The sequence below is a fragment of the Bradyrhizobium sp. 160 genome (assembly GCF_023073735.1).
In the GTDB taxonomy this organism is placed as follows: domain Bacteria; phylum Pseudomonadota; class Alphaproteobacteria; order Rhizobiales; family Xanthobacteraceae; genus Bradyrhizobium.
The window spans coordinates 1-57,671 of sequence record NZ_JADPKD010000031.1; the positions used below are offsets into that span (position 1 = coordinate 1).

Sequence of the window (57,671 nt, forward strand, 5' to 3'; positions counted from 1 at the left end):
GATAATCTGCTCTTCCGTGAACCTTGCTCGCTTCATCCGTCCGTCCTTCTTCGGGGCGGACTCTAACTCCTTCTGGAGGAAATACTCAGTGGCAGGTCAGGGGGATCCAGGCGGTAGCAGGGCGATGCAGAGCAAATCCTTTGGGGGCATCGGCCCTTATCGGATGTAGTCGGAGTTTCTATCTAAAAACCAGCACGGGTCATGTCCCGCTGCGGGCCTCCGAGGCACGCCAGTCGGAGTGCTTTGCTCGCCTACGCAAGTTCGCGCAGGAAGCCCGGGGGGATTGATTTTCACGTTCCGCAATTGCAATTCGCACCAAATCAAAGGCCTCCGGCGGGCATGCCGGAGGCCTTCTTGGAGGTTAACCTAAATTGATAGAGCCACTTCTCCTTTGCTGGTGCGTTAGAAGACTTAGAAATTGCGCTGCGCGCGGAACATCACCTGCAGGCTGCTCTGATCCTTCAGCTCGTAGGTAGCCGCAGGCTTGGCGATGCCAGCCTGCACCGGCAAAGCGACCGTGCTTCCGCCGGCATACTTCTGGTCAAGCATCGTGTAAGCGAGTTCGGTCGTGAAGGTCAGGTTTTTGACGGGATTCCAGCGCGTCGCCACGCCAACAACCGAGTAGTTGAAGTCGGGATTGCAACCAGCAAGGCCGCTCGACAACGCAAGCGTCGCAACGAACGCGCCGCAGATGTAGCCCTTGGCTGTACCGTTGTAGCGCACGGCACCAAAGCCACCGAAGATGGCGCTGTTCCAATACGGGTTCCAGTTGTGGGTGTACGCGCCATTGAAGCCGTATGTCGTCGTCAATTGCTGGCCAGCGCCGGCAACGAACACAGAGTCAACGACGCCCGCGAGACCGAGGCTCTGGTAAGCCCCTCCCAATCCCGTGCCGCCGTAGATCGCATAAGTGAACGGCGTGTATGACTGGAAGTTGTAAATGCTCGCGCCGTTCGTGTAGACACCCTGGAGGTTGATGGTGTCGCCAGCGCCGGTCGGAATATTCTTGATTGACAGCGCAAGCTGACCAGCCCAGCCCCACTTGTCGCCCGGATGCCCGGTCGTTTCATCGACCCCATAATAACCAGCGTGATTGTCATGCGCGGCGACCGACGCCTGGAAAAGGCCCCAAGCCTGGTCGACCCGCAGCATGGCTACGAGATCGGGAGCGCGCGAGCCGCCGGTGTCGTACGCCCCGTAAGCGCCCGTTGCAAGGCCTGCAGCAGTCGCACCGCTCACGTTCCAGATGCCAGTTGTACGTTGAACCTGATCCTCGGCCGAGAATGAAGCCGTGATGCCCTGGCCGAAGTCAGCGGTATAGGCGAATTGGTTGACGGCCTCCCAGCCTCCGCCGCCAGGCATGCCATCGAAAGAGTTACCAGGATAGTTGGTCCAAGGCGAGGAGAACTGCGACTGCGCCCTGCCGAAGGTGAAGCCGGCAAACTGCATGAAGGCGTAGTACACGGAGAGTGAACCACCAGAAATCATGCCGCTGCCACTGCCGGCGGGATTGCTTCCGGAGTAGGCAGTCGCGCCATTGATCGCGGTGCTCCCGGCTCCGCTATAACCGCCCGCCGTCCAGGTGAAGGCCAATTCTGCGTAGGTGCGAAGGACACCATACTCCGTGGCTGTGCGCGTATCGGTGCTAAAGTCGAAACGAGATTGCGCCGTGTAGTAGTTGCTCAGGCGGTTGTGTGCGCCTGCGACGCCACTAGCCGCCGCACCCCAGACGCTGTTCGTGCCCAGTTGGGTCGAAGCGCGCACGTAACCACCGAACTTGATGCACGTGTCGGTGCCGGGGATGTAATAGAATCCGGCGCCATACAGCGAGCAGATTTTCACGTACTCAACCGCCTTGGCCTTCACGGGAAGATCGGCGGCCTGTGCCCCGGCGCCAGCAAACATTGCGGCCGAACCGAGGATAAAGCTCTTCATCAATTTCATGTTGAACCTCCAAGTTGGAAACGTCGTTTCCGTCCTTCAAAGATCCGCCCCTGCTCGCCTCACCTACTGGCGGGTGCTTGACGGACGACGTCGAGGCGCCCCCTCTCCGTCAGCCCATGGTCTAATTGGTCGCATCAATTGCTGCAATTAATTAACGAATGAAAGCATTGTTTGGCTGTCAACTGTGGCATTTCAGCGACACGGCTCATTCTGCAGTGCGACATTAGGCAGTTTCGCGAAACAAAGAACCTCCGGGGCGCATCCCGGAGGTTCTCCTTGGAGATTTTACATGATCGCTGAAGAGCCCCTCAAACGATCTAAGCAGAGCACTAGCAAAAATAGTTAAATATATCAATTGATTTTTTACATGGCATCTATGCCCAATGGAGCCTTTCAGGGGCGCCTGAACCCAGATACGAAGGGGAAATGTCACGCAGCGACTTACCGGGCGTCGCTGGGTTTGGCGGGACAATCAACATGGCTGAAAAACAAACAATCGACAGGGCCGTCAGGGACTTCATCTGGAACGTTGTCGAGATCCATTCCCAAATCGAGGAAATACATAAGAGTTGGGCGGAGCTACTGGGCTTGACCGAGCCACAGTGGCTGATCCTCATGGCTATCGACGAACTCGACCAAGGTCGCGGTGTCTCGGGGATAGCAGTTGCAAGCAAACTCCGAATTCATCCCGCGTTCGTTACCAACCAAACGAAAAAGCTAGAGGTGATGGAGTTTCTGGCGCGCGAGCCGTCGCCAGATGATGCAAGGTTCGTTCAAATGTCCCTGACTGAGAAGGCGCGAGCAGAAATCTCAAAGCTGTCGAGCAAGAGGGAAGCCCTGAACTCCGCGCTGTTGGAGGGGCTGGACCAGGCGTCGCTAGACTACCTCAACAAGCGGCTGACCTCGATCGCGAAGAATAGCCGAATGGCATCCCAAAAACTGAGTATTGGCGCATTGTAGGCCTGAAAGGGTGACAGCCTCATCCAGCCTGGCCGTATCCATCACTTGCTCCCGACCAAGGTGGACAGATTCACTTGCCAACGCTGGCGGCGGGCGTCGAGCGCGCACTTGAGTCCATTTTGGCAGGACCCATCGATTGAACTTCTCCAGGCCGCATCGCCCCCTCGGCACCACTGCACAGGCCCCATCTAAACCCGCAAGACAATCGATTTCGCCTACGATCCGTCGATCAGAGACAACTAGGACTTAATGAGAGCTCCTGCGAAAAGATCGGGAGAGAACCGCATCGCCGCTAGCCTATGATTCGCCCTGAAGTTGATTTCCGTGCGAGCTTCTGCTCCAGCCACCTGAAGATGCAGTCATCTGAGCTAACGAAGTTGTCAACCTCCTCGCCCAGGCCTCCTCGCATGAGTTGCGGCATGACCAAGTCCACGTCGATGCGCGCCGCCATGCAAACAGTTTGCAGTTTGATCGCCTCGGACACGCTGACGACGCCGCGCCCACCGGCTACCACGAGTATTGGACAATTCGGCAGTCGAGCCAACCGTGAGCGATGCCCCGACACCATATCCCTGTCTGCGCCGTCATCGGTCGACGTCATCCAATCGATGGAGCTCAGGGAGCGCGTCCAATTCCAAATGCCACCATCACAAACCGCCGCGACAATGCGGCGATCGTGGGCGGCAAAATCAGTAACTAAAGAGGCCGATAACCCGTCTCCATAAATGCCGATCCGACCACTATCAACGTCAGGCCGAACCGACAAAAGGTCCAAACAATGGGACAATACGATTTCGGATCCACCGCGTGCGTGATTTGCGATGTTCTCGTGGGAGACAACCAAGACGGATATCCCCCGGCCAACCACCACAGGCAAGAGCCTGCCTAGCAATGTCACTCCCTCCTCTTCTTCATTGCTGACGCAAATGGCCGCCGGCGCGCGCGAGTTGGGAGTTCCAGCAGGCAGATAGTAGGCGATAAACTCCCCCAGATCACCACACGCGATCTGTACGCTTTCCACCTCATGACCAAAGGATAGTCCGATCCTCTGAAGGCCAGCTTCGACTTTGGCTGAAACGTCCGCCCGTCGCGGATCATCGTCCGCGACTAGCCTCCTGGCGACCTCGAAGGCAGTGAGCGCGCAAAGCCAAGCCTGCGTGGCTTCATCGTATTTCTTTTTGTTTATGTTGAGGTCAGCAAGACGGCAGTAGGCATCGCCGGTCCCAGCCCAGGTTGCGCCCCAGTTCTGCCGAGCCAATTGGGCGCGATCATCTTCTGGCAGTAGACCATCCAGGAACGCCGAAGCGTTTTGTCGTACGGACTCAAGATCGCCCCTGACGTGAGACCAAGCACCAAACTCCATCGATTTGCCCCTCGGTGAAGATCTTTACCCCTGCACAGCCCGCACCCGTCATTCAGCTGATCCTATGGAGATCGACTTTTTGTTTAGAGAATTGCTTCTCAGAGGCGTGTTGTCTTCATCTCCTTGTAATAAATTTACCAAGAACTGGGCGCCGAAATCTCCCCATGGAGAGGCGTTCAACTTAGAAATTCCGTGTTCGAACGGGGCTGTACGAGCTTTTTCTGCGCGTCGGCCCATTCGGCTTGGAGAAGCACGAAATGCGATAGGAGGAACTGGCGCAACCCAAGGGACCAGCAGGTGTTTAAAGAGCGATCTGGGAGGTTAGCCGTTTAAGCAGCGGTTTCTAGAACGGCGCCAGCAACTTTCGGCCTTGACCTCCACCAAGTAACGTACAAAACGATTAGCCAAACCACAGGCAGAAGCACGAGCATCGATGCTATCGCGGCAATCGTCGGGTCGATCTCATGCCGCATGTTTTCCCACATTTTCAAAGGCAGCGTGCGGATCGAGAATCCGCTAACCAGTGACGTTTTGACGACTTCGTCGAAAGAGTGAAGAAAAGCAAACAGGGCACCGCCGATAATGCCGGGCCGCACCTACGGCAGCGTCACTCTCGTAAACGTTCGAAATGGATTGGCCCGCATACTCTTTGCCACCAGCTCCAAACGTCGGTCGAAATTTGCTAGAGTCGCCGAGACGATCACGACTACATAGGCGGTAGCACCGATGCTGTGCGTCAGGATGATTCCGGTCTTCGTACCTATGAGTCCAAACTTGAGCAGTCCTAGATAGGCTCCAATACCAACAACGATGCTTGGAATGGTGATCGGGGTGAGGATCGCCATTGTGATAATACTGCGTAGTCGAGGAAAGGTACGGCTGAGGCCATAGGCCGCGAGCGTGCCGACGATTGTTGACAGGAAGGCGACCGCCACAGCGATCTGAATGCTGGTCCAGGCAGCTTCAGTCCAGGAGGACGTGTTGAAGAAAGAGCGGTACCACTGGAGTGAAAGAGCTGATGGCGGAAATTGCAGCGAAGGTCCGGCGCTAAACGACATGACAATGACCACAACGCTCGGAAACAGCAGGTAAAACATGACAAGCGCAACAAAGGCCGCGCCGACCGTTCTCCACGAGCCACTGTTATCGGCTGCTTGGTACAGCGTCGCGGCCCACCGCTTCGCCCGATAACGACCGGCAAACTCATTGAGATGCTGCCCAGGAGAGCCGAGTGAGCGCCACCAGTTCTGTGGAGACTTCGATACTGGTTTCGGCGCCCGACCTTGAGCGCCGGCCAGATCCAGTCCGAAAATCGCGAGCATAACTCCGGCCAGTCCCAGCAGAATGAACGCTGAGGCAGCAATACGCGCGAGATCAAAAGAGTTATCGACTTGAGCCGCAATGAAAGTTGACAACATGGCGTCGCCTAACCCACCTAGCGCGGCTGGCGTTACGTAGAAGCCAAGGCAGAGGACGAAGACCAGCAACGAGCCACTGCGAACGCCGGGCAAGCTAAGCGGGAAAAAGACGCGCCAGAAGGCGGCGAAGGGGCGTGCACCCATGCTACGGGCTGCTGCTGCGAGTGACTTGTCGATTCCCAGCATGACACTCACTAAGGGGAGCACCATGACCGGGAGCATGATGTGGACCATGCCGATGTAGACGGCCAGGCGATTGTAAATGAGAGGTATGGGGCTAGAGATGAGCCCGAGATCGAGCAGCAGATTATTGATCAGGCCTCGATCGCCAAGGATTACGATCCAGGCGTAAGTGCGCACCAGAAAACTGGTGAGGTAGGGAATTACGACGAGTACCAGAAGCACCATGCGCACGCGCTTCGAGGCAGCCGCGATCAGATATGCCGTGGGATATCCTATAAGGACGCAGATCGCTGTAGCAACGACGCTCACCTCAATCGTCTGCAAGAGCACACGAACATTCGCTGCGCGGCTGAAGAAGGCCTCGTAATTAATGAGCGAGATGGTCGGCGCATTGAGGCTGGTCAGAAATAGCAGAACGGCCGGCAGACCAAAAACAGCAAGCAGAATGGCCAAAGCGGGAACGGTAAGCGCAATGGACATCCGGCCAAGCTTATGAAGAACGTTCATGAACCGTCTCCTTTGCGGCGTCCTACGCAGCAACGAATCGCACATCGGAACGCAGCCATTCAAGTCGCACCTCTTCGCCTGGTTGCAAGGCCGGTCGTCCCGACACGACGTGCTCACGCGCGACAAGCAGGGTGCTGCCGACACGCACGTGATATTTTCGCAGTGGACCCGCATAGATCATGTTTTCCACGATCCCGATGACGGACTGGCGCAGATCCGCGTCGACCCGCTTAGGCGCATCGAGTGCGGCGACGCAGATTCGCTCCGGCCGAATCATGGCAATAGTGTCGGACGGTTGCGTGGCCTCGGATTCGATCATGAAACCAGGGTTCTCAAGAATGTTCGCCTCGCCCAAAAACTTCGCTACGAACTGCGTTGCCGGCCGGTCGTAGATTGCCTCGGGTGTATCAGTCTGTTCGATCGCGCCGGCGCGCATCACAACGATACGATCCGATAGCGTGAGCGCTTCGTCCTGGTCGTGCGTCACGCAGACAGTGGTGATACCAAATTCCTTGTGCAGGCTCTTGATCTCGCTCTGCATCTGTTCGCGCAGGTTGCGATCCAGTGCGCCGAGCGGCTCATCGAGCAGAAGGATCGGCGGGTCAGCTATCAGGGCGCGAGCCAACGCCACACGCTGTTGCTGGCCTCCGCTCAGTTGCGACGGCATGCGGTCCTCGAGACCGCTGAGATGCACGCGCGAGAGAATTCGATCCACACGCGCCGTCCTCTCGGCAGCTTTCATGCCACGCATTTCGAGCGGAAATTCAAGATTGCGGCGTACGTTGAGGGGCGGAAACAGGGCATAGCTTTGAAAGACAATGCCCTGATCGCGGCGGTACGAGGGAACGGCGGCGACGGATTTTCCAGCGATGAAGATGTCGCCTTGACTTGGCGCCTGGAAGCCGGCCAGCAGCATCAGAGTGGTCGTCTTACCCGAACCACTTGGACCAAGAATGGTCAAGAACTCGCCGCGGGAAACGCTCAACGAGAGGTCCTTGACTGCAGCAACCGATCCGTAATTCTTGGTGACGTTCCGAAACTCGATTTGTGCGAGAGCCACGTCCTTCTCCTTCGCTTCATTGCCGGCAATGGAGGCGGAACTGTTGACAGCCACGCTCGCAAAACCATTAGCAGGTTGCTGATTGATGAAAGCCAAGGCGTTCGACATGGCGGCTCCTTCAACACATGGAACTGCCCGGCGACCGATGCATCCGGTCGCCGTGGCAGTGGTTTCAAGACTTTCAGGCTCAGCTAAGAATCCAATCGTTCCAGCGTTCGCGGAGCCGATCGGAATTGGTCTTTCCATCCGCCCCTTTCTGGCTATACCATTGCCCATTCATGACAATGCCGGTCTTCAAGTAGTCGGGATGGCTCGGGAGTTTACGCGCTAGCTCTTCCGGCAGCAGCTTGAACGCGTTTCGATTGGTCGGGCCTTCCGGCCACAAGCGAGCCAATGCAGCTTGGCGTTCCCCCCGGGTGGCGAATTCAATGAATTTTTGCGCCTTCTCAGCATTCGGGCTACCCTTGGGGATAGCCCAACTATCCCACTGCAGCTTGGACTGCGTCCGGTTCATTTCCATCGGCGCGCCTCTCGAAATCACCACCCCCGTTCGCCCGCTATAGGACTGCATAAGGTCGGCCGCCTTATCGGTCATGATCTGCTGGATCTCGGAGCCGACGGTCCACCATTTACGAATATGCGGTTTGATCTTGTCTAAACTTGCGAAGATCCGATCGATGTCCATTGGATAGATCTTGTCTGGAGCCACGCCATCCGCCAACAGTGCCTCCTCCCAAGGGCCCTCGCCACCGCCCCGGCCAGAGACCATTGACCGGACGCCCGGGAATTTTTTGACGTCCCAGAACTCAGCCCACGTGGTCGGGCGCGGCTTGTCCGCGGGGAATTTTTCGGTATTGTAGACCATGACATAAGAAAAGATCAGCTGCCCCACTCCAAAAGGGTGCTTGACGAATTCGAAGAGACCGTCCAGCTCGTCCTTCTTGAACTTTGAATAGTCAATCGGCTCAAGGAGGCCTCTTTCGCTCCCGATGATAACAGAGCCTTGAGTGATCGGAGCGACGTCAACAGTAACGGTTTTTGAGTTCACCATAAGCTCAAGTTGCGCGAAGGTGATCTGGTCGGTGATCGGGGTGACCTTGATTCCCGTCTCTGCTTCGAACGGCTTTACGAAGGTCTCGATGTATGCCTTCGCAATGTCGCCACCGTAGACGACGACCCGCAGCTCATCCGTATTTGCCGCCAGCGCGCCGCCGGCCGTGGAATTCATGGCACCTGCCAACAGGGCGGAGGAGCCGGCCTGGAGGACTCGCCGGCGGTTCATCAAAAGGCTCATGGTTCACTCCCTTCTGGTTGCGATTGTGTAACATTTCGGCGGCTATTATCGTTGTGAGAACTTTAACGGCGCTTCAACGCCGATTTTCTCCGATTTGAGGCGCGATTCGGCTCGAATCTTGCGGCCATCTGGAGGAATGCGAAGCTTTCGAGCTTGCAACTCAAGCCGAACCGGCGCGGCTCCAGTCGCTCGAAACCGCTAGGCTAAATCGCCCGCACAGCCTCAGCTGCGCAATTTTGTTTTCATCATAGCCAAGCTTGCCGGCCAGCACACCTTGCGTGTTCTCGCCGCGCAGCGGCAGGCTGCGGTATTCAGTGATCGGTGTCTCCGAGAAGGTCAGCGCGTTGCTGATTGAGGCCAGCTCGGATTCAAAGTTGTGCTTCACAACACCCGCATGCCGCGCTCGACGACGTGCGGATCCACGAACACCTGGTGAAAGTCGTTTCCCGGACCACAAGGGACACCGGCCTTCTCCAGCTCGTGGAGCCAATGCGCGCCGTATTTTTTGATAGAAGATCAGCAAAGCTCGCCATGATTTCCTCCACGTTGGCGACGCGATCGTTGTTCTTCAGGAAATTTTGGGTCGGTAGCGAGTTCAGGTGCCTCGAGAGCGGCGCATGTCCGGCAGACTGATTGTCATTGCCGACCAGCAGGCATCATCTCGCCGGCCGCCCAGCGAAACGTGCCGACTGGCAACGCACCATTGCTCTATACCCTGAATAAGGCGATGTTCGGCAAGATTGCCGTTTGTCGCGGTCCAATTTCGAGTGAATGCTGGCGTCCCTGCGACCCGTCTCTCGCGGGAATGATTGTCGGTGTCCCTTGGCTCTGAGGCTGCGTCGCGCGCGCATTCAAACTCTCTAGGGAGTTGCCCTGCCAACGCGCAAGACGGTGCGATCTTGCCAAGCGACGTGGCGCGAAGTAACTGGTGGTAAGCACGCCGTCAGATTTCCCACTAACCGGCCTCCCATCGCGCGAGATCGTCGTAGCCTTCCGTTCGCGTGAAGAATTTCGGCCGCCAGTCCCCGACATTGAAGACTTCGGTTCACCGGCGGTGAACCTCGCCAGTACTCTTTCGCGCGAACGGATTGAGCACAGCTGGGATTGCGCAGCATCTCTGCGTACTTGCTTCGGATTGGCTCGATTTGCGCAGAATTTCTCAAGCCGGCGACGCGTATCTGGCGGAATTCTTCCCCAAAATTGCGCTAACCTGCCCCTGTGATATCGCAAGATCAACCCTCGCTGGGCGTACTGCTGCTCGAACGCGGGGTGCAGCCCGTGCGCCCCAATCCGACGCCACTAGCCGGCTCACTGACAAATCCGGCCACGTTCAACTTTCCCGTCATCTCCGAAACGGTCGAGGGTGCGTGGGTGGAGAATGTCGTCCGGGGCGATCCGTCCCTTGAGGGACCCTACATCGCAGCCGCTCGTCGCCTAGTACACCGGGGCGCTGTCGCGATCAGCTCAAACTGCGGCTTCTCAATACGGCATCAAGCGGCTGTAGCTGCTTCAGTGACAGTGCCCGTGGTGATGTCGAGCCTCCTCTTATTACCGGCGTTGTTGCGCCAGCTGCCTGCGCCAGCGAAAATCGCGGTTCTGACGTATGACTCGACGCATTGCAGTGAGGATTTGCTCGGCATCAATGATCCAGTCACTCGCGCGAGAATCGTGATCGGCGGCATCGAAGGTGGTAAGTTCTGGCATGACGAGCTACAGCGTCCGGCACCGCCGGTGGACGTCGCCGCGATTGAAAAAGACGTCGCTGCTTGCGTAGCGCGCCTCCGTGAGGCGCAACCAGAGATCGCGGTCATCTTGTTTGAATGTGCCGGATTTCCGTTGGTCGCAGCTGCAATTCGCCGAATTTCGAGATTGCCCGTCTACGACATCACGAGTCTCTGCCGATTGACGATCGCCTCCGTCGCTTGATGGATTTGAGTGAGGTCGAGATCGGCCGTTACGAGCTTTGCTGGTCGAAAGCGTATCCTCAGCGGCTTCCATCGAAGAAGGCCACCTCCCCGCAGCCTAATGCGCCAAGCTCGTGGAGCTTGTGGGCCGCACAAGCTTGGATCTGCAGCAGGTGATTTGGACTCATGTCTGACCCACCTCACATTGGGGCTCGACCTTTCAGCGTCTGAATAGTCGAGGGAATGTTCCAGCCCTTGCCTTGGCTCTTAGAAACCGAGGCCCCATCAAGCTGGAGCATCGGAGCATCCTCAATCTCAAGCGTTTGGCACGGCCGCGGCCGAACACAAGGCCGACGCGCGTGAGCGAGACTGTGACAGAACTTGTTCAGCTTGTGTCTCGCGCCGACGCGGAAAACTGGTGTCTTAGAGTTGTTCTCTGCGCTCTATCAAACCACGGCGTAGCCGTCACTCCAGCGTCGCCAGTAGCCCCGCCATTAGCCGCCCGCGCTCCGCGAGACTGTCGACCTCGATGTGCTCTTCCAAAGTGTGGGCCTTGGCGCCACGCACGCCTAGGCCATCTAGAGTGGGAATGCCCAGTGCTCCCGTGAAGTTGCCGTCGGAACCGCCGCCGGCGCTGGCATGAGGCAACTCGGCGCCGAGTGCGTTGGCAATGCCGCGTGCATTCTCGTAGAGTGCCATGGTGCCGGCGTCGGGGTCCCAGACAGGACGGGTGACCCCGCGCGTCACCTTGAAGTCTACATCATTGGTTGTGCCCGACAGCGCCAGCATCTTCTCGACGCCGCTGTCGAGATCGGCCTGGCGCTTGGCCATCGACAGCGCCTCGCCGGTGCAGGTGGTTGCAACGCAATTGACCCATTTTCCACCATGCACGATGCCGACCGAGAAGGTGCAATCCTCTGTGGTCATTGCGTCGATCGCAAGAACCTGCCGCGCCATCTCGCGGATCGCAGAGCGGCCCGCCGATAGCGTTGCGCCGGCGTGGCTCGGCCGGCCCGTCGCTTCGAGGTTGAAGCGCGCGATTGCGTAACGCCCTGTGACGACACCATTGTCGGCCCGGCCGGGTTCGGGCACCAGCACGTATTTGTTACGCTTAGCCTCGGCCTCGATGATGTCGCGAGTTGACGGCGTGCCAACTTCTTCGTCAGGTGTGAACAGCACCGTGATCGGCAGCGGCGTCATGAACGAGGCGCGGGCCAACTGTCTGATCGCCTCGAGCGAAAGATAATTCCCGCCCTTCATGTCGAAGATGCCCGGGCCGTAGCATTTGTTGCCCTCGCGGCGCCATTTCAGCTTCTCGATGGTGCCGACGGGATGCACGGTGTCCATGTGCCCCGCGATCAGGATGCCCGGCCCGCCTTGCTTGGGGTGCGGAAAGCGTGCGCGCACAACGGCGCCGAAGCCCTGCCGGCCCGCGATGCGCTCGACCGTCGCGCCTATGACCGCCATGTCGCGAGCTGCGATGTCTAGCATGCGGTTCACCGCGCACGCGTCCCAGGTCGGGCTTTCACACTCGACCCACTCGCGCAGCCCCTGCAGCATCTTTTCGGAGTTAAAGGGGAGATTGGCTGGATTCATAGCGACCATTGTGCATTCCATATTGTGCAGCGCACCGCAATTGGCGTTTCGAAGAGCCCACATCATCTTCAAATCCGACCTCGGTCTCGCGCTCGGGTTTCAATACGGAACAGGCGAACCACGGCCGACGACGAGTAACAAATTCGGTCCCGGCCCTTTGTCACGCGCATTTTCGCTGCGGAGCTCTACTCGCTCAACGAACAATAACGCGTTCGCTTGCTCGCTGCGCCAGGATTTAAGCCGACGTTGAAGCGTTCGAAGAAGCTTGTTCGGATAGGCTCCAGGATATTCCACCTGCAACCGGGAGAGCAGTTCGCTACCAGTCCGCCAGAGCTCGGCTTCAAAGCATTTTCGCAAATCTAGCGTTGCCCGGATGAGGGGGGCGGGACGGCGCCCGCCTCTTTTCGGTTTCACGATTGGCCGATCCGTCTGTCGCATAGCTCCATCCTTCCAGGCGGTTCGTAGGCTTGCCAGGAAGAGATCGATCGATTGCAATGCCGCAGCAGGATGGGCGATTGGCTAGGTATCCGCGAGCGCCGCGAGGCGTTCCTGCGCGCCGAGGATGTCGCGCAACAACGCGACCGGGTCGAGAGCGGCATAGATTTCTTGGAGGTGGTGGCGAACCGCGTCGGGCGTGCGGGCGTCGGCGACAAGGCGCTGGTGTGGCGTCGCCGGCGCGCTGTATGTCTTGCGCACACGAGCGCCGTCGCGCTGCTTGGCTATCAATTTGAACGAGGGTTGAAAGAAGTTCACGAACAGCCGCGCCGATCGATAGAGTTCAGCCAGCAGCTTGGCCGCTTCCAGGCCCTCGAACCGACGATAGCCGACATCCTGCGCACGACGGCGCGGTTCTTCTGCTCGACGAACGCCTGGTCGTTCTTCCGGTAGGGCCGGCAACGCCTGAAGACGATGTTGGCCCCATCGCAGTAAGCTTTCGCGTCTCATTCATGAACACGGTGTCATTGTCCGTATCGAGGCCGAGCAGCGCAAAGGGCAATTGTTTGCGCAATTCCGTCAACACCGTGCTCAACAGCGTTTGTTCGCGCACGATCAGAGGACCGCATTCCGTCCAGCCGGTAGCAATGTCGGTGAGCACGAGGGTCTGGATGAAGCTGCCGCGCGCCGATGGACCGCTATGCGCTGCAAGGTCAGCCTCGACAAACCCCGGCGCCGGATCGTTCCAATCTGCCGACGTCCGAATTGGAATACTGCGACGCAACGAGTGCGTCGCGTGCCGTCGGCGCTTGCGACCTAATCCTTCCCGGACCCGCGCCAAATGCGCGGTTGATCGTCGCAGCGCTCATTGCCAAACGTTTGTCGCGGATCTCGGGCCAAGGTGCCCGTGCCGTTCCATCGCCGCAATCAGCGCAGGCATCAACGCCTTCAGCCGCTTCCCGCAGATCCGGTCTGACGCCTCTCAAAGGAGCACGAGTGCGTTGTGTTATGCCTCCATTATGGACCCGGCGTCACCCGCCGGCCTGGGCGCGCGTCTTCCCGACCTCGAAGAAGCCGCATCGCATGCTTGCGATGGAATCCGGTGATGTCGACGAACTCGTCCAATATCCGCGCCTTCCTCGCGCGATCCGACGTCCGATAGCGCGCGTCTGCAGCCGCCGTCAGTTCCTTCCGCGTCGCCATGCTGAGCCACCCCGTCGTCGCCCCCGCTCGTTTCCGATCCAAGGGAGCAATTTACGCGAGGCAACGGCTTAGCATCCGGTAACAATTGAGGTGAGGCAATGCGCAGTCTCACTTTGATCGCCGCGCCGCACCAAAGCTTGCGACGAGAATGATCGCACGCGCGATAGCCGCGTCTGTACCATTCAAGTGGGTTGCCGGTGATACCGTCTACGGTGTCGGTAACGTCGAACAGCAACTACGTCGGGAAGGCAAAGGCTACGTGCTTGGGGTCAGCGGCGCTCATGTTTTTCGATCCTGGGGAAAGCGACCGCCGGTCGCCGGTGCGGCTGCAGACCTCGCCCGGACGCGGCGCTCATCCGACTGGAAGCGCACATGGTCCGACGCACGGATCGTCCTCTGTTGCGCGTGCGCGCTTGCATCCAGCGGGGCGTCCACAGATGGGCATGTGGGCAACGCCCTTCTGCGTTGACCAAATGCCCACAGCAACAGCAGACAACGTTCTTGGCGGCGTGATAGAAAGGAAGTAGGAGCGGTCGGATTTCCCAACTGACAAACCGGCTCAAACGGTCCCGCTCCGCGAGTCCACTTCAATGCTGCGCAGCCGCAGCTGGATAGGCCTACGCCTCACTTGGGACGCCTTCAACCAAATCAAAGAACGGACAACGTTGCTGAAGCCTGAGCTGCGGCTCCCTTATCGGGAGCTGCAAGCGATTGCGGTGCTGTGAACCAACTGTCGAAAGCGTCGGTGCAGGAACTCCGCACGCCCCCGTTCTGTGGAACCGGGGGCGGGCAACCGCCTCCGGTGACCCGGTAAAAGCAAAATCGCCGCCCCACCCGACCACAATCATCGTCCGCCCTGGCTGGGCCTCCTATTTGTCGAGAGTGGGGCTTTTGCGATGTCGCGTTGCGCACTCATATGCGTATGCGTACGCCAATAGTTCGGCCTCACTCCACATTCTGCCCACAAAGATTAAGCCGAACGGTGAGCCCGACGCGTAGTAGCCCGCGGGAACAGTAACCCCCGGAAGGCCAGCAATGTTAATTTCGTCGACCGTTGTCTCACAAATTCGCTGCTTGCCGTGCAGCGGCGGCAGCTCCTGAAGCATCTGCGGAAAGACGCAGGCGTCGAGGTGATAGCTCACAAGCACCTCATCGAATATCGTGAGATACTCCTCCTTGGCAGCGATGAACTCACTGATGTTTGGCGGTTGTGACGGGTTCTCCAGGATCCTCGCGAACTGCGGTAGATTATGCAGGGAGCGCAGCAGGCCCGTCGGCCCGAATGGGTTTTCCTTTTCGATTGCCTTAGCGAACTCCGCAAACGTCTTTAGGGCGGCGTTTGGGCCCAACCGCTCGAGGTATTTGTGAAGGTCGTAAGGAATGGACTCGAGGCCGCGCGCATCGTAATTCGCAGGCGGAGAAGACAGCTTGCGGAGGTCCGCAAAACCCGAACCGGCAAAGGGATCTTCGATCAGAACTGCGCCGAGTCCTTCTAGCTCTTCTTTTGCTCTGTCGTAGAGTTGTTCCGCCTCGGTTGAGAGGGGCTGATTGCGCCATCCGGTGCCGTAAAGAGCAAGCCGCTTGCCCTTGAGCCCATCCACGCCAAACTTAGAGGTGTAACCTCCCTTTGGCTTCTTGCCGATACCCGCGAGGGTCTTTGGATCCTCTGACGTGTAGCCGGCAAGCACATCTAGGCAAATGGCCGCGTCGCGCACACATCGAGCAATGGGACCGACGACGTCCCGATTTCCCGATAGAGGCATAACGCCCGCGTTGGACACCAACCCGACAGTTGGTTTGACGCAGACAAGATCCTGCGCCGAAGCGGGATTTTGGATCGAACCACCGGTCTCTTCAGCCAGGCCGAGCACAACCATAGCCGAGGCAACCGCAGACGCGGTGCCTGAACTGCTGCCGCCGGGTACGCGGTCGGGCATCGCGACATTTAGTGTCGGCCCGGCCCAACTGTCATTGGCGTGAGCACCACTCCAACTGAGGGGGGGAACGTTTGTCTTCCCGATGATCACGGCTCCGGCTTCCCGCAAGCGGGACACGACCGGAGCGTCACGCTCCGGCATAAGATCAACCCCGCCCATTTTCCCGCAAAGCAGCGACCATCCCGCCGTCGTGGGAAAGCCGGCTATATCGATAGTGTCCTTCACGACGACCGGAACGCCCGCCAATGGACCAAGGCACTCGCCAGCTGCACGGCGCCTATCGATTTCCTTCGCGTCGTCGACGGCCGACGGATTCAGAAAGATGATCGCGTTGTATTTCGCGTTGTACCGCTCGACCCTGTCGAGGCTCGCCTCGACCAACGATTGGGCCGTCCATTCTCCGCTTGCGAAAGCAGCTTGGACATCTCCGACAGTGAGGCTTGTAAGATCCGACGATTTAATGCTCGACGGCTTATTGCGGACAGTGGCGGGCTGACTCATCGATTGCTCCATTGTTGCTGCAGTCAGTGATCTCGGGCTTGTCGGCGAGCCTTGAGCATGACTACTTGATTCTTCAGTGCTCGATGGACTGGCGCATACCGGTCCCACCATCGACCGTGCTCCAGGAGCCAATGACCGCCCGTCGAAGCGCGCAGGGGTAGGGGATCGCTTTCGATCTCCCCAAGAGCGACCAGATCGTCGTGCACGAGCCACAGCGCTTCGGGGCGAGATCGCGTCCGCCTGTCGACCACCGTCAGCAACCTGTCGGCCGGCAGCAGGATCTGCGACAGCCATCGATAGGCTCGCCGCGCGTTGATCAGCATCTTGAAGCGCACCGATGATAAGTTTCAGCTCGAATAATTAGTACCGGCACGGGGGCACTCTATTTGAGCAATATCGTCGGCCGCAGCGCAGTAATTCTGCGCCTGTGCATCGAGACATGCAGGCTATCGAGCTATGCGGGGTTTTGGGTGATGAGGTGATCTGGTGGCGTGGTTCGCCGGCATTTGGATGACCTCGATGCCGTCGTTGAACCTGACACCTGCGATCAGCTTCGGCAACTGATTTGTGCCTTTGAGCCGCCGTCAGGTCTTTGCTGCGGCCATGACCAGCTTAAACACCATTAGCCTGGCCGTGGTCGGCGACAACGAGCCCTTGGTGCGCACTGTCCTGTGCCGCACGGTCGCGAACACGCGCTCGATGGGGTTGGTAACCGGTATGAGATTTCTCAGTGCCAACGTTCCGCCGCGGTGTTCTACATCGTGGCGTATAGTGCGACCATCGGGACAGAGGCACCGGGAGCACGAAGGTGCGGGCAGGCCGATGCACACGATGAGCCGAGAGCTCGTGTTAGTAGCTGGCCGCCTCTGCGACTCGCCCGGTTGCGCCGTGAGCGCGAATCCGTAGTTGTCGTGTCGCCCGCCGCTCCCGCCATAACCAACGGAAGGGAGGAGCGCAGATGCGACGCGTGATTGGTATTGATGTTCACCGAACCTTCGGCGAGGTGGTAATCTGGGAAGACGGCATCCTTCGACATGCCGGCCGGGTCGACATGACCCGGACCGCCCTTGAAGGGATGGGCAAGAGTCTGCGGTCGACCGATGAAGTGGTGATCGAGGCGACCGGAAATAGCATGGCGGTGTCGCGGGTCCTGGCGCCATTCGTGGCGCGGGTGATTATCGCCAATCCGTTGCAGGTGAAGGCGGTCGCTCAGGCGCACGTCAAGACTGACAAGATCGATGCCGGTACACTCGCCAGCCCTGCAGGCGGCGGGTTACCTGCCGCAGATCTGGACGCCTGAAGCGGAAACCGAACGCAAGCGCAGACTGGTGGCGCGGCGCCACCAGGTCGTGCGGCATCGCACGCGGCTCAAGAACGAAGTGCATTCGATCCTGCATACGCACCTGATCCCAAAGTGTCCGCATGCCGACGAAGTCGACCGAGACGCTGTTGCCGATCCTTTACCTGAAGGGGATCTCGACCGGCGACTTTTCGGAGGCGCTGGCTGCGCTGCTCGGCAAGGATGCTGCCGGGTTGTCGGCATCCGCCATCGGTCGCTTGAAGGATGGCTGGCTCGACGAGCACACCGCGTGGCAGAAGCGCGATCTGTCGGCGACAGCGCTACGTCTACATCTGGGCTGATGGCACCCATCTTGAAGCGCGACTCGAAGACGAAAAGCAGTGCATCCTCGTGCTGATCGGCGCGACGCGGGAAGGCCGCAAGGAACTGGTCGGCTTCACCGACGGCGCTCGCGAGAGCGCGCAGGACTGGCGCGATCTGCTGCCCGATCTGAAGCGGCGCGGGCTCGACGTGCGGCCGCAGTTCGTCATTGCCGATGGCGCACTCGGGTTCTGGAGGGCCGCCGGCGAGGTCTAGCCAAAAACGCGCGAGCAGCGCTGCTGGGTGCATAAGACCGCCAACGTGCTCGCCAAGCTGCCGAAGAGCCAGCAGCCGAAGACCAAACGCGCGTTGCAGGAGATCTGGATGGCCGAAACGAAGGCTGCCGCCGAGCTCGCGTTCGACGCCTTCATCGAGAGCTACACGCCCAAATACGAGAAGGCGGCTGACTGCCTCAGCAAGTATCGACACACGCTGCTGACCTTCGACGACTTCCCGGCCGAGCATTGGGATCATTCGCGCCACAAGCGATTTTTTTATGACCGAGATGACGATTGCAGAAATCGCTGTAAGTCCATTCTTTTGTCGGTCGCACCGCGGGTCATTCTTCCGTCCCGGCCACCGATCTCGCAGCCGCTGGAAGTTGCCGTCAGCAGCGACTATGCTTGTTGGGCGCGGGCGACCTCGTGGCGAAGCGTGACGCGTCGGCTGCAAGCGTCACCGGATTGCCTATTTTGTCCTGCCGAACTGAGGCGCCCGCGCGCCGGGTTTTGGCGCCGCGCTTTCCACTGCGACATGAACCGTTCGTAGCTTCGCTCCGCCTGGGCGGCAATCGACATCTCGCGGTCGCGCAGCGCCTTGATGTTGTAGGCATAGGCTGGTCCACGCCGGTTGCCCTTCTGTTGCGGAAGTCCGGCTTGAAGTTGCATCGCGCGGGTCTTGTTGGCGACCTGTGCTGGGCGGGCCCACAGGTAATCTTCGCCCCTCGTCAATAAATGCCAGCAGAGCACAGCTCCGAGCCACGGCGACCGCGGCGAAGTGGCTGAGGGCGCTGGAGGAGGAGAACGCGAAGCTGAAGAAGCTTCTGGCCGAGCAGATGCTGGATGCGGCCGCCCTTCGCGAGCTCCTTTCAAAAAAATGGTAGGGCCCGCCGCCAAGCGCGCAGCGGTCGCGCATCTGCAGGCCGTGATGAGCCTGTCGGAACGGCGGGCCTGTTCGATTGTGGACGCGGATCGGAAGATGATCCGCTATCGCTCCAGCCGTCCTCCGGACGCGGTTCTCCGCGGGCGGCTGCGTGACCTCGCCAACGAGCGGCGACGTTTTGGCTACCGCCGGCTGTTCGTCCTGCTGCGGCGGGAGGGCGAGCCGTCGGGTATCAATCGGATCTACCGGCTTTATCGCGAGGAAGGGCTCCCGTCCGCAAGCGGCGGGCTCGCCGCAAGGCCGTGGGGACCCGTGCCCCGATCCTGGTGGAGACCAAGCCCAATGCACGCTGGTCTCTGGACTTTGTTCACGACCAGTTCGCCAATGGCCGACGCTTCCGCATCCTTAACATCGTCGACGACGTCACCAAGGAATGCCTGGGCGCCATTCCAGAGACGTCGATCTCGGGGCGGCGCGTGGCCCGCGAACTGACGGCAATCATCGAGCGACGCGGCAAGCCAGGAATGATCGTGTCCGACCATGGCACCGAGTTCACCTGCAACGCCCATGCTCGCTTGGTGCAAGGACGCAGCCATCGATTGGCACTTCATCGCACCGGGAAAGCCGATGCAGAACGGCTTCGTCGAGAGTTTCAACGGCCGGATGCGCGATGAGCTACTCAACGAAACCCTATTCTTCGATCTCGACGACGCCCGCGCCAAGATCGCTGCCTGGGTCGACGACTACAATCTCCAGCGCCCCCACTCGTCGCTGAAATACCTGACCCCCGCGGCCTATGCCGCCCACCTCACCGCAACGGACGATCGGCTGCGCAACCCCGACCAGCTCCGCCGATCGCCCGTTGCTCCACCCGCGCCACTTGGCGTACAAACCCCCGAGACTCCAACTGCCGCTGGATGAAAGTTCAGTGGCAGGTCACTATCCATAACGCGCGGATTTTTGTGAGTAGAATCAACACATGATTCCCGCTCCTCGCCGAGGCACTCCATCCTAGGTAAACTTACAACGCAGGTGCATCACCGTTCAATTTCCGATAAATTTGGGCGGCCGACTTGCGGTGAACGCCCGGGCGCCTTCAGACGCATCTTGCGTGCTCATAAGAAACCGATTGAACATCTGCTCTATTCGGAGCCCCGTTGCCAAATCGACATCCCTGCTGCGAAGGGCAAGTTCCTTTGACGCCTGCAGAGCGAGCGGCGCGTTGCGAGCAATCCGATGTGCGTACTCCAGCGCTGCAGGCATCAACTCGTCGGGTGCAACTACCTTGTTGATGATTCCCCAACGGCTCGCTGTCTCCGCATCAACATCATCGCCGGTCAGGAGTAGTTCCATCGCGAGTGGATACGGCAAGTTCATCAGCGTCCGTTGCGTGCCGCCATTGCCTGCGATGATTCCTCTTTTAATCTCCGGCACCCATCATCGCGGCCGTGAACGGGTGGTGCTTGGGAGGTGGAATGACACTCCTGGCCGATTGATCGCGACCACAGATCACAACATGCGCACCGTCTTGCGCCAAACGCTTCGCGATTGCAGAACTCAGGCCCTTGCTGCCAGCCGTGACTAGAACCTTTCGGCGGCTATCGCAATTCATCTGCCCCCTCTAGTTGAAAGACGAATCGCGCTGGCTTGCACCACTCGTTCGGCAACGCGCCAGCCAGCTGTTAGGCTGACTGACTTGTATAGCAGCATCCCGATGCATGTCCGTCAATCTGTCGGGCGCTGAGCGTTCCACGTTGCGCTGCGAGGAAGAACTGACAGTTTTGGCGGTGCATTCAGTTGTTGTTCAACGCTGTACCGGCGAATCTGACGAGCAAACCGCAATTCCCCTTCCGAGTTCTTCGAGAAACTCTCAAGCAACTAGCGAGCGTTCCACGAGCTTGATCCAGAACGATGTTCCATACAAAATGGCGTCGTCGTTGAAATCATACGCGGGGTGATGGAGGCCTGCGCTATCGCCGTTGCCACAACAGATGTATGCACCTGGACGTTCCTGCAGCATGTAGCCGAAATCTTCCCCGCCTAGTGAGGGCCGGCATTCGAGCACGTTGTCCTCGCCGACCACCTCTTTTGCAACCATCATCGCAAGATCTGTCTGTGCGGCATGATTGAACATGGCTGGATAGCCGGGGCGGTAAGTCACGTTGATCGTCGCACCGGTCACTTGAGCGATTCCGGCTGCGATGTCATGCACCCGCTTCTTGACGAGCTGATTAGCCTGCGTCGTCAGCGTGCGGATCGTGCCGCGGAGTTCCGCAGTCTGAGGAACAACACTACCCGAGCTTCCGGACAGGAAAACGCATACCGAAACCCCGGCTGGCTCCAAGGGATCAATGTTGCTGGCCACGATCTGCTGCAGAGCAGTGGTGAGCTGTGCGCCGACCAAAACCGAGTTGATGCATTTATGCGGCGTCGATGCATGGCCTCCATGGCCCTCGATTTTGATTACCATCCCTTCTGTCGACGCTGACATCGGGCCTTGGCGGATAGCGAAGCGACCTACCGGAAGTCCAGGCGAGTTATGCATGGCAAAAACCTGCTCGATACCGAAGCGATCCATCAGACCGTCGCTGATCATTGCGGCCGCACCTGCGCCCGCCTCTTCCGCGGGTTGAAAGATCATAACGGCGGTTCCGGCAAAGTTCCGCGTTTCGGCAAGATAGCGCGCTGCGCCTAACAGCATCGCGGTGTGCCCGTCATGGCCACAGGCATGCATAACGCCTTTTGTTGTGGAAGTGTAAGGCCTATCGACCGCTTCGTCGATCGGAAGCGCATCCATGTCGGCACGCAAACCGATTACTCTGATGTCGGCATCGCTTGGAGCTTTTCTGCCTTTGATAACGCCAACAACGCCGGTCTTGCCCAGACCAGTCGCGACCTCATCGCAGCCAAATTCGCGCAATCGCTCGGCCACGAATGCCGAAGTACGGTGCTCATCGTAACCAAGTTCGGGATTGGCGTGGAGGTCGCGCCGCCAGGTTACGATGTCAGAGTGCAGAGCGGCGACACTATTAAGAATAGCCATTGGAATTCCTTTCGTACGATCGGCAGGGGCCCGCACTTCTTGTGCGGTCTTGGTGTGAATCATTTTCGTAGCCGCGGGTCCATCGCGTCCCTCAGGCCGTCACCGACATAGTTGACGCTGAGGACGGTCAGAGAGATCACAATGCCTGGCCAAAGAACGAGCCATGGAAAGTCCTGCATGTATTCGATTCCGTCGTAGAGTACTCGCCCCCAGGTCGGAAGATCCGGTGGAAAGCCGAGACCCAGGAACGATAACGTACTTTCCGTCAGGATGGCCGTGGCGATTCCAAGGGTGGCCGAGACGACAATCGGCGACAAGATGTTAGGCAGAACATGGCGCAATATAATCCGTCGAGGCGGTGTGCCGATGCTGCGCGACGCGAGCACGAATTCGCGGTCTTTGATGGCCAGCACTTCGCCGCGCACGATGCGAGCTGTATTCATCCAGCTGGTCACACCGATAGCCGAAACGATCAGGATGAAGATACCCATGTCGAGACCAAAGACGCTGGCCAGCGGATCGCGGAACAGCATCACCATGACCAGTAGTAGTGGCAGCACCGGCAATGCCAGAAACAGATCGGTGAGGCGCATCAGCGGACCGTCGAGCCTTCTGAAGAAGCCGGCAAGGACGCCGACAAATGTGCCGAGAAAGATTGAGATAACCTTCGATGTCAGCGCTACGGCGATCGAAATTCGCCCGCCAGTCATCATCCGAGCGAGAAGATCCCGGCCGAGCTGGTCGGTGCCGAGCGGATGAGCCCAGCTTGGTCCCTGATTGATCATCGTAAAGTCGATGTACTCGGGGCTGATATGCCAAACGAAGGGACCAAGGACGACAGAGACAATAATCACAATGAAGACGGCAGCTCCGGTCACCGCGCCCCTATGGCTCTTGAACTGGTCCCAAAGATCCCACCAACCATGACGTGACGGGACGTCGGCAATTCCAAGATCGGAACCGCTCGCGTGATCGACTGTCTGTGTTTCCGCGACAATCGCATTGGTAACTGCACCCGTTTGGGCGTGGCTTCGCAATTCAGTCATAGCGAATCCTCGGATCGAGCGCTCCATAGAGCAGATCGGCGATCAAGTTGAACGTGACGATCAGCACAGCAAAGATAAAAAACAACGTCTGCACCATGGGCAGGTCGTTGGCGTAGATGGCGCTGATCAGGAGCTGGCCAATTCCGTTGACCTTGAAGATCTGCTCGGTAACGATAGCCCCCGCAAAGATTCCCGGTATCCCGAGCGCGATGAGAGTGACAACCGGAATCATCGAGTTGCGCAAGACGTGGACGAACAGCACGACCGCTTCGCTCATCCCCTTGGCGCGCGCTGTACGAACGTAGTCTTGGCCGAGGTTGTCGAGCATGGACGAGCGCACGTAGCGGCTGGTATAGGCAGTGGTCTGCACCGCCAGCACCATAGCCGGCATAGCCATCTGGCGGAGCTGCTCGAGAAAGCTGCTCCAGCTGTTGACGACCAGGTTGGTGTTGTAGATCGATGGGAACCAGTTAAGGTTGACGGCGAAGATCAGGATCACCAGAACGCCAGTGAAAAAGGACGGCATGGCGAGGCCTAACATCGATAGGAAAGTGCCAACTTGGTCGAACACGGAATGGCGCTTGTAGGCGGATACGATCCCGAACAGCAGCGCCACCAGCACGCCAACGACATAGGCAAGGCCGACCACCGACAGAGTCTGGGGAAGTCGCTGGGCGATGATGTCGAAGGCGGGGCTGCGCGTCTGCCACGAGATAACCCGCTGCATGCCGTCTGCGAAATGCGTTCCAAACAGGAGGTCCAAGCCATGCAGTGGCTCGACCAATAGAAACTGCTTCAACCACAAGAGATACTGCACGATCAGCGGCTGATCAGCACCAAGCGCCGCTAAAATCTTCGCGCGATCTTCGGGCGGAATCGTTATTGGTATGTCTGCCAACGGATCACCGGGCGCCGCTTTAAGCAGCGCGAAGACGATGAGGCTGATTAGAAGTACGGTTGGTACGGCGGTAAGCAGCCGCCGAAGGGCATAGTTGAGCATGTCTCGCGCCTAATGACTCCCGGCCGTGTTACCCGCGGCCGGGATGTTGGGTCGTCAGAAGCCGCGTGCATTTGAGCACGCGAGTAGTCTCACTTCTTGCGATACCAGTCCTGGATGTTTGCAAACGGGGAATCCCAGGGAAAGATAACTCCACCCAAAGTATTGGAGACTGCCATTGGGGCGGCACGCCAGACCAGTGGCAGGTACGTGTTGCTGTCCACGGTCAGCATGTTGTTCAGCTTTTTGAAGATCTGGGCGCGTCTTTCAAGGTCGGTCGTCTTGCCAAGTTCGACGACCAAGGAGTCGTAGTCTTTGTCGCAATAGCGAGCGTAATTCGTGTTCCGCCACTGGTTGTCTGCGCGCGGCGCCTTATCGCAGGTGTTGCCTGCCACAAACGTGCCGGGTTCGATACCCGAGATGAAGGTGAACATCTCGACGTCCGCGTAAAACTTCTGATACGTATCCGGATTACCGGGATCGCTGCTGAAGAACACCGAGGCGTTGATGTTCCTCAATTCTACATCGACGCCAATCTCACGCCACCATTGCTTGATGATCGCCTGTAGCTGCTGACGAACGGCATTGGTAGAGGTCTGAAAGGTTAGCTTCAGTCTCTTGCCCTTCCTCTCTCGGATCCCATCGGAACCCGAATTCCAGCCCGCTTCGTCAAGAAGCTTCTGGGCACCCTTGATGTCCTGCTTCAGGCAGTTCGTGTTGCCAGCGGCGAAGAGCTCCGGGGCCGATATAATGTCGCAGGTCGGCTTGCCCATGAAGTCGTAGCCGATCTTGGTGAGGGTCGCGCGGTCCAGCGCCATCGACAGCGCCTTGCGCACACGAACGTCGCTCAGAAAGGGATTCGGATGCTTGGCGCTCGATCGCTCCTCCGGCGGGAGGCTTGACGAAGGATCCGTTAGGTTTAGCACCAGAGTTTCGACCGTCGTGCCGAAGAACAGAGACAGTTTACCCTTGCCCGCTTCCTCCATTTTCTTCAGGACGTCCGGAGCGACGACCGGGTTCCAGGCAATGTCGTATTCGCCGGTCTGCAGGACTGCACGCGCCGCTCCCAGCGCGTCGCCACCCCCTTTGTAATTGACCTCGGCGAAGGCCGGCTTGTTCGGATCGCGGTAGTTCGGATTGGCCTTCAGCTGGATAGCGTCGTTCGGCTTGAAGGAGGTAACGACGAACGGTCCAGTACCGATCGGGTTGAAGTTCGCGTCCGTGCAGGTCGACGCCTTCTCACCCAGGCAATCGGAGAACTGCTTGGCCTGTATGACCGGAGACCTCTCGCCGACGAACGGACCGTAGGGATCCGGCATCATCTCGCTAAAGGTGACCTTTATGGTGAGTTCATCTGCTGCCTCGACGCTATCTACCGCCCGGAAACGGTTTAGCGATTGGCAGCCGGCCTTCGGGTTCATGCAGTAGTTGGCAGTGAAGACCACGTCCTTGGCGGTAACCGGCGAGCCGTCGGACCATTTCAAGCCGGGCCTCAGCTTCCAGGTGATCGATTTGGAGCCGTTCGACACGCCGCCGTTTTCGACGGTCGGAATATCCACTGCAAGCCGCGGGGAAAGTTTGGCGTTCTCGTCGAACAAGGCTAACGGTTCGAGCACCAGCGAAGCGGCGTCTGCGTCCTTGTCCCCGCTCGCCAGATAAGGATTGAGCATCGAGGGCGCTTGCCAATAGATAATATTAACGGTGCCTTGTGTGCCGCGTCCGGGCGCCGCCACTGCGACCGTCGCTACTAATGTTGCCGCGGCTCCCAGAGCCAAGAATGAGTTCAATTTCGACATTTGTATCCCCCTTTGTTCAACGACTGATCAGCCGGGCTACACGTCCAGGCGCTATAATCGTCCGCTTAACCCATCCCTCTTGGAAGAACGGGCCCATGGCGCAACCATCCTATTTCGAGGTTAGCGGTGCCAATCTCTTCATTCGGCGCGATGGCAGGCAACCCATCGGTCGCCCGCCAGCTTTCGCCAGGTTGGTTCTTCTGCGGCACACCGATCGAAGGCGGCCGGGCAGCGAGTGCGAAAGCGGCAGCCGGAAGGCGGATTTGCTGGATTCGGCACGTCTCCTTTCAGGATGATCCGCTGGCGCGCACGTTCGATTTTCGGTTCAGGCACTGGGATCGCGGAGAGCAACGCCTTCGTGTAAGGATGTAACGGGTCTCGAAAGATGAGACTGCACGAAGCGAGTTCAACGACCTTTCCGAGATACATCACCGCGACCTCGTCACATAGATGGCGAACCATCGAAAGGTCGTGACTGATAAAGAGGTAGGTCAGCGAGAATCGATTCTGCAGATCATGCAGCAAATTGACGACCTGCGCCTGAATGGAGACATCGAGGGCGGCGATCGGCTCATCGCAGACGATGAAGTGAGGATTTAGCGCGAGCGCTCGGGCAATGCCGACACGCTGGCGCTGGCCACCTGAGAATTCGTGTGGGTAACGGTTGGCGAACCTCGGATTGAGCCCGACAGATTCCAGCAGCTCGCCGATCCGCCTCTCCTTGTCATTACCTTGCTGCGCGCCGTGCTCGTTCAGTGGTTCCGCGATGATCGATCCGACGGTCATGCGGGGATTGAGGCAGGCCTGCGGATCCTGAAAGATCATCTGCATCCGCGGACGGATGCGACGCAGCTTGTTGCCTTGCAGGTGCGTGATGTCGTGGCCGTCGAAGATGATGCGACCACGCATCGGATCGCAAAGGCGCAGGATGGTGCGTCCGGCCGTCGACTTGCCGCAGCCGCTCTCGCCAACCAGGCCGAGCGTCCGGCCTCGCCTGACTTTTAGATTTATCCCGTCCAGCGCTCTGATGGCGCCAACTTGGCGGCCGAAGACGCCCGCATAGATCGGGAAGTGCAGTGCAAGGTCAGTGACACTCAGCAGGATGTCATCCTGGCCGGCCTGTTCTTCGCTGACGAGGACGCGTGGCTCAGACATCATCGCGCGGCCGCTGCCTGGTTACGTCCCACCAGCATGCCGCTTCGTGGCCTTCGCTCACAGGGATGAGCGGCGGTCTTTCGCTGCGACACCGATCAAAAACGTGCGGGCATCGGGGCGCGAAGGGGCAACTCGTGGGAAAGGCGGTAAGATGAGGCGGCTGCCCACCGACGCTCTTCAGTCGGTCACGTGCAGTGTCGGCGCGGGGCAAGGTTTCCAGAAGTGCGCGTGTATAAGGATGACGGGGAGTTGCATAGAGATCGTCAACAGCGGCGGATTCGACAATGAGCCCGGCATACATGACGATCACTCGATCGGCGATACCGGCCACCACACCAAGATCATGCGTGATCCAGATGATGCTCATCCCAAGTTCTTGGCGCAGCTTTTTGACCAGCTCAAGGATCTGCGCCTGGATCGTCACGTCGAGCGCAGTCGTCGGCTCGTCCGCGATGAGGACCTTTGGCTCGCAGGCGAGTGCAATAGCAATCATTACCCGTTGACGCATGCCGCCGGAAAATTGGTGAGGGTAGTCGTTTATTCTGTCCTGTGGAGATGGGATACCAACAAGGGTTAGAAGCTCAATCGCGCGCTTGCGCGCCTCGCCCCGGCGGAGCCCAAGATGCTTGCACAATGGCTCCATCAGCTGGTAGCCGACCGAGAAGACCGGATTGAGAGACGTCATAGGATCCTGAAAGACAAAGCCGACCTCCCTGCCGCGCACCTTTTGCATTTCGCGTGGGTCAAGCTCCAGCAGATCCCACCCCGCGAGGCGGACCAGCCCTGAGACTATTATGGCAGGCGGCATCGGCACGAGCTTCATCAGCGACATCATCGTGACGCTTTTGCCGGAGCCGCTCTCGCCAACCACGCCCAGAAGCTCGCCGCGGTTGACATGGAAGCTCACGCCGTTGACTGCGTACACGCAGGCTTTGCGAGACCCAAAGGTCATTTGAAGGTCAGAGACCTCCAACACAGGCCTCGAGGCCTCACCTTGAATCGACTCGCGCCCACCCCGATCCAAGGTGGTTGCGCAGCTTACCGGTGCAGCCGGCCGCTTCCGTTGGTGCAGGGCGGATACTCCTTCCATTACAGGTCCGTTTATGTGCGGCGTTCGCGCGGGTTACCGAGTAGAACCGCGATCACTTGTGATCCGCGACAATGTTCAACAAAATTCCGCCGAGGCGGCAGAACCATCGAAACTTCGAAGAGGACCCGCGAACGAAGAACATTCTCATGGACGTCCAGGTCGCGGCCGGCTTGCGCCACCGATACCCCGCGTTCCATGTCCAGCTTGATCGCCTCGACCTTGAACTCGCGCCTGAACTTCCGTCTTTTCATTGCCCACCTCCGGCTTCATGAAACACCTAATCTCGGTGTCCATCAAACCGGCAGCAGCTCAGTTCTCAGCCTCGCCAAAAGGCGCATTATTCATCTCCTTAGCGCTCCCCAGCCGTTTTCTTTCGCAAGGCTGATGATTTTACATTTTAACCTGCAGAGAATGGTATCGCGTTCCAGCAGCCGAATTACTCTAATGCGCGGCTTGAACCCGTCGAAATTCTGCGTCCAAGGCAACAATTCGAGAATTTTCGGATGGTACCGCTCGCGGGCTGCATGGCCATAATTGAGAGAGATATCGCACCATGCACGCAGCACATTGCCCCTAGTCTATGCCTTGCGGGTTTGTTGTAGAGAGCGTGTGCTGCGAGAAGGATAGGCCCCGAGGCTAAGCTCCGGCCGATCGTCCATCCGCCGTAACGCCGCCTTGGGTGGACATTATATCTTCGCGAGCGTGTCGCCCCGAGACATCGCTGATCGGTCGGACGCTGGCTTGTTCGGCATCGCCTTGCCGGTGAACTAGGCGTGCCAACGCCACCCAGGCCCATCGCCGCTCTGATCGCAATCAATGGGCGTGCGCAGGCGACTTATGGAGCCGATGATATCATCAAACGGGTCGAGCGCATGCTCAACGAAATCTTTGAGCGCGAAATCGCCGGTCGTCGCGGCGGACGGCGAAGTCGTCGTGTGTGAAGAATTCGGAAGCGATTGATTTGGCACTGTGATTTGAGTTGAGCAAGTATTCGATTTTGCAAGAAAGCTGGGGGCGGATCTTGGTTTTCTTGCGATTTGGAATTCCGGATTTCGGAGCTTCGTGATTCCTTTGGCGGCAGATTCGCTGTCGGAGGAAGACCCGTGAGCCAGCCGCGCGACGATCGTCAGGACGACCTGTTTGGTCCATCACTGGAGAAGATCATCAATCTTCGCCATCCGCTGGTGCGGTTGGCAGCGGAGATGAATTGGGACTTTCTGGCGGGACGCTTTGGTTCGGTCTGTTGCGTCGGGCCAGGGCAGCCGCCGCTGCCGACGCGATTGCTGGCCGGCCTGCTCATCCTCAAGCACATGCACAACCTCTCCGATGAGGCGCTGTGCGAACGGTGGGTGGAGAACCCGTATTTTCAGTATTTCTGCGGGGAAGTGGTGTTTCAGCACAAACTGCCATTCGATCGCTCATCGCGCACGCGCTGGCGCCAGCGGCTGGGGGAGGAGCAGATTACAGCGCTTTTGCAGGAGAGAGCCTTTCGGTGGGACACCGGAGCGGGGCCATCGAGAGCAAGGATCTCGAGCGCGTGGTGGTGGATACCACCGTCCAGGAGAAGGCGATTGCGCATCCGACCGATGCGCGGCTTACCCACCGGGCGATAGAGAAGCTGGTTGCGCTGGCCAAGCGCGAGGGCATCGAATTGCGCCAGAGCTATCTGCGCGTAGCCAAGCGTGCCGCCATCATGGTGGGGCGCTATACGCATGCCCATCAGTTCAAGCGAGCCCGGCGGGAGCTCAAATTCCTGCGCACCCGGCTCGCCGCATCATGCGGGACATTCGTCGCAAGATCGGGGGTGATCCCGCGCTCGAGGATCGCTTTGGCCGGCTGCTCGATCTCGCAGTGCGGGTTCGGCATCAAGAGCAGCGTCAGCGCGGACCGAAGGTCTATTCGCTGCACGCCCCCGAGGTGGAATGTATCGGTAAAGGTAAGGCGCGGGCCCCCTACGAATTTGGCTGCAAGGTGTCGATTACCACGCCGGCCACCGCGCCCAAGGAGGGCCAGTTCGTGCTGCATGCCAAAGCCCTTCACGGCAATCCGTATGACGGCCACACGCTCGGTCCCGTCATCGCCGATCTCGAAAAGCTCACAGGTGTCGCAGCACGCCGCATCCATGGTGACAAGGGTTATCGCGGCCACAACTATCCAGATCGGTTCAAGGTCTGGATCAGCGGCCAGGTCCGCCGGGTCACCAAAGCCATCCGTCGTGAGATGCGCCGTCGCGCCGCCGTCGAGCCCTTGATCGGCCATCTCAAGGACGATCACCGGATGCGGCGCAACTATCTCAAAGGCCGAAATGGTGACCGGATCAATGCCATCCTCGCAGCCGCCGGCTTCAACTTCAGCCTACTTTTGCGTGCAAGACGCTTTTGCGCGCATTGTTATTGATCCTCAGTCGCGACTTTCCCATCGCCGGCCCTACATAGTCCGGCCCGCAAAACAAAACTTCACGAACGACTGTTTCAGGGACTGCATGATGAGTCCGCAGTCCCTGAACTCGGTTTGCTTTTGGAGCCCCTCAGGTCCCCGCGACTTTCCATCGGTTAGTCTAGTAACCCAAATCCAGGCTAACTTCCCGCGTGAGCGGCTTTTCCGTCGCAAACTCTAGCAGGTTCTGAGTACCCCACTTAATATTTCGCTGCAGAACGTCATCGGCGTTCGCAGCTTGATCATCGGAGCCAATCACATTTGGAAGCTTATGAACAGCCAAGCGTGAGCCCGAACCGGCTGGAAAGGCCCGCCCAAATCCATAGGTCCACCAGACATCCGCTGCGTAGCCGCGCAACCGACCGGACGTAAGCGCCTCATAAAGCGGCTTCTCTTGGATCACACTTCCACGCGAAATGTTGACCAGAAAGGCAGATGGCTTCATCGCTGCAATTTCGGCTTTGCCAATCAACTGATTGGTTTCAACCGTATTGGGGGTCGCGACGACGACATAGTCACATTTCGCAAGCACGGACTGCAACTCGTCGACTCCGTGAACTGAATCTACGCAGTCCACCGGCCTTCCCTTGTCGCGGCGGACACCGACAACATGCATGTCGAAGCCCTTCGCATGCTTAGCGATGCGGGCGCCGATTTGTCCAAGGCCGATGATCCCGATGGTTCGACCATGCAACATAGCCGATCGAGTCTCGTCCTCATATACGGGGTGCGGTTTCTGTCGGTGTTGCAATGCCTGGTGCTTGACTATCGTCTGCTTCGCCAGCGAAAGCACGAACATCATCGCTTGCTCTGCTACCGCGACGGCGTTGGCACCACGGATATTCGCAAGTTTCACGCCGCGTTCTTTGAAGAGAGAGAGAACCCCCATTTGGCGGAGGTCATCAACCCCCGAATGCATCCAGGAAAACACCTTGAGTTTTTTGGCGATCTCCAAAGCGCCTTCCGGGACGCTCAAGGCGATAATCGCGTCAGCGTCGGGGGCAAGGTGCTTTACATCTGAGTATGCACAATCAAAGCGAGAGAGATAGTCGCCTTTCGGAGCCACAACTTCCGTACCAGCCGGCATCGCTCCTTTGATGTAACTGATTTCGTCATCGGTCGCGTACCACAAACAGAGCACCTTCATCGTGCCAATTCCCCCTATCAGGTTTCCTAAGGCCTTGAAGCCCCTTCATTGATCGTACGGTACGGGGCCGAAGGAGAATATTTGCGGCACATTCCGAGGCAGCTGAGGCGAATTTCTGCAACAGAGGTTGTTTGCCCGCGGAAAACCGTTCTCCCACTGGAATTCTCGGCACTGCGCACCTTGAAGCAGCAACTGTCCGCATCGGTCGAGTATTTGGGCCCGCAAATGCCGCGCTCCATACTTTTCATTCATGGCTCGCTGCGCCGGGGTCTGTAGCGCGACGATCTGGGAGAGGATTGCACCCGGGAGCATCAATACATAAGGCAATACGCACTCTCACTTTGATCGCCGCGCCGCAGGGGTCCAATATTCGGGGCGCGGGAAGATGGGTTGGGTACCGTTCATGGCTTAGCGGGTCTTACCGCTTGCCATCGGCAACAAAGCCGACACCGCACAATGCGAGCGGAGCGAGGTGCACCGCGATGTGGCTTCACGATAGCCGCGCGGACTCTCGTGCGAAAGATCGCGTGCTCGTGGAATTCATGACCTTATTGACGATCCTACGTAACGATTCGTCCGCTACCTCCATCGACAACAATCGTTGTACCATTGAGATATCTCACTCGATGGCTCACAATGAAGTCCACCGCGTCTGCGAGCTCTTCGGCGTCTCCGATCCGGACCAGTGGAGTTGCATTGGCGATCCGTTCGATAGCCGAATCTCTGTCGAGGCCTTCACCGATCGTCAGAGCTTCAATTCTCTGGCGTATCCTGCCGGTATCAAAATAGCCTGGCGCGACAAAATTCAAGCGCATGCCACTTGCCGAAAGCGCGGCGGGCAGGATGTTCGGCCACTACCGCTGTGCCGGCACGCATGACATTTGACAGAAGCAGGTGCCCTGCTGTCTCATGCACCCCGGGTAACGAATACGATATCCCTTGCACGATCTGATGTTTTAATAAGTCTGGCCGCGGCTCGTGAAAGCTGCACTGCGCACATAAGCGCATCTCGTGTGATGCATGCCAGTCTTCGTCAGTCAAAGCCTCGATAGTGCCATAAGGCATGTGACCAGAGTTCAGCAGACAATCGACGGTCCACATGAGCCTCACCGCCCGCTCGAACAACGCGTCTACCTCCGAGCGACGCCCGAGGTCAGCGACGATTCCATGGGCGCATTGCGGAATGGTTCGCAAATGAGCGGCAGCTCTTTCCAATGCCGATTGATCGCGACCACAGATCACGACATACGCACCGTCTTGCGCCAAACGTCGCGCGATTGCAAAACCCAGGTCTTTGCTGCTGGCCGTGACCAGAGCCCTTCGGCGGCTATCGCAATTCATCATCACCCCGCTACTTGAACGATGAAGCGCGCTGGCTTACACCACTCATGCCCGCGACACGGCGCTCTGAGCCAATGTCCGAGCCGCGGGAGCGCGGTTGATTAAACCTGCTAACAAGCAGCGATCTGCTGAAGTCCCACTTCGGTAGTCGGCGGTTCCGCGTCCGAGAGATTAAACGCGGCATCGCGGGCGCCCGTGGCACGCCCGCCCCGATCAAGAATTAAGCAGGTCCAGAATATATCTGACGGTGAGCACAGTTGTCGGGATAATGAGTTCGTCGGATGCACCGAACGTGGGAGTATGCACAAACGACTCATTGCCGGGCGCGCGGGTACCGAGCCAGAAATAGATCGAGGGCACGCAAGCCGCGTAGAAGCCGAAGTCGTCGCTCCCTGCTATCGGTCTCCTCTCGCTGAAGAAGGCGTCGCGTCCAGCAGTATCGTGGACAAGCTGGCGGAATTTCCTCACCATTTCGGGATCGTTGACGACAGCCGGTTCACCTTGGCGAATGATGCATTCGGCACGACCCCGGTGCAGTGCAGCGACGCCTTCCGCGACTTCACGCACGCGCTGTGACAGGAGCGCCCTGCGTTCCGAGCACGCTGTCCTGATCGTCCCTTCCATGACGACGGATGGGCATATGATGTTAGTAGCCTCCCCGCCATGGATAGTGCCAATCGTTATTACTGCAGCGTCGTCGATCGGCATTTCGCGCGAAACTACCTTCTGCACCTCGTTGATGAAGGCTGCGGCGATAGCAATGGCGTCGATGCCATTATGAGGTGAAGCGCCGTGCGCCATTTTTCCGGTGACGGTAAGCTTGAATTGGTCGGCGGATTTCGTTACCGCGCCTTCCTGTGCGCCGAACATACCGGCGGGAATTCCAGGACTGACGTGAAAGCCGACGGCCCGGTCGAAGCCGTCCAGCAGTTTCTCGTCTTGAACCGTGCGGCCCCCTAGGGGCTCCGCTTCTTCGGCTGGCTGGAAGAACACGCGGACCTTACCTGCGAAGTTGTCCCGCATCCGATGCAATGCGAGCGCGGTTCCGAGCGCAATCGAGCCGTGCACGTCGTGACCGCAAGCATGCATGACACCATTGACCTGGGAGCGATAGGGCAGGTCGTCCCGCGTCTCCTGAATCGGTAACGCATCAATGTCGCCGCGCACGGCGACCGCACGCTTTGGACCGGAGGCGCGCCCTTCGATATCAATATAAAGACCGGTGTTGTGGAACGTCTTGAAACCGCTGAGGCCGAAACGTTGCAACACCGCCCGGATCCGCTCCTGCGTTTTCCATTCCGCGTTCGAAAGCTCAGGTTCGCGATGCATATCGTGGCGCAGCTCGATGACCGCATCGCGCTCCGCATCTGACAGGAAGCTGTTGCTGCGTGTGCTCATCAAATCGATCCTATGTTCCGCCGGAGCATTCACTAGACCTAAGACTAACACTCGCAGGGGACCGATAATCGGCAAACTTCTCGCTCGGAAGGCATGCGTCCAGCTGAGTTTCTTGGTTTTGCGCAGGAGTTCTTCGCCAAAATGGGAGGACCGGCTAGCCTGCGTACTAGCTGCATTGTAACGCGCAGCCGGTCGTAAACTCGCATTCGCGTACCGGGCTCGAAGGTAGGATGGCCCGGCACGAAGCCTTTCAAGGTATTCGTTTTGCTGGACGCTCGACGTGCTTGAGATTTACAGCTTTGCTGTCCTCCTCAAGAGCCAAGCTAAAGGGCATCTATCGCAGATAAGCCGGTTCACGTAGAAATTGCCAAAGAGGTGTTATGAAGAACAAATCGACCTTCTAGCGCTCCGGGAATGGGCAATGATCCTCCTCACTAACAACCAATAATTCGACACAACCGCCTCTAGGATACCGGACTAACATTGGCAGCCCACTATACTGCGAAAACGAACCTGCAAAGCCCCTGCAGGTCCGCATCGCGTGAGGGCCTCGTCCTCCAAACTCAGATCTCGAAAATGACCCGCGGCAGCTTTGAGAACGCCTCGGCGCCAGTGTCGGTGACCCGGAACGTCTCGCTAATGACGTAACCGAAGTCTTCGTCGATCCAATTCCCGAGCATCAGATGAAAAGTCATATTCGGCTTTAAGACTGTGCGGTCGCCTTCCTTGAGGCTGGCCGTCGGTTCTGTCCAGTCGATACCGATAGCGTAACCGCACCGTGATTCCTTTTGCACGCCGTGCTTTTTCATGGCCGTGTTGAATGCGGTGGCGACATCGCCGCAGATGGCCCCTGGTTTGACAGCAGCGAGTGCGGCCTCTAGACCTGCCACCTCAGCTTCATGGACGCGGCGCAAGCGGTCTGAAGGCTTACCAATTGACATGGTTCGCATCAGCGCCGACGTGTAGCCATGACGCACTCCGGCAAATTCCAGATTGATTTGCGATCCTTGTCGGAAAGCATCCTCGGTCCAACGAATATGGGCCGTGGCCGAACGCGGCGAGGCGCACAGGAAGAAGCCCGCAAGGTCCGTGCTTGGCTTGCCATCAACGCCGCGCACCAGTGCGCCGATGATCTCAGCGGCCGCGTCTGCCTCTCTGACGCCCGGACGGATAACTTCTGTCGCTCTCGCCATGCCAGCATCGGCGTTCGCCGCGGCCTCCCGCATGACGCCGATTTCGAGATCGGATTTAATTCCCCGGATCCAGTGGACTCCATTAGCGAAATCGACAATCTTCCCTTTCGGAATTCTGACCTTGAATTTTTCGGCTGTTTGAGCCGAGAGGGCCTTTGTCTCAAGACCGACCCCCCCCGCTAGCAAGGCCCTTGTCATGCAAGAAGTCGATGATCGCATCAAAACCGTCCAGGTCGGGATTGGCGATGAGATCTTCGGCATAACCGATGACGCGGCTGCTATCGAAGAACATCTGATGCATCGCCGCCGGTGCATCCATGCGCCGCGTGAAAAAGGTCGGCTCTTCTTCCTTTAGCGAAAGGATCAGGCCTTGCGGCACGTATCCGGATTTGCTCGTGTAGCCGGAGAGATACGTGATGCTGGCCGGACTTGTGACCATCAGCACGTCGATCTCGCGTTTTTCCATTTCCGCTTTAACGGCGGCGATTCTTCGTAGATATTCGGTTCGCGGGAACGCCTGCGGCGCTTTTGGCATTGCCATGAGTTTGACTCCTTATTGTTGGACATTGCGGTCTGCAGTTGTGACGGCAGATCACTGAATTTCGGTTTTGCGCAATATCCTCCGCGCTTGCTTCAGTTCGGCCGAGCGCGTCTATTGCGCGAATTGTGAGTAGAAGCGCACTTAGCGCGGGCCAGCTTCCCGAGCCAACATAAAGGCTGTTCGTTGTGCAACTAAAAGCAACCCTTGCTTCCGCCTCCCTTCCTCGAAGACGAGTTAGGATACTTGCGTGGCATACATGTTTAAGGGGCATTTCCGCGTCGTGGGTACGAATTTCTGCATGAGATGGTCATTTCACAAAGATTCCCCACGCCCAAATCAAAGCGCAAATACTGGCCCGACCTCTCATGGGTTTTTCAAGAGGCTAGGGTCCGCTTCCTGAGTATCGCCCGAGGTTCAGCTTGAATCGTCAAACTGCTCAGGGCTTCACGATCTCGACTTTTACGGATTTACCGGCCGCCGTGGCAACCAGGACGTTGGCTTTTAGCAGGCGGCCTCAGACTCGCGCTCTAGGCGTCGCCGGAGCCTTCGCGCCTCGCGTATCTCGCCCTCCCAATGGGCACCTACTCATGACGTGAAACTTCGCATTTTGCGGAGTTAGAGCTGAACTTCGGCTATGCTGGGGCTCACTCCAGAGAAATTCCCTGCATGGGGGGGTGCATGCTCTCGAACAATCAGACATGAACCTTCACGAGGGAGAACGAAGATGTCCACATCACGCCGCGAATTCTTGAAAGGCGCTGCCTCGACTGCCGCTCTTGGTGCTGGCTTCTCCTTAGCGGGTGTTACGGGGGCTCCTGTCATTCGGCCTGCAATATTGGCTCTGACTCACTTTTGATGCAGTTTGAGGGATGTCGGGCGCTTTGATTGGGGAGAATCAGCGCCATGCAGCAAGCACTCCACCGCTCCAGTCTGGTGCCGCGTGGGTTTGTTGTAGAGAGTGCGTACTACGAGGGTGATAAGGCCATTGTTGTGGTCCGGGCGTCCGGAAGCGTTGGTCGATGTCCATCGTGCGGAGCAGTATCCCGGCGTGTCCATAGCCGCTATCGAAGACGCGTGACCGATTTGCCGCTCTCGGGCGGATCGTCCAGCTCCTGGTAGTCGCCCGCCGCTTCCGCTGCGACGCCGTTCTGTGCGGGCGCCAAATCTTCACAGAGCGCTTCGCTGAAGGGGTACTGGCACCATCGGCGCGGCGCACGGCGAGACTGGACTCTATCGTTCATCACCTCGGCTCGGCGCTTGGCGGTCGACCGGCAGCAGACTTCGCAAGGCGGCTGATGCTGCCGGTGAGTAAGGATACTCTGCTGCGCGTGGTCCGACGCCGTCACCGTCCCCCGGCTGACCCGCTCAAGGTTATCGGCATTGATGATTGGGCCTGGCGGCGCAATCACCGATACGCCAGCATCATCTGCAACCTGGAAAGGCGCCGGATCGTCACCCTGCTGCCAGATCGTGAGCCCGCGACAGCCCAAGCCTGGCTCGCCGCTCATCCCACGATCGCTATCGTCGCTCGCGATCGCGGCGGGGGATATGGCGAAGCTGCGGCAAGCAAGGGCCCTCCCGCATGCGGTACAGGTCGCAGATCGTTGGCATTTGATGAAGAACGCCAGTCGGGCCTTCCTCGACGCCGTCCACAAATCGATGCGCCAGATCCGCAGCGCAATCGGGGCGACAACCATCGATCCCAAACTGCTCAGCGCGGCCGAGCGCGTGCAGTATGAAGGATATCTTCGCCGAAGAGACCAATGCGACGATCTTGGCCCTGTCGAAAAGCGGAACGCCGATCAAGCAGATCGTGCGCCAGACCGGTCATAGCAGGAAGCTGGTTCGTCAGGTGATCCGTGGCGAACGCCACGATGTCTTCCGGACCCGGCAGAGTTCGCTCGATCAGCACCTGCCATGGCTCGACGATCAATGGGCCGCCGGCTGCCGAAACGGCGCTGAACTTTGGCGGGGTCTAAAGGCGCGCGGCTTCCGAGGCTCTCTTCGTGTCGTCGCAGAATGGGCAACACGCAGGCGGCCGGCCGAAAAGGCCGACGCACAAAACCTTCACCGGATCCCGTCGGCCAGAACGATCGCTCGTCTCATGACGATTGGACGTGATACGCTCTCGAAGGCAGAGACGGTCACTGTCGCGGCGATCGAAGCTGGCGTACCAACCCTTGTCGAGGCACGCGAGATCATCGCCGAATTCCATTTGATGATCCGGCGCAGAGCCGCCGCCGAGCTGTCACCGTGGATCGAGCGCGCTCGCGCCAGTCTCGTTGCCTCATTCGCCCGCGGCGTTACGAACGACGAAGCGGCGGTTCGGTCGGCGATCACCTTACCTTGGTCCAACGGACAGAAGGAGGGGCAGATCACCCGCCTGAAACTCGTCAGGCGGCAAATGTACGGCCGCGGCAAAATCGATCTGCTCCAGGCCAGGCTAATCGGCGCAGAATAGAGTGGAGCTGCACCAAGATTGCGTCAGAGCCAAATTTGAACGCCGATTGACATCCGAGTTCGCCTTCACCTATCACCCCGCGCCGGGATCTGGCGCTGCGCTATGCCGACGGCTCCGCGCCAGCTCCCGTCGCCCCCACCGCCCAGCCGGGCAAATCCAATGGCCCGAGCGAACTCAGGACTGGATAAAACTTGATGTGGTGGAACGGCCCGCTCCAACAGCATCAAAGTGCTAGAACGTGGTCGTTGTTCGAACGCCACAAAGGAGGGACCGTTCCGTGAAACAGGTTAGCACCATCGGGTTAGATTTGGCCAAGCACGTTTTCCAGGTTCACGGCGCGGATGCGGAGGGCTCGCCCGTGTTCAACAGGAAATTGCGGCGCAGCGAGGTTCTGCGCTTCTTCGAGAAACTGCCACCATGCCTGGTGGGGATGGAAGCCTGCGGTAGCGCCCACTATTGGGCGCGCGAGATCGCAGCTCTCGGTCATGAGGTGCGGCTCATTCCGCCGGCTTATGTCAAACCCTTCGTAAAGCGAGGCAAAACGGATGCGGCGGACGCAGAGGCCATCAGCGAGGACCCGCAAGACCATGCGCTTCGTCCCGATCAAGACGGCCGAGCAACAGGCTGCTGCGATGGTGCTGAAGACCCGCGCCCTTCTAGGTTGTGTACTCAAATTCGAGTAGCGGATCAGAGCGGACCATGATTCAAGCTACCGAACATCGGGGCTGGGATCATGCGATACGACCTGACGGATTTCGAGTGGAGTGTTATCGAACCCCTTCTCCCGAAGGACCGTCGAGGTCGCAAGCCAGGCAACAACCGCCGCGTTCTCAACGGCATCTTTTGGGTGCTGCGCGCAGGAGCGCCGTGGCGCGATCTGCCGGAGCGATACGGGCCTTATACGACCGCTTACAATCGCTTCAACCGCTGGCGCAAAGCCGGCATCTGGGACCGGCTGATGGATGCGGTCGTCAAGGCACATGATGGCAAGGTGCAGATGATCGACAGTTCGATCGTGCGGGTCCATCAGCATGCATCCGGGGTGAAAAAAAGAGTGGAGATCGTTGTGTGGGCCGAAGCCGAGGCGGCCTCACCACCAAAATCCACGCGCGCGTCGACGCGAAAGGCCGCCCGGTCCGCCTCATGATCACCCCCGGCGAGGCCCACGACGTGACGTGCGCCGAAGCCCTGCTCGACGGACTCGATGCGCGCGCCATTGTCATCGCCGACAAAGGTTACGATGCCGATCGTGTTCGTGCCCACATCCGTGATCAAGGCGCGACCCCCAACATTCCGAACAAATCCAACCGGAAGAAGGGGTTCCGGTGGAAGAAGACCATCTACCGCGAGCGCAACCACGTTGAGCGCTTCTTCAATAAGCTAAAGCAGTTTCGACGCATCGCCACCCGTTACGACAAGCTCGGCGCGACGTTCTTCGCTTTCGTTCAACTCGCTTCGGTGCGAATTTGGCTTCAATCAATTGAGTCCACACCCTAGTGCGGCAGCGAACGCAGGCGGTCAACGCGTTGCGCGCGCATCTGGCCGAATTGGGCATCATCGCCACCGCTGGCCTGGCAAAGGTTGAGGTGCTGGTCGCAATCGTACGGGATGAGACAGATGCTCGCCTTCCCGCAGCAGCGCGCTTCGCGCTGAGTGCTATTGCCGACGAGATTGAAGCTTCAGCCGACCAGATCGAGAGGCTCGAGCGCGCAATAGTCCTGGAGACCAAGCACGACGAGGACATGCGTCGGTTGACCACGATCCCCGGCGTCGGCGCCATCACGGCGGCGACCATCAAGGCGCGGATCCCGGCGGGTTCAAGTCGGCTCGCCACTTTGCCGCCTGGCTGGGATTGACGCCGCGGCCTCATTCAAGCGGAGGCAAAGAGCGACTGGGAGGAATATCGAAGATGGGAAATGCGGAACTCCGCTCTCTGCTCGTTGTCGGGCGACGGCCGTCTTGCGGGTTGTCCGAAACGACGCTCGGGCGCGGCCGTGGCTGAAGGCGCTTCTCGCCAGACGGCCCTTCAAGGTTGCAGCGGTCGCGCAGGCCAACAAGACGGCGCGGATCATCTGGGCGCTTCTGAACAAGGGCGGGACTTACCGACGTCCCGACCCGCTGACTGCCGCGGCCGCCGTCTGATGGACGCAGTGACAGCCAAAGCGATCTGACCGGTGCAGGCCGGCAGAGGGCAAGGTGCAACAACAGCCGATGAACCCATGGGACGACATCCCGAAACGAGTGAAGCTACTGCCCCCAATGCGCTCAAACGCGTAAACTTGATTTAGCTCCTCGTTCCGCGGATCTCATCGAGGCCAGCGGCCATGTGCCGCGCGCAAAGGCCGGACATATGACCGCACCGTTCCAATGTGTGAAATCGACTGAAAAAGCTCTTGCCACGCGGGCCGTTCCACATATGGGGGCAAGATCACAGTCGATAGCGCTTCCTATTGCGGATCGATGAAATATGCCAAATCGGCATGCCCGACAGATCACTGAACACGTGATTCTTCGACACTACCCGACAGACTGAGATGAGGCCGCCCCCAGCTCGGCGATACACCCCGGGGGCGGTGCATGTTCGGTATCATGGACAAGAGCGAGGCGGTGTAAGGGTGCTTCGGCGCTTTAAACAGCTCTTCCGTCTCGCTACTCTCGCAAACTTGGCCATTTTGTAGAACTGTAACTCTGTCGCAAATCTGGCGGACCACAGGAAGATCGTGGCTGATGAATAGCATTGTCAGCGAGAGCTTCTCTTGAAGGTCCTTCAGAAGATTTAGGATCTGCGCCTGGATAGAAACGTCGAGTGCCGAGGTAGGTTCATCGCAGATCAAAAACCGCGGGCGGCTCGCCAACGTTCGTGCGATTGAAATACGTTGTCGCTGACCGCCCGAGAAGGCATGCGGATAGCGGCGGGCGGCACTTGGTTCCAGACCAACCGCGTTGAGCAGCTCTAACATTATCGGTTCGGCCTGGCGCCTATTCTTTGCGAGCCCAAAGTGAATCATGGGCTCGATGATAATCTCTCCAACGCGCATCTGTGAGTTCAAAGACGAATAAGGGTCCTGGAATACCATCTGGGTCTGACGGCGGATATGTTGGCGGGCTTCGAAGCTCGCCGCATAGACATCTTTCCCATCAAACATTAGCTGGCCGCTGCTTGGGGGCGCCAAGCCAGCGACGATCCTCGCGATCGTGCTTTTCCCGGAGCCGGATTCGCCAACGAGACCCATGACTTCGCCATAGCGGATGTCCAGATTCACATCGTGCAGCGCCTTAAAGACCTCCCGAGTGAAGCCGCCAAACATCCGCGTCGTTCCATAAACCCGCTCCACGCCGCGAAGCTCTACAAGTGCTTCTGGACGTGCAGAACTTCGCTGCGTGTCCTCTTCTAGCAGCCACTGCATCGCGGAATCGATATTTCGACCAGCACCAGCCACAGGGAAGCGATTTAGTTTAACGTCACCGGGCGGCACAACCGAAATCAAGGCCTGACTGTATTCATGGCGTGGATGTCCAAGAACAGCCGAAGTGTCATTGAGCTCGACGATTTCCCCGGACCTCATCACCGCGACTCGGTCAGTGACCTGGGAAATCACTCCCATGTTGTGGGTGATGAGCATCACGGCCACTTGACGTTCGCGAGCCAAGTCCTGGATCAGCTTCAAGATCTGTGCTTGGACCGTCACGTCAAGCGCTGTCGTCGGCTCATCCGCAATAATGAGCTCGGGTTGTGAGCAGAGGGCAAGCGCAATGACCGCGCGCTGTCGCATGCCGCCAGAGAATTCGTGCGGCCAGTTCTTGACCCGTTGCGCAGGCTCAGGAATTCCCACCGCTTCCAATTGACGCACCGCTTCCGCTCGTGCCTCAGCCCGCGACAAAGCGCGATGGACTCGGATAGTATCGACCAGTTGTCTCTCAATGGTGAAGAGCGGATTTAAGCTGGTTAATGGATCTTGGAAAATGGTCGAGATGCGTTTTCCGCGTAACGCGCGCATAGCGTTAATATCGCGCGCATCGATGATGTCACCGGAAAGCCGCACTTCGCCCGCACTAATACGGCCGGGAGCTTGTAGTAAGCCCGTGATGGCGGCTCCGACGGTCGATTTACCCGCGCCAGACTCGCCGACTATGCCAAGTATTTCACCAGGCGCAATCTCGAGGCTGACATTACGGACAGCGTGGAACGTGCCATGGCGGCTTGCAAAGTCGACGGAAAGTCCGCGAATGGAAAGAACGGGAGGCCGGGCAGTTGCCGTCATCAGATGCCCCTCGAATTAATCACATCTCGCAACCAATCGCCCAGGATGTTAATGGCGAGCGCGAGTGCAAGGAGAGTGACGGCAGGAAACACCAGGACCCACCACTGGCCAGCAAACAGAAAATCTTGGCCGCTGCGGATCAACGTCCCTAGAGATGGTTGAGTAGCAGGCAGACCAGCGCCAAGATAGGAGAGTGTAGCTTCCGTAATAATGGAGAGGGCAAGTGAAATCGTTGCAATAACAAGGATTGGACGACGTACGTTTGGTAGAATGTGCCGTACCAGCACTGTCCGGGTCGGAAGCCCCATCATGAAAGCTGCCTGCACATATTCGCGCTGTTTCTCCACCATCACGGCGCCACGCACAGTGCGGGCATATGTCACCCACCCAGAAAATCCAATCGCCAATATTACCATGTAAACAGCAAGCGCGTCGCGTGCGCCCGGTGGCAGTAGTGACCGCGTTAAGCCCGAAATAAGTAGCGCAATGAAAATGGCAGGGATGGACAATTGAATGTCTGCTATGCGCATGATTACTGCGTCAATGTTCCCCCCGAAATAACCGGAGATCAGTCCTAAGCAGACGCCGATCGACATCGAGACCAAAACCGAGGCAAGCCCGACTAGGAGGGAAACCCGCGTTCCATAGAGCGTTGCTGAAAGCACGTCGCGGCCCTGGTCGTCTGAGCCGAAAGCGTAGAAATGGTTCGTGAACTCGTTGACACTCCACGCCGGTGTATTTGACGAGAGCAGGTCGAAGCTGCTGGCATCGAGAGTGTTTTGCGGCGCCCATAAAGGAGCGCCTACCGCCGCGGCAGTGAGGACTAGCAGGACTAGCGTAGAGAAAACCGCTCCCGGGGAGCGAATGTAGGAGTGGCCGACATCAGAATCAAACAACGCCGCAAACTTGTCGATTGTCATCTGATTGCTCCTCCCGTGCTGCGGAGACGAGGATCCAGAAGGTAGTAGATGCAATCCACGACCGTGTTGATGGTGACGAAAATGACCGACACGATAAGAAGGTATGTCGCCATGATTGGGACGTCGGAAAATCTGATCGAATTAATGAAGAGTAGCCCAACGCCTGGCCATTGGAATACGGTCTCAGTAACAACGGCGAATGCGATAATGGATCCCAACTGCAAACCTGCGACTGTGACGACGGGCACCATCGTGTTCTTCAGTGCATAAGAGAAATAGATCAGCCGATCTGGCAGTCCCCGCGCTCTTGCGAACCGGATGTAATCGGAATGCATGACCTCAAGCATTTCCGTGCGAACTAAACGCAGGATTAGCGTGAGTTGATAGGTCGCCAGCGAAATCGCAGGAAGAATGATGGCCTGCCAGCCAGTCTTAGTCAGCAAACCGGTCGTCCACCAGCCGATCTTCACCGTCTCGCCACGCCCAAAGGATGGCAGCCATCCCAGTTTGACCGCGAACACGTAGATGAGGCCGATGCCGATCAAGAAGTTGGGCATCGATACTGCGATCAGCGAACCCGTCATACTACAACTCGATAGTATAGAACGCGGTCGCAATGCTGTCATGACGCCAAGCGCGACGCCCACGACCATTGCAAAGATGAACGATAACATTGCTAGTTCCAGAGTCGCAGGCAGCCGCTCGAGGATCAAATCCAGCACGGGCCTTCCAACGCGAGTGGAAGTGCCGAGGTCTCCATGGAGGGCCGAACGAATAAACAGCACGAACTGGATGTAAAAGGGGCGGTCGAACCCAAGTTCGGCCGCCAGCCGAGCACGGTCCTGCGTAGTGGCCTCCGGTCCCAACATATTTTGAAGCGGATCGCCGATAAAGTGAAAGGCGGCGAATGAGAGAAACGCCGTGATCAGCATCACCGGGAGCACGGACACTAGTCTGCGCAGAAAAAAGCCTGTCACTTGTCCACCTTGATGGTTTTCACGGCGATCTGATTACCAACGTTGGGCGTGATGTGAATCGTCTTCAGCGACGCACGGGCCAACATTTGCGCGTGAATCGGAACATAGCGACATTCGTCCTGAACGACCTTCCAAATTTCGGCGATTGTGGCCTTGCGCTTCTGAGGATCGGCTTCTGATCGGAGTGATTCAATTTTGGCATCAATCTCCGGGTTCTTGTAATTCGTTGCCGCCCAAGCGCCGCGAGAGTGGACGAGATTATCGAAGATCAATTGAGAATCGAATGAGCCCCACGTCATTAGGTAGAAGTCCGTCTTCCGATTGAGAACTAGGGGCCAGACAACGGCACTGGGTTGGACATCGAGATGCACCGTGATGCCGATCTTGGCTAGCATTGCCACTACGGCTTGACAGATGCGCTCATCGTTCACCGCGCCGTCATTTGGGCAGTTCAGAGTAACCGAAAATCCACCGGGGTACCCCGCCTCGGCTATAAGCTGCTTGGCTCGGTCGATATCGAGTTTTGGAAACTTACCCAATTCTTCCGTATAGCCGTCGGCGATCGGAGAAATGATTGTGCCGAGCGGAACCGACTCACCTCGCATGATTGCCGACTTGATCGCTTTGCGATCAATGGACATGTTCATTGCTTGGCGGACCCGCTTGTCGGCAAAGGGATTCCCCTTTGCTTCGCCGCTGGTAAGCTTATCCGCACCCACGTTGACGCCCAAGAAAACCGTGCGGATCTCTGGACCTCGCACCACCCGAAGGTTTTCGTTCTGCTCCAACCGCGTAATGTCTTGGGGAGGCACGTCTTGGAGGAAGTTAACTTCTCCGCTTATCAATGCGGACACCCGTGTCGCGGCCGACTGGACGGGAGTATAGATGATCCGATCAATATCCAATGGGAACTGGCCGATACCCCAATATTTATCGTAAGCTTGCAGTTCCGTACGCCGATCCGACTCGCGACTCACGAGGCGATAGGCGCCCGTGCCGTTCTCATGGCGCGCCGCATAGTTTTCTTTGCCGCCCTTAAAGTCCTGCGGGACAGCGGATTCATTCTTCTCGGCCCACGCCCTGTTCATGATAAAGATGCTTGTCAAGTTTTCGGGCAGAAGCGGGCTGGGACCCTTGGTCTTGACATGCACGGTGTAATCGTCCTTCGCAATGGCTTCCTCAACCACTGCTGCATTCAGATAGGTGCGCACGTTCGAAGTGGGCGCCATAGCTCGCTGGATCGTAAATACAACGTCGTCCGCCTTGAAGGGCGCGCCATCGTGGAAAGTGACGTTCCGGCGAAGCTTGAACTCCCAAATGTCGGAATGATCAGGAAGCATCCGCCATTCGGTCGCTAGCACTCCGATCAGCTTTCCATCGTCGGAACGCTCCACAAGGCCCTCATACATCTGCCGATTGAACGCAAATGTAACGTTCTCGTTATAGGCGTGAGGGTCGAGGGTTTGAACGTCCAAGCTCCGAGCCCATTTCAGCGTTTCCGCGCCAACGGGAGAGGCGATCGCGAGTAGTGCCGCCACGCTTGCGATGATAGCAGGACGCACGTTGAGATGACTTGTCATGTTACGGTAAGAGCGCGCAATAGAATTTGGCATTTGAACTATTCCTCTCCCTTGTTAGAATTTTTGATTCCGCCAAGACCCTCTAGGCTGTTGTCCGACGGGCGTTAGTAACTTTGCTGCAGTTTGCTGACCCAGCGCCGCCTTTTGCCGGCAAATCCGGGGCGTCCCTTGCAGAAATTGCGCAGGTTTTACGGCAATTGCGCCGGATGACGACGATTCATTTCGAAGAAGTCTTTGGAGACGTTTGCCGCCTGCCCACTTTCGTCGCTCAACAAGAACTCACCGCTCCAAGAGACGGCAACAAATCAACAACCGCGCGTGAAATTTGAACGGACGGTTCTCGCCTCCGGCCTGATGCCAGGCTGGGGACCGCGCTATGCCGGCCGGGAAGCCGGTGATTGTCGAGGCAGATGGACAGCTCCTCGGACAGTTCGCTCTCGCAGCCGCGCTCGTGGGCGAGGCCAAGAAGCTCGACCATGATGCGGCAGGCCTGGCGCTCGGGCAGACGCTCGACGAGGAGATCGAAAGTCCGCCGGTAGGCCTCCCGCAGGAAGAGCCGATCGCGATAGACCAGATTGATCAACGCCATCGGCTTCCTTCTGATGACGTGCCTCTCGGCATAACTGCGATTCCATCGCAAGAATGCGATGCGGCTTCTTCGAGGTCAGGGAGACGCACGCTCGGCCGGCGGGCGCGGCACCGGGTCTATAATGAGGCAGAACACCACGCGCTCGTGCTCCTTTGGGAGGCGTCAGACCGGATCTGCAGGAAGCGGCTGAAGGCGTTAATGCCCGCGCTAATTGAGGCAATGGAATGGCAAGGCCACCTCGACCTTGCCACCGAGATCCGCGACAAACTGTTGGCAATGAGCGCTGCGACGATCGACTGCGAATTGGGGCGGGACCGAGAAGAATTAGGTCGCAAGCTCTGACGGCACGCGACGCACTCGTTGCGTCGCAGTATTTCAATACGGACGTCGACAGATTGGAACGATCCGGCGCCGGGTTCCTCGAAGCTGACTTTGTAGCGCATAGCGGTCCATCGACGCGCGGCAGCTTCATCCAGACCCTTGCGATAACCGACATTGCTACCGGCTGGACAGGTGCGCTCCTCTGATCGTGCGCGCGAGCAAGTGCTGTTGAGCACGGTGTTGACGGATTTGCGTAGACAATTGCCCTTTGCGCTGGTCGGCCTCGACACGGACAATGATACGGTGTTCATGAATGAGAGCTGAAAGCCTACTGCGATAACGCCAACATCGTCTTCACGCTTTGCCGGCTCTACCGGAAAAGCGACCAGGCGCTTGTCGAGCAGAAGAACTGCGCCATCGTACGTAGGATGTTCGGCTGTCGTCGGTTTGAAGCCTGGAAGCGGCCAAGCTGCTGGCGGGGCAAGGTCACGATGAAAAGTTCAGGCTGTCGAACCTAATGCCATCTCGCTTTAGGTTAGCTCGGATGGATGTGATGCTGCACGCGATGCTGCGCGCCGAGCGAGGGGCACCAGCATCTCGTTTGCTCCGCCGATCGCGAATCACAGACCAGAACGGAATCAGTCAATTCGGACTTTTTCAACGGCCCCACGCGGCAGCGCTGCCAGGTGGCGTTGAGAACCTTGCTGACCGTGGCCTTGATCCCCTCATGGGCGTCGGACAGGACCAGCTTGACACCGCGCAGGCGGCGCCGCGCCAGCTTGCGCAGGAACGCGGTCCAGAACGTCTCGGCCTCGGAAGGACCGATATCCATGCCGAGAACCTCGCGCCGTCCATCGCCGTTGACGCCGACCGCGATGATCACCGCGACCGAGATGATACGCCCCTGTTGGCGCACCTTCACGTAGGTTGTGTCGATCCACAGATAGGGCCAGTCGCCCTCGATCGGGCGATTGAGGAAGGCCTTCCCCTTGTCGTCGATCTCGCCGCAGAGCCGGCTCACCTGGCTCTTGGAGATCCCGCTCATTCCCATCGCCTGCACAGATCGTCGACCGAGCGGGTGGAGACGCCTTGCACGTAGGCTTCCTGGACCACGGCGGTGAGCGCCTTTGTTTGTGCGTAGACCTGTGAGCGCCGTTAGAAGAGTCATCTTCTGCAAGGGTGCTCACAATGGACGACCATTCGGACGACATAAGACGACCGTTGTCACCGCGCATAGAAGTGTACGCCGGCGGCGGCCGGAAACGGTGGCCAGATGATTTGAAGGCGCAGATTGTCGCGGACAGTCTCGAGCCGGGCGCGATCGTAACAGATGTCGCACGTCGCCATGGCTGCCGGCCCCAGCAGGTACATGACTGGCGGCGCCGGGCGCGTTTGGGCCAGTTGGTGCTGCCAGCTGCGGCGGGAGCACTGTCGTTGGTGCCGTTGGTGTCGGAATCGTCCCCATCGGCGGCTGCAGCTCCCTCCGGGTCGCCGGAAGCAGCCGTTGTGACGGTTGAGCTCCATGGGGCACGAGTTGAGGTGCGAGGGACGCCTGGCCTTGCCGTGTTGAGTGATGCGTTTGTTGCGTTGCGCCGGACACGTTCATGCTGACGGCTCCCGCTGGCCTCATGATTTACGTTGCGACCCGACCTGTAGACTTCAGGAAAGGCGCGGATGGCCTGGCGCTGTTGGCGAAGGAGACGCTGGGCCACGATCCGATGAAGGGCGTGGCGGTGGTCTTCCGTGCGAAGCGAGCTGATCGGGTGAAGATCGTTGTCTGGGATGGTAGTGGCCTCGTGCTGTATTGGAAGCGGCTTGAGGGCAGCGCCTTCAAGTGGCCGCCGGTCGTTGACGGCGTCATGCGAATGAACGCCGCGCAGTTGTCCGCGCTTCTGTCCGGCATGGATTGGACACGCATGCATGCGCCTCGAATCCCGCAGCCGAAAGCGCTTGCGCAGGACATAAAATCTTCGCTGCATCGGGGCGCGAAGCATGGCAGACTCGGGCCAATGAGTGATTTGCCTGATGAGCTGCCGAGCGATCCAGCCGAGTTGCGTGCCTTTGCCGCGGCTCTGCTGGATCGCTGCGCCAGGCTCGAGCGGTTGCTCAAGCTTGCAAAAGACGCGCAGTTCGGTCGGTCCTCGGAAAAGCTTGACGCTGATCAGCTTCAGCTTGTTCTGGAGGATATCGGTCAGGCTGTCGCGGCTCTCGAAGCAGCCGAGGACCGCGCCAATCCCAAAACACGCGAGAAGAGAGCTGCCCAGCGCAGGGCCAATCGTGGCAAGCTGCCGGAGCATTTGCCGCGCATCATCGAGACCTTGATGCCCGCTGCCACCTGCTGCCCGTGCTGCGCAGGCGCCCTTTTTGAGATCGGTCACGATGAGAGCCAGAGGCTGGACGTCGTACCGGCGCAGTATCGCGTCATCGTCACCCGCCGGCCCAAGCTGGCCTGCCGCGCCTGTTACGGCGTCGTCCTCCAGCACGCTGCGCCCGAGCGATTGATCAGTTGTGGATTGCCCACTGAGCGGCTGGTCGCGCATGTGATCGACGCCAAGTATCATTGGCATTTGCCGCTTTACCGCCAGGCGCAGATGCTGGCGACGCACGGTATCGCCATCGACGTTCCACACTCGCCTTCTGGGTCGGCTATGCCGCCCAGGAATTGAAGCCTTTGTGGCATCGTTTGCGCCAGCTTCTGCTCGACTCTTCGAAGCTCTGTGTCGATGAGACCCCGGCACCGGTGTTGGATCCGGGACGCGGCAGGACGAAAACCGGCTACTTCTGGGCGTTATCGCGCGATGACAGGCCCTAGGCCGGACCTGACCCACCTGGGGTGGTTTATGCCTATGCACCGGGCCGCGGGGCCGTTCATGGCTTGCGCTTGCTCGAGGGCTATCGCGGCATCATCCACTGCGACGGCTATCAGGCTTACAAGACCATGACCCGAGAGACGCGTGCGGACGCCCTGTCCGGGACGCTCGCCTTCTGCTGGTCGCATCTGCGGCGCCAGTTTGTGAAGATCGAGCGCGAGGTTGCTCCGGCGCCAGCTCCGGTTGCCCGCGAGGCCCTCGAGCGTATCGCCCAGCTTTACGCGATCGAGAAGGCACTCCGCGGCCGATCTGCTGCCGAGCGCCGCGCGGGGCGACAAGCGCATGCCCGACCTCTGGCTACAGCTTTGAAGCAATGGTTTGAGGCCAAGCTTGATCACTTTGCACAGAAGAGCGACACGGCGAAAGCCTGGCGTTACGCGCTGCGTCACTGGGACGGCTTGACGCTCTACCTTGATGACGGGCGCATCGAGATGGACACGAATGCTGTCGAGCGTGCGGTGCGGCCGATCAAGCTCAACGCCAAGAACTCCCTTTTTGCCGGTTGCGACGAGGGCGCTGAGAATTGGGCAGTCCTGGCTTCGTTAATCGAGACTTGTAAGCTCAATGGCGTCAGTGCCGAGCACTGGCTCACTGATGTTCTCGCGAAGCTCGTCAATGGTTGGCCTGCGGCGCGACTGGACGAACTGCTCCCTTGGGCATCGACCTACACGATGCAGGCGCTCGATCCGAGGCTGGCAGCATGAGCCTGAACACGACCGCCGTCCGGATCAGGGTAACCCTCAAGGACGTGAAACCGGAGGTGATGCGATGTCTTGTCGTACCCATCACCCTGCGCCTTGATCGGCTGCATCTGACGCTTCAGGCGGCGTTTGGGTGGACGAATAGCCATCTCTTCGAGTTCCTGGCCGGCGACGGCCGTTGGGGTATCCCTGATCCCGATGGAGATTTTGACCCTCAGCCCATCGATGCCCGCAAGACGCGGCTCTCCAATATCGTTCAAGAGACGGGCGCGAAGACGATCCACTATCTCTACGACTTCGGCGACAGCTGGGACCATGTGATCAAGCTTGAAAAGTGGTTCGACAACACGACAACGGAGGGACTTCCCCTCTTGCTCGAGGCCGCCGGCCGTTGTCCTCCGGAAGATGTCGGCGGCGCGTCAGGCTATGCCGAATACCTCGACGCCATCAGCGACCCCACCCATCCGGACCACGAACAAATGCGCCGCTGGGGCCCGGAGCGGTTCGATCCCACCGTGATCGACCGGAAGGCCCTAGAGGCGCCGTCAATGCATTGTCGGAAATATGGAAGCCTCGGCGACGCGCCACGCGAACAAAATAGACGTCAAGCGCCATTCAAAAGGGCCGCAGAGCTACGCTTACCCTTCTCGGCCATCCGCCGCGGTTCGAAGAAGCCCGGGAAGTACGAGCCCTTGCGCAGCTTGGGGATGCGCAGCTCGACCGTGCCGGCGCGGGTCTCCCAGGTCCGGGCGCTGTAGCCGTTGCGCTGGGCCAGACGCTCGGGATTCTTCTCGCCGTAGGCCGCGCCGGTCTGGCCTTCGACCTCCAGTTCCATCACGCGTTGGGCGGCAAAGCCGATCATCTCGCGCAAGAGATCGGCATCACGGGTCTTCTCCGTACGCATCCGGCGAAGGCCCCTGCTAGGCCGCTTTCCGGGGGAAGGCTGATCGCGCTTAGGCGGCGCGAGCGATGCTCTGAGACTGCCAATTCCAAGGCAGCAGTTCGTCAATACGTTTGGCAGGGTGATCCGGCAGGCGCGCCAGCACGTCGGCGAGCCAAGCCTGTGGATCGATGTCATTGAGCTTGGCGGTGGCGATGAGGCTGTAGATGGCAGCCGCACGCCGACCGCCCTCGTCGGACCCAGCGAAGGTCCAATTTTTTCGCCCTACGGCGACCGCCCGGAGCTCACGCTCGGCAGCATTGTTCGACATGCAAAGCCGCGTCCGTCATCAAGGAAGCGGCTAAATGCATCCCAGCGGCTGAGGCAGTAATTGATCGCCTTGGTCGTATCGTTGTTCCTGGAGAGCTTGGCGCGCTGCTCGCGCAACCAGGCCTCCAGCTCGACGATCAGGGGGCGGCTACGCTCCTGGCGCACACGCAAACGCTCCTGCGCAGCAAGACCGTTGATCTCCCGCTCGATGGCGAACAGGACATCGATGCGCTTGACTGCCTCGGCCGCGATCGGCGCCTTGCTGAGCCGCGCGAGATCAAAGAACTTGCGCCTGCCGTGCGCCCAGCACGCAGCCTCGATAATCGGGCCGCCCTTGCGATGGGCCTCGTAAAGCCTGCCAAAGCCGGCGTAGGCGTCGGCCTGCATCAGTCCGGCATAGCCCGCCAGATGTTGCTCCGGATGCGCGCCGCCACGGTCGGGCGAATAGAAGAACACGGCCGCCGGCGGATCTGGGCCAGCAAACGGACGGTCGTCGCGGACGTAGGTCCAGAGCCGGCCGGTCCGGGTCTTGCCCTTGGCCAGGACTGGCACCGTGGTGTCATCGGCGTGGATGCGCTCGGCTGCGAAGACGTGGCTCCGGATCACATCGACCAAAGGCATCAGGGTTGCCGCGGAGGCACCTACCCAGTCCGCGAGCGTCGATACGTCGAGATCGATGCCTTCACGCTGGTAGACGTCGCTCTGACGATGAAGCGGCAGGTGCAGGCCGTACTTGGCGAACAGGACATGGGCCAGCAGCTTGGGCCCTGCACGACCGCGCGCAATCGGATGCGAGGGAGCCGGCGGCTGGGTGATCGCTTCGCAGGCCCGGCAGACGAGCTTCTCGCGCACGTGCTGGATCACCTTCCACTGGCGCGGAACGAGCTCCAGCGTCTCGGTCACGTCCTCGCCAATCTTGCGCAATCGGCTGTCGCCGCAGCATGGGCAGATGGCAGGCACCGGATAAACAATACGCTCCCGCGGCAAATGCTCCGGCAGCGGCCGGCGGGCTGGCTTGCGACGCTCGAACGATGGCACCGCAATCTTCTCGGCTGCCATCTGCGCCGCGGCCTCAGCTTGCGAGGCGTTCTCCTCCAGGTCGGCGAGCTGTAGCTCGAGCTGGTCCAGCAAAGCGCCTCGCTCGGAGGACTGTCCGAACTGCTCGTGCCGGAGCTTCTTGATCGTGAGTTTGAGCTTCTCGATCAGCAAGCTCCCCGCCTGGGCTTCCGCCTCCGCGGCCAACCGGGCCGCTCGCTCGGCGCGCAGCATCGCCTGCAGCGTGGTCACATCGTCGGGAAGAGAATCATGAGTGCCCATCGCCGACCAGAGAATCACAAGACGCGGCCGCTGTCCGAACCGCTGATCCTGCTACCGATTCAAATCCCAGCGATCAGCCGGCCGCCTGCGGTCGCCAGGTATGTTGCGGCATCCGCCAGTCGATGCCTTCCAGCAAGTAGCCAAGCTGGGCTGGGGTGATCGTCACTACGCCATCAGCCGACGACGGCCACAGGAAGCGGCCCCGCTCCAGCCGCTTGGCGTAGAGCGACATGCCGAGCCCATCGTGCCAGAGGATCTTGATCAGCTTGCCGCTTTTGCCACGGAACACATAGAGGTCGCCGCCGTGCGGGTCTCGCTTGAAGGCTTCCTGCACCAGCAAGCCCAGCGTGTTCATGCCGCGACGCATATCGGTGTGGCCGGTCGCAATCCACACCCGCACGCCCGACGCAATGGGGATCACCGTAGGCGCCCATCTGCCAGCGCCGCCACGGCGGCCTTCAGCGTCGCAGCGTCGACCGGACCCGTGATCCGCATCCGAGCTCCGGTCGCAAACTCGATCTCGATCGCCCCGCCGCTGCCGGCCGGCGTGACTGGACAGGGCGTCGGCCCTGACTCCGCGACCACCATCGCCGGTACGAAGCCAGGTTGATCGGCGGCATCCTTCGGCTCTGGCCGAAACGAGCGTCGCCATCGCAGCAGCAGTGAGCGCGAAACGCCGTACCGCCGCGCCGTTGCCGCGACTTGGCGCGGCGTCTGTAAGCTCTCCAGGACGATCTTGAGCTTCTCGTCCTCGGACCAGCGCCGTCGCCGGCCCGTGTCCACCACCTCAAGCCGTTCGACTTGGGCACTGCGCCTATCACTGTCCATAAGGACAGTTCTCTCAACAACACGCCTCATTCGGCAAGGCGGCCTTCACCGGACGGATACTCTTCTCCACGAGCGTGCGCAGGTTCATCATGTCGTCGGTCATGGGTGGTTCCTCGGTTGCGTTGGCGTGTCGCAACCCGATCCTACCGGAGAACTTCCGGTGACCACCGCAAAGCCGCCCGCCCGCTACGGCGCTAGTTGAGGCGCGCGTCCGGGCGGCTTTGCTCTACCGAGCTACACCACCACCGGGGACACGACCCCCCAAGTCGGGCCGGCAACTCGCTTCGTTGGTACGTACACCCCAGCAGCCGGCAGACGGCGATTTCGGGGTGGTGCGATTGGATATCGCCCCGCGCATATCGCTGTGCTCCGCACGCAGCGGTCACATTGGGATACGTCGGTTGCGGTCCCTAAAGGATGAGGACAGCGTCGTTCGTCAATCGAGCTTATAAAGCGACCTGTTATTTTGATAAAGTATCTTCTTGGCGGCCTCGATTGCCTCATCACGGCTAAGACTTCCGCCGACGACATGTTCAGTGAGCGCTTGTGCCAAATATCGCTTACCCCACCGTCCAGAGAGCCAATAAAGCTCAGGAATATGATAAGCGTCGCTTGCGAACATTATTTTGGAAACAGGAACGACTTCTAGTACCTGCATGTATCGCTGGAACAAACTCTGGTGCACAAACGGCGTCATAATCGACAATTCAAAATAGCAGTTTGGATATAGATGACTGAGCCAAGCAGCCTTTCCTACTGATGGATACCCCGCATGTAGAGGAATTATTTTCGGCATGCGCATTACATCGTCGCGGTCGAAGCGGCAAACTTCCTCAAGAAAGAAGGGATCTTGATTCCGAAGTATGACTGATGGCGCCTCACCATCGCCGGTATGGATCTGCATCGGAATGTCCCGCTTCAGGCATTCCTCCAAAGCCAACGTGAAATTGTAACGGCGGAGGTCTTTCGATATATTGTAATGAGCCTCTCGATCTCTGGGCGGGATTTTATGAAACGATTCTCTAAGGCTCTTCCATGAATTCCGAGCCACTTCGCGATCGTAAAGCGGCCTGATAAGGCCGATAAATGGAAGAAGATAGGACTTCATTCCATAGGATTTTTTCCCATAGTTTCCTTCCCTCTCTCCGTCGAGCATTTCCATCATCCGAGTTACAAAGCGCTGTTCGTACTCTTCGAACGTAATGTCGAGAGGAAAGAGCTCTCTTTGGATCATCTCGATTCGGGCGAGCCGGTTGGTACGGCAAGGCAATATGGCGTCTTCAAACCGCGATATCTCTGCCGCTCCACAACCTTCAGCATATCCTGTGTCCAGCATAATATTTTCGTAATTTACGTCTCGGAAGAGGCTGTTGACGTAAGCCCAGTAATTCTTTCCGCGTTCATTCCTGGCCTCAATGACCGCTTCAAGTCTTGGTTCGCAGCTCAAAAATTGCGAAAGCTCCTTAACAAGGAACTTCATAAATACGCTTTCCGCGATATCGCGAGTGATACCAGTGACCTTGCTCTGAATATCAAATGTCTTGTTGAGGTCGTGCCTCGTTGCCTCGTCGCCATTTAGCCAGCGGTCATATACGCCCTGTGGAAAGTAATTTGCGATTGGATAACCAGCCAAGGATATGCGCTCTATGTAGCGCTGCGGAGTTGTTTGGGCATCCCGGTCGGTGATCAGGTGACAATGCGTGTCGTCTATCGGCAGGGCATTTACTGCCTCGAATACCTTTATGAACTGAGGATGCTGTCCAGCTAAAAACAGCGAGAGGTGATCGACGTGGGAATTGTTGCGGACGATCATGGCTTTCGTATCTCCGGTCCGGGCTCTCTTTGGCCGCAGGGTCATTACTAGAAAACAGCTCAGAACCGCGGGCTTATCTACCGTCCCAGCAGTCTTGTAGGTTCCTTGCCCTTGACGGCAAAGTCGTTGGCGGCTGACGGCAGATGACATCATAGCGACTTCCACGAACGCGGTCGCTGCACCTCAACGCTCACCCCTGCCTAGCAGCGACCGGCGCAAACCAACAATTTTGGCCAGATCGAGGCCTGCCGCAGCGGCAATCGGCATTGCTGCGAGTTGTTTGGCCGATTAACAGCCCCAGCGTGCTGCGGCATTCTTGACGAGAAAGAGGTCAGGCAGATCGGCACGCATGGCCGGAAACCAAATCGACGTACTGCTCCATTTGCTTAATGTGAGACATCCCGTTATTGTCGCTGACTAGGTGCTCTCGCAGCTTTTCGATGCGCATCAACGTCTTTTCTCTCCGAAAGAAGATGTTTCGGAACACAGGTGTAGGCGTTACATTCTCGATGTAAGTACGGCTTGCGCCATCAATATCGCCTTTCGCCAAATCTAGATTCAGGACCATGCTTAGAATCAGATGAGGCGCCGTATACCAATCCCACGTCAAGCTCCCCAAGGAGTAAGCGATAACTGCAACTCGGTTTGAGTCTCTTTTCGTTCTATAATACTCGATTGGCTGAATCACGTGAGGATGATGCCCTAGAACTAAATCGACGCCGTCCTCCACCAACGCATGTGCCGCCTCAATCTGTCGATGCCGCGGGAAAAATTCAAATTCAAAACCCCAGTGGACCGATGTGATGATGAAATCGCAGCCGTTGTTCTTGCAATCCCTGATCTGTGACTTGAGCAGCTCCAAGTCGGTCGCCACATGCTTAGACATAAGCTTTGAAGTATGGACTCCATAACTGTTTCCATTCGGCAGCTGCCGTCCATTAAGACCAAAAGTAGACGAAACGAACCCAACTTTGACTCCATTCTTGGTAAGTATCCGACCTTTGCCGTACTCCTCGGCAGATCGAGGAACGCCGATGTCGAGGATCCCGTTGCGGGAGCAGAGAGTTTGGGTGGTCTCGAGAGCATCAACGCCCAAGTCGAGCGAATGATTGTTCGCTAGGTTAAGCACCGTAAATTGCTTGCCCTCATGCTGAGTCAGTGCCGAATATTGGTCGAATGAGCAACACATCATCGAAGAGCGGCCGTCCCCTATGGCCTCCTTAACCACGCTTTCTTCTGCCACGACAGATTCATAATTGGCGAAGGATATGTCTGCCTCAAAGACGATGTCCGCGATTCCGTCGAACAGTAGGTCCTTAGAGTGCTCCAGGCCGTTGGCCTGAATTAGGTCGCCGACCGCGCTGATGGTAACGGATTCACGTTTTTTAAATTGAGCCGGCAATTTCACGATGGACTTGTCATTGAGGAACAGCTCGTCGGAGACACTCTCCGAAGTCCGCGCAATTGGGTTCCCGCTCTTGTAGAACCAGTATGCCCGGTCAGTGCTATCCATCTCCGCTCCATCCGCGGCGGCCCCTTCAAGGGGACAGTCCCACCAACCAAAGAGCTTGGC

General features: G+C 58.6%; 37 protein-coding genes and 18 pseudogenes (1 of these 55 running past the window's edge). 19 read left to right on the forward strand and 36 right to left on the reverse strand.

The genetic code is table 11. The annotated features are described in order from the left end of the window. Positions 1–411: 411 nt before the first annotated feature. Positions 412–1,944, reverse strand: coding sequence for a porin (locus tag IVA98_RS13225; protein ID WP_247355045.1), 1,533 nt, complete (start codon positions 1,942–1,944; stop codon positions 412–414). 477 nt (positions 1,945–2,421) lie between these two features. Here IVA98_RS13225 and IVA98_RS13230 point away from each other — a divergent pair, with 477 nt between their 5' ends. Beyond that, positions 2,422–2,904 (forward strand): MarR family winged helix-turn-helix transcriptional regulator, encoded by a 483-nt coding sequence (locus IVA98_RS13230; RefSeq protein WP_311739364.1) that lies wholly within the window; start codon positions 2,422–2,424, stop codon positions 2,902–2,904. A gap of 292 nt (positions 2,905–3,196) precedes the next feature. Here the strand turns inward: IVA98_RS13230 and IVA98_RS13235 are convergent, their stop codons facing one another. From IVA98_RS13235 to IVA98_RS13255, 5 genes are all read right to left on the reverse strand, one after another. After that, entirely contained in the window at positions 3,197–4,267 is a 1,071-nt protein-coding gene (locus tag IVA98_RS13235) for an alpha/beta hydrolase family protein (RefSeq protein ID WP_247355046.1), read from the reverse strand. A gap of 596 nt (positions 4,268–4,863) precedes the next feature. After that, positions 4,864–6,375 carry an ABC transporter permease subunit gene (locus IVA98_RS13240; RefSeq protein ID WP_247355047.1) on the reverse strand — a complete coding sequence of 504 codons (1,512 nt, stop codon included), beginning with the start codon at positions 6,373–6,375 and terminating at the stop codon, positions 4,864–4,866. 22 nt (positions 6,376–6,397) lie between these two features. After that, the gene (locus tag IVA98_RS13245) at positions 6,398–7,543 is read right to left on the reverse strand and encodes an ABC transporter ATP-binding protein (RefSeq protein ID WP_247355048.1); all 1,146 of its coding nucleotides are present in this window, start codon (positions 7,541–7,543) and stop codon (positions 6,398–6,400) included. Positions 7,544–7,622: 79 nt separating this feature from the next. After that, a complete protein-coding gene (locus tag IVA98_RS13250) occupies positions 7,623–8,729 on the reverse strand; it encodes an ABC transporter substrate-binding protein (RefSeq protein WP_247293560.1) in 1,107 nt (368 codons plus the stop codon). A 160-nt stretch (positions 8,730–8,889) separates the two neighbouring features. Next, entirely contained in the window at positions 8,890–9,114 is a 225-nt protein-coding gene (locus IVA98_RS13255; RefSeq protein ID WP_247355049.1) for a hypothetical protein, read from the reverse strand. Between the two features lie 1,145 nt (positions 9,115–10,259). Here IVA98_RS13255 and IVA98_RS37235 point away from each other — a divergent pair. Continuing rightward, on the forward strand, positions 10,260–10,655 hold the full coding sequence (locus IVA98_RS37235; protein ID WP_346657713.1) for an aspartate/glutamate racemase family protein: 396 nt from the start codon (positions 10,260–10,262) through the stop codon (positions 10,653–10,655). A 443-nt stretch (positions 10,656–11,098) separates the two neighbouring features. Here IVA98_RS37235 and IVA98_RS13265 read toward each other — a convergent pair whose 3' ends face one another. Together IVA98_RS13265 and IVA98_RS13270 are read right to left on the reverse strand one after the other, a co-directional pair. Beyond that, positions 11,099–12,229: a M20/M25/M40 family metallo-hydrolase gene (locus tag IVA98_RS13265; RefSeq protein WP_247355082.1), complete on the reverse strand. Its 1,131-nt coding sequence runs from the start codon at positions 12,227–12,229 to the stop codon at positions 11,099–11,101. Between the two features lie 99 nt (positions 12,230–12,328). Continuing rightward, a pseudogene (locus tag IVA98_RS13270) lies at positions 12,329–13,867 on the reverse strand (ISNCY family transposase). A 130-nt stretch (positions 13,868–13,997) separates the two neighbouring features. On the opposite strand from IVA98_RS13270, the pseudogene IVA98_RS13275 reads away from it, so the two are divergent. Continuing rightward, positions 13,998–14,178 (forward strand): annotated as a pseudogene (locus tag IVA98_RS13275) (IS701 family transposase); the annotation flags it as partial. Positions 14,179–14,736: 558 nt separating this feature from the next. Here IVA98_RS13275 and IVA98_RS13280 read toward each other — a convergent pair. From IVA98_RS13280 to IVA98_RS13290, 3 genes and pseudogenes are all read right to left on the reverse strand, one after another. Then, the gene (locus IVA98_RS13280; RefSeq protein WP_247355051.1) at positions 14,737–16,305 is read right to left on the reverse strand and encodes an amidase; all 1,569 of its coding nucleotides are present in this window, start codon (positions 16,303–16,305) and stop codon (positions 14,737–14,739) included. Positions 16,306–16,328: 23 nt separating this feature from the next. Next, positions 16,329–16,628, reverse strand: a complete 300-nt coding sequence (locus tag IVA98_RS13285) for a hypothetical protein (RefSeq protein ID WP_247355052.1) — start codon at positions 16,626–16,628, stop codon at positions 16,329–16,331. A gap of 123 nt (positions 16,629–16,751) precedes the next feature. After that, positions 16,752–17,015, reverse strand: a pseudogene (locus IVA98_RS13290) (hypothetical protein); the annotation flags it as partial. 248 nt (positions 17,016–17,263) lie between these two features. Between IVA98_RS13290 and IVA98_RS13295 the strand changes: the two are divergent. The 3 pseudogenes from IVA98_RS13295 to IVA98_RS13305 form a co-directional block, all read left to right on the forward strand. Next, a pseudogene (locus tag IVA98_RS13295) lies at positions 17,264–17,735 on the forward strand (IS110 family transposase); the annotation flags it as partial. Then, positions 17,734–18,445, forward strand: a pseudogene (locus IVA98_RS13300) (IS256 family transposase); the annotation flags it as partial. The pseudogenes IVA98_RS13295 and IVA98_RS13300, both read left to right, overlap by 2 nt. A gap of 511 nt (positions 18,446–18,956) precedes the next feature. Next, positions 18,957–19,987 (forward strand): annotated as a pseudogene (locus IVA98_RS13305) (IS3 family transposase); the annotation flags it as partial. Positions 19,988–20,110: 123 nt separating this feature from the next. On the opposite strand, the gene IVA98_RS13310 reads toward IVA98_RS13305, so the two are convergent. The 9 genes and pseudogenes from IVA98_RS13310 to IVA98_RS13345 form a co-directional block, all read right to left on the reverse strand. Then, the gene (locus IVA98_RS13310; RefSeq protein ID WP_247355054.1) at positions 20,111–20,500 is read right to left on the reverse strand and encodes an enoyl-CoA hydratase/isomerase family protein; all 390 of its coding nucleotides are present in this window, start codon (positions 20,498–20,500) and stop codon (positions 20,111–20,113) included. After that, complete coding sequence (locus IVA98_RS36965; RefSeq protein ID WP_256468167.1) at positions 20,487–20,678, reverse strand: SDR family NAD(P)-dependent oxidoreductase; 192 nt, start codon at positions 20,676–20,678, stop codon at positions 20,487–20,489. The genes IVA98_RS13310 and IVA98_RS36965 overlap by 14 nt, the downstream gene beginning before the upstream one ends. A gap of 258 nt (positions 20,679–20,936) precedes the next feature. Continuing rightward, complete coding sequence (locus IVA98_RS13315; RefSeq protein ID WP_247355083.1) at positions 20,937–22,109, reverse strand: M20 aminoacylase family protein; 1,173 nt, start codon at positions 22,107–22,109, stop codon at positions 20,937–20,939. Between the two features lie 59 nt (positions 22,110–22,168). Then, positions 22,169–23,155 (reverse strand): ABC transporter permease, encoded by a 987-nt coding sequence (locus IVA98_RS13320; RefSeq protein ID WP_247355055.1) that lies wholly within the window; start codon positions 23,153–23,155, stop codon positions 22,169–22,171. Continuing rightward, positions 23,148–24,155 carry an ABC transporter permease gene (locus IVA98_RS13325; protein WP_247355056.1) on the reverse strand — a complete coding sequence of 336 codons (1,008 nt, stop codon included), beginning with the start codon at positions 24,153–24,155 and terminating at the stop codon, positions 23,148–23,150. Before IVA98_RS13325 ends, IVA98_RS13320 begins: the two co-directional genes overlap by 8 nt. A gap of 89 nt (positions 24,156–24,244) precedes the next feature. Continuing rightward, complete coding sequence (locus IVA98_RS13330; RefSeq protein ID WP_247355057.1) at positions 24,245–25,948, reverse strand: peptide ABC transporter substrate-binding protein; 1,704 nt, start codon at positions 25,946–25,948, stop codon at positions 24,245–24,247. Between the two features lie 138 nt (positions 25,949–26,086). Further along, positions 26,087–27,106, reverse strand: coding sequence for an ABC transporter ATP-binding protein (locus IVA98_RS13335; protein ID WP_276577989.1), 1,020 nt, complete (start codon positions 27,104–27,106; stop codon positions 26,087–26,089). After that, positions 27,096–28,055 carry an ABC transporter ATP-binding protein gene (locus IVA98_RS13340; protein ID WP_247355085.1) on the reverse strand — a complete coding sequence of 320 codons (960 nt, stop codon included), beginning with the start codon at positions 28,053–28,055 and terminating at the stop codon, positions 27,096–27,098. The genes IVA98_RS13335 and IVA98_RS13340 overlap by 11 nt, the downstream gene beginning before the upstream one ends. 260 nt (positions 28,056–28,315) lie before the next feature. Beyond that, positions 28,316–28,444, reverse strand: a pseudogene (locus tag IVA98_RS13345) (transposase); the annotation flags it as partial. Between the two features lie 852 nt (positions 28,445–29,296). Here IVA98_RS13345 and IVA98_RS13350 point away from each other — a divergent pair. Then, positions 29,297–30,560: pseudogene (locus IVA98_RS13350) on the forward strand (IS5 family transposase); the annotation flags it as partial. Between the two features lie 190 nt (positions 30,561–30,750). Here IVA98_RS13350 and IVA98_RS13355 read toward each other — a convergent pair. Beyond that, entirely contained in the window at positions 30,751–31,776 is a 1,026-nt protein-coding gene (locus tag IVA98_RS13355) for an NAD(P)-dependent oxidoreductase (protein ID WP_247355058.1), read from the reverse strand. Positions 31,777–32,303: 527 nt separating this feature from the next. Here IVA98_RS13355 and IVA98_RS13360 point away from each other — a divergent pair. Then, positions 32,304–32,654, forward strand: a complete 351-nt coding sequence (locus tag IVA98_RS13360) for a hypothetical protein (protein ID WP_247355059.1) — start codon at positions 32,304–32,306, stop codon at positions 32,652–32,654. Here the strand turns inward: IVA98_RS13360 and IVA98_RS37630 are convergent. The 3 genes and pseudogenes from IVA98_RS37630 to IVA98_RS13370 form a co-directional block, all read right to left on the reverse strand. Further along, the gene (locus IVA98_RS37630; RefSeq protein ID WP_524536375.1) at positions 32,557–33,120 is read right to left on the reverse strand and encodes an SDR family NAD(P)-dependent oxidoreductase; all 564 of its coding nucleotides are present in this window, start codon (positions 33,118–33,120) and stop codon (positions 32,557–32,559) included. The two genes, IVA98_RS13360 and IVA98_RS37630, sit on opposite strands and share 98 nt — an antisense overlap. Before the next feature lie 210 nt (positions 33,121–33,330). Further along, positions 33,331–34,515: a M20 family metallopeptidase gene (locus IVA98_RS13365; RefSeq protein ID WP_247355060.1), complete on the reverse strand. Its 1,185-nt coding sequence runs from the start codon at positions 34,513–34,515 to the stop codon at positions 33,331–33,333. Positions 34,516–35,078: 563 nt separating this feature from the next. Then, positions 35,079–36,249: pseudogene (locus IVA98_RS13370) on the reverse strand (M24 family metallopeptidase). Between the two features lie 724 nt (positions 36,250–36,973). On the opposite strand from IVA98_RS13370, the gene IVA98_RS37635 reads away from it, so the two are divergent. From IVA98_RS37635 to IVA98_RS37640, 5 genes and pseudogenes are all read left to right on the forward strand, one after another. Beyond that, the gene (locus IVA98_RS37635; RefSeq protein WP_524536376.1) at positions 36,974–37,105 is read left to right on the forward strand and encodes a twin-arginine translocation signal domain-containing protein; all 132 of its coding nucleotides are present in this window, start codon (positions 36,974–36,976) and stop codon (positions 37,103–37,105) included. Positions 37,106–37,152: 47 nt separating this feature from the next. Continuing rightward, positions 37,153–38,710, forward strand: a pseudogene (locus tag IVA98_RS13375) (ISL3 family transposase). Between the two features lie 277 nt (positions 38,711–38,987). Continuing rightward, positions 38,988–39,369, forward strand: a pseudogene (locus IVA98_RS13380) (IS110 family transposase); the annotation flags it as partial. Between the two features lie 74 nt (positions 39,370–39,443). Continuing rightward, positions 39,444–40,207 (forward strand): IS5 family transposase gene (locus IVA98_RS13385; RefSeq protein WP_247355061.1). Its coding sequence is split into 2 segments (ribosomal slippage): positions 39,444–39,755 and positions 39,758–40,207, totalling 762 coding nucleotides; the frame shifts between segments, so codons are not numbered across the junction. After that, positions 40,204–40,852, forward strand: a pseudogene (locus tag IVA98_RS37640) (IS110 family RNA-guided transposase); the annotation flags it as partial. The gene IVA98_RS13385 and the pseudogene IVA98_RS37640, both read left to right, overlap by 4 nt. 350 nt (positions 40,853–41,202) lie before the next feature. Here IVA98_RS37640 and IVA98_RS13405 read toward each other — a convergent pair. From IVA98_RS13405 to IVA98_RS13420, 4 genes are read right to left on the reverse strand one after another with little or no spacing between them, the layout of a single operon-like run. Continuing rightward, positions 41,203–42,972 (reverse strand): dipeptide ABC transporter ATP-binding protein, encoded by a 1,770-nt coding sequence (locus IVA98_RS13405; protein WP_247355064.1) that lies wholly within the window; start codon positions 42,970–42,972, stop codon positions 41,203–41,205. Next, a complete protein-coding gene (locus IVA98_RS13410; RefSeq protein ID WP_247355065.1) occupies positions 42,972–43,892 on the reverse strand; it encodes an ABC transporter permease in 921 nt (306 codons plus the stop codon). The genes IVA98_RS13405 and IVA98_RS13410 overlap by 1 nt, the downstream gene beginning before the upstream one ends. Continuing rightward, positions 43,889–44,869 carry an ABC transporter permease gene (locus IVA98_RS13415; protein WP_247355066.1) on the reverse strand — a complete coding sequence of 327 codons (981 nt, stop codon included), beginning with the start codon at positions 44,867–44,869 and terminating at the stop codon, positions 43,889–43,891. Before IVA98_RS13415 ends, IVA98_RS13410 begins: the two co-directional genes overlap by 4 nt. Then, positions 44,866–46,482: an ABC transporter substrate-binding protein gene (locus tag IVA98_RS13420; RefSeq protein WP_247355067.1), complete on the reverse strand. Its 1,617-nt coding sequence runs from the start codon at positions 46,480–46,482 to the stop codon at positions 44,866–44,868. Before IVA98_RS13420 ends, IVA98_RS13415 begins: the two co-directional genes overlap by 4 nt. Before the next feature lie 80 nt (positions 46,483–46,562). Here IVA98_RS13420 and IVA98_RS13425 point away from each other — a divergent pair, with 80 nt between their 5' ends. Beyond that, positions 46,563–46,778, forward strand: a complete 216-nt coding sequence (locus tag IVA98_RS13425) for a hypothetical protein (protein ID WP_247355089.1) — start codon at positions 46,563–46,565, stop codon at positions 46,776–46,778. Between the two features lie 56 nt (positions 46,779–46,834). Here IVA98_RS13425 and IVA98_RS13430 read toward each other — a convergent pair. Next, positions 46,835–47,059, reverse strand: a pseudogene (locus IVA98_RS13430) (IS21 family transposase); the annotation flags it as partial. 19 nt (positions 47,060–47,078) lie between these two features. Between IVA98_RS13430 and IVA98_RS13435 the strand changes: the two are divergent. After that, positions 47,079–47,841 (forward strand): annotated as a pseudogene (locus IVA98_RS13435) (ISNCY family transposase); the annotation flags it as partial. Between the two features lie 185 nt (positions 47,842–48,026). Here the strand turns inward: IVA98_RS13435 and IVA98_RS13440 are convergent. Beyond that, positions 48,027–48,487, reverse strand: a pseudogene (locus IVA98_RS13440) (IS256 family transposase); the annotation flags it as partial. A gap of 60 nt (positions 48,488–48,547) precedes the next feature. Here IVA98_RS13440 and tnpA (IVA98_RS13445) point away from each other — a divergent pair. From tnpA (IVA98_RS13445) to IVA98_RS13460, 4 genes and pseudogenes are all read left to right on the forward strand, one after another. After that, positions 48,548–48,970, forward strand: coding sequence for an IS66-like element accessory protein TnpA (tnpA, locus tag IVA98_RS13445; protein ID WP_247355068.1), 423 nt, complete (start codon positions 48,548–48,550; stop codon positions 48,968–48,970). A gap of 17 nt (positions 48,971–48,987) precedes the next feature. Then, positions 48,988–49,269 (forward strand): annotated as a pseudogene (gene tnpB, locus IVA98_RS13450) (IS66 family insertion sequence element accessory protein TnpB); the annotation flags it as partial. A 99-nt stretch (positions 49,270–49,368) separates the two neighbouring features. Further along, positions 49,369–50,933: pseudogene (gene tnpC, locus IVA98_RS13455) on the forward strand (IS66 family transposase). A 59-nt stretch (positions 50,934–50,992) separates the two neighbouring features. Beyond that, entirely contained in the window at positions 50,993–51,688 is a 696-nt protein-coding gene (locus IVA98_RS13460; RefSeq protein WP_247355086.1) for a plasmid pRiA4b ORF-3 family protein, read from the forward strand. Here IVA98_RS13460 and IVA98_RS13465 read toward each other — a convergent pair. From IVA98_RS13465 to IVA98_RS13490, 6 genes and pseudogenes are all read right to left on the reverse strand, one after another. Then, positions 51,574–51,834 (reverse strand): annotated as a pseudogene (locus tag IVA98_RS13465) (transposase); the annotation flags it as partial. The gene IVA98_RS13460 and the pseudogene IVA98_RS13465 sit on opposite strands and share 115 nt — an antisense overlap. A 49-nt stretch (positions 51,835–51,883) precedes the next feature. Continuing rightward, a protein-coding gene (tnpC, locus tag IVA98_RS13470; RefSeq protein ID WP_524536377.1) for an IS66 family transposase occupies positions 51,884–53,457 on the reverse strand; the annotation gives its coding sequence in 2 pieces (ribosomal slippage) (positions 51,884–52,150 and positions 52,153–53,457; 1,572 coding nt in all). A 73-nt stretch (positions 53,458–53,530) separates the two neighbouring features. Next, the gene (gene tnpB / locus IVA98_RS13475; protein ID WP_247355069.1) at positions 53,531–53,878 is read right to left on the reverse strand and encodes an IS66 family insertion sequence element accessory protein TnpB; all 348 of its coding nucleotides are present in this window, start codon (positions 53,876–53,878) and stop codon (positions 53,531–53,533) included. Then, positions 53,875–54,285, reverse strand: coding sequence for an IS66-like element accessory protein TnpA (tnpA, locus tag IVA98_RS13480; RefSeq protein ID WP_247355070.1), 411 nt, complete (start codon positions 54,283–54,285; stop codon positions 53,875–53,877). Before tnpA (IVA98_RS13480) ends, tnpB (IVA98_RS13475) begins: the two co-directional genes overlap by 4 nt. A 436-nt stretch (positions 54,286–54,721) precedes the next feature. Continuing rightward, entirely contained in the window at positions 54,722–56,098 is a 1,377-nt protein-coding gene (locus IVA98_RS13485) for an amidohydrolase family protein (protein ID WP_247355071.1), read from the reverse strand. Positions 56,099–56,429: 331 nt separating this feature from the next. Then, positions 56,430–57,671: the 3' portion of a CapA family protein gene (locus IVA98_RS13490; RefSeq protein WP_247355072.1), read on the reverse strand. The gene runs 48 nt beyond the window's last position; the window shows 1,242 of its 1,290 coding nt (coding positions 49–1,290); the start codon falls outside the window, past its right edge; it ends in the stop codon at positions 56,430–56,432.

Coding starts and splice junctions, on each gene's coding strand:
- IVA98_RS13225 (WP_247355045.1), bottom strand. CDS start 1,944: ATGAAATTGATGAAGAGCTTTATCCTCGGTTCGGCCGCAATGTTTGCT.
- IVA98_RS13230 (WP_311739364.1), top strand. CDS start 2,422: ATGGCTGAAAAACAAACAATCGACAGGGCCGTCAGGGACTTCATCTGG.
- IVA98_RS13235 (WP_247355046.1), bottom strand. CDS start 4,267: ATGGAGTTTGGTGCTTGGTCTCACGTCAGGGGCGATCTTGAGTCCGTA.
- IVA98_RS13240 (WP_247355047.1), bottom strand. CDS start 6,375: ATGAACGTTCTTCATAAGCTTGGCCGGATGTCCATTGCGCTTACCGTT.
- IVA98_RS13245 (WP_247355048.1), bottom strand. CDS start 7,543: ATGTCGAACGCCTTGGCTTTCATCAATCAGCAACCTGCTAATGGTTTT.
- IVA98_RS13250 (WP_247293560.1), bottom strand. CDS start 8,729: ATGAGCCTTTTGATGAACCGCCGGCGAGTCCTCCAGGCCGGCTCCTCC.
- IVA98_RS37235 (WP_346657713.1), top strand. CDS start 10,260: ATGTCGAGCCTCCTCTTATTACCGGCGTTGTTGCGCCAGCTGCCTGCG.
- IVA98_RS13265 (WP_247355082.1), bottom strand. CDS start 12,229: ATGAATCCAGCCAATCTCCCCTTTAACTCCGAAAAGATGCTGCAGGGG.
- IVA98_RS13280 (WP_247355051.1), bottom strand. CDS start 16,305: ATGAGTCAGCCCGCCACTGTCCGCAATAAGCCGTCGAGCATTAAATCG.
- IVA98_RS13285 (WP_247355052.1), bottom strand. CDS start 16,628: ATGCTGATCAACGCGCGGCGAGCCTATCGATGGCTGTCGCAGATCCTG.
- IVA98_RS36965 (WP_256468167.1), bottom strand. CDS start 20,678: ATGAATTGCGATAGCCGCCGAAAGGTTCTAGTCACGGCTGGCAGCAAG.
- IVA98_RS13315 (WP_247355083.1), bottom strand. CDS start 22,109: ATGGCTATTCTTAATAGTGTCGCCGCTCTGCACTCTGACATCGTAACC.
- IVA98_RS13320 (WP_247355055.1), bottom strand. CDS start 23,155: ATGACTGAATTGCGAAGCCACGCCCAAACGGGTGCAGTTACCAATGCG.
- IVA98_RS13325 (WP_247355056.1), bottom strand. CDS start 24,155: ATGCTCAACTATGCCCTTCGGCGGCTGCTTACCGCCGTACCAACCGTA.
- IVA98_RS13330 (WP_247355057.1), bottom strand. CDS start 25,948: ATGTCGAAATTGAACTCATTCTTGGCTCTGGGAGCCGCGGCAACATTA.
- IVA98_RS13335 (WP_276577989.1), bottom strand. CDS start 27,106: ATGATGTCTGAGCCACGCGTCCTCGTCAGCGAAGAACAGGCCGGCCAG.
- IVA98_RS13340 (WP_247355085.1), bottom strand. CDS start 28,055: ATGACCTTTGGGTCTCGCAAAGCCTGCGTGTACGCAGTCAACGGCGTG.
- IVA98_RS13355 (WP_247355058.1), bottom strand. CDS start 31,776: ATGAAGGTGCTCTGTTTGTGGTACGCGACCGATGACGAAATCAGTTAC.
- IVA98_RS37630 (WP_524536375.1), bottom strand. CDS start 33,120: ATGATGAATTGCGATAGCCGCCGAAGGGCTCTGGTCACGGCCAGCAGC.
- IVA98_RS13365 (WP_247355060.1), bottom strand. CDS start 34,515: ATGAGCACACGCAGCAACAGCTTCCTGTCAGATGCGGAGCGCGATGCG.
- IVA98_RS37635 (WP_524536376.1), top strand. CDS start 36,974: ATGTCCACATCACGCCGCGAATTCTTGAAAGGCGCTGCCTCGACTGCC.
- IVA98_RS13405 (WP_247355064.1), bottom strand. CDS start 42,972: ATGACGGCAACTGCCCGGCCTCCCGTTCTTTCCATTCGCGGACTTTCC.
- IVA98_RS13410 (WP_247355065.1), bottom strand. CDS start 43,892: ATGACAATCGACAAGTTTGCGGCGTTGTTTGATTCTGATGTCGGCCAC.
- IVA98_RS13420 (WP_247355067.1), bottom strand. CDS start 46,482: ATGCCAAATTCTATTGCGCGCTCTTACCGTAACATGACAAGTCATCTC.
- tnpA (WP_247355068.1), top strand. CDS start 48,548: ATGGACGACCATTCGGACGACATAAGACGACCGTTGTCACCGCGCATA.
- IVA98_RS13460 (WP_247355086.1), top strand. CDS start 50,993: ATGCGATGTCTTGTCGTACCCATCACCCTGCGCCTTGATCGGCTGCAT.
- tnpA (WP_247355070.1), bottom strand. CDS start 54,285: ATGGACAGTGATAGGCGCAGTGCCCAAGTCGAACGGCTTGAGGTGGTG.
- IVA98_RS13485 (WP_247355071.1), bottom strand. CDS start 56,098: ATGATCGTCCGCAACAATTCCCACGTCGATCACCTCTCGCTGTTTTTA.